This window comes from Streptomyces actuosus (assembly GCF_016921115.1).
GTDB classification, from domain to species: domain Bacteria; phylum Actinomycetota; class Actinomycetes; order Streptomycetales; family Streptomycetaceae; genus Streptomyces; species Streptomyces actuosus_A.
The window spans coordinates 1-57,671 of record NZ_JAFFZS010000007.1; the positions used below are offsets into that span (position 1 = coordinate 1).

The 57,671-nt window shown below is 67.9% G+C and carries 54 protein-coding genes and 1 pseudogene (1 of these 55 running past the window's edge); 40 read left to right on the top strand and 15 right to left on the bottom strand.

All coding sequences use genetic code 11. The annotated features are described in order from the left end of the window. Positions 1-96: 96 nt before the first annotated feature. The 3 genes from JS756_RS11255 to JS756_RS11265 form a co-directional block, all read right to left on the bottom strand. Positions 97-741, bottom strand: coding sequence for a PD-(D/E)XK motif protein (locus tag JS756_RS11255; RefSeq protein WP_307790512.1), 645 nt, complete (start codon positions 739-741; stop codon positions 97-99). After that, positions 738-3,512 carry a Z1 domain-containing protein gene (locus JS756_RS11260; RefSeq protein ID WP_205382903.1) on the bottom strand — a complete coding sequence of 925 codons (2,775 nt, stop codon included), beginning with the start codon at positions 3,510-3,512 and terminating at the stop codon, positions 738-740. The genes JS756_RS11255 and JS756_RS11260 overlap by 4 nt, the downstream gene beginning before the upstream one ends. A gap of 69 nt (positions 3,513-3,581) precedes the next feature. Next, entirely contained in the window at positions 3,582-5,060 is a 1,479-nt protein-coding gene (locus tag JS756_RS11265) for an ATP-binding protein (RefSeq protein ID WP_205382904.1), read from the bottom strand. Between the two features lie 489 nt (positions 5,061-5,549). Between JS756_RS11265 and JS756_RS11270 the strand changes: the two genes are divergently transcribed. Beyond that, positions 5,550-6,086 (top strand): hypothetical protein, encoded by a 537-nt coding sequence (locus tag JS756_RS11270; RefSeq protein ID WP_205382905.1) that lies wholly within the window; start codon positions 5,550-5,552, stop codon positions 6,084-6,086. Further along, entirely contained in the window at positions 6,083-7,621 is a 1,539-nt protein-coding gene (locus JS756_RS11275; protein ID WP_205382906.1) for a terminase large subunit domain-containing protein, read from the top strand. Before JS756_RS11270 ends, JS756_RS11275 begins: the two co-directional genes overlap by 4 nt. A gap of 542 nt (positions 7,622-8,163) precedes the next feature. Here JS756_RS11275 and JS756_RS11280 read toward each other — a convergent pair. Together JS756_RS11280 and JS756_RS11285 are read right to left on the bottom strand one after the other, a co-directional pair. Then, on the bottom strand, positions 8,164-8,340 hold the full coding sequence (locus tag JS756_RS11280; protein WP_205382907.1) for a hypothetical protein: 177 nt from the start codon (positions 8,338-8,340) through the stop codon (positions 8,164-8,166). A 125-nt stretch (positions 8,341-8,465) separates the two neighbouring features. Continuing rightward, positions 8,466-9,368 carry an SRA domain-containing endonuclease gene (locus JS756_RS11285; RefSeq protein WP_205382908.1) on the bottom strand — a complete coding sequence of 301 codons (903 nt, stop codon included), beginning with the start codon at positions 9,366-9,368 and terminating at the stop codon, positions 8,466-8,468. A 236-nt stretch (positions 9,369-9,604) separates the two neighbouring features. Between JS756_RS11285 and JS756_RS11290 the strand changes: the two genes are divergently transcribed. After that, positions 9,605-11,443 carry a hypothetical protein gene (locus tag JS756_RS11290; RefSeq protein WP_205382909.1) on the top strand — a complete coding sequence of 613 codons (1,839 nt, stop codon included), beginning with the start codon at positions 9,605-9,607 and terminating at the stop codon, positions 11,441-11,443. A gap of 10 nt (positions 11,444-11,453) precedes the next feature. On the opposite strand, the gene JS756_RS11295 is transcribed toward JS756_RS11290, so the two are convergent. Then, the gene (locus JS756_RS11295) at positions 11,454-12,173 is read right to left on the bottom strand and encodes a hypothetical protein (protein ID WP_205382910.1); all 720 of its coding nucleotides are present in this window, start codon (positions 12,171-12,173) and stop codon (positions 11,454-11,456) included. A 123-nt stretch (positions 12,174-12,296) separates the two neighbouring features. Between JS756_RS11295 and JS756_RS11300 the strand changes: the two genes are divergently transcribed. The 6 genes from JS756_RS11300 (at position 12,297) to JS756_RS11325 (ending at position 16,259) form a co-directional block, all read left to right on the top strand. After that, on the top strand, positions 12,297-12,983 hold the full coding sequence (locus tag JS756_RS11300) for a hypothetical protein (protein WP_205382911.1): 687 nt from the start codon (positions 12,297-12,299) through the stop codon (positions 12,981-12,983). A 186-nt stretch (positions 12,984-13,169) separates the two neighbouring features. Beyond that, positions 13,170-13,583, top strand: a complete 414-nt coding sequence (locus JS756_RS11305; protein ID WP_307790514.1) for a head decoration protein — start codon at positions 13,170-13,172, stop codon at positions 13,581-13,583. A 12-nt stretch (positions 13,584-13,595) separates the two neighbouring features. Continuing rightward, the gene (locus JS756_RS11310; RefSeq protein ID WP_205382912.1) at positions 13,596-14,639 is read left to right on the top strand and encodes a major capsid protein; all 1,044 of its coding nucleotides are present in this window, start codon (positions 13,596-13,598) and stop codon (positions 14,637-14,639) included. Positions 14,640-14,651: 12 nt separating this feature from the next. Beyond that, entirely contained in the window at positions 14,652-15,017 is a 366-nt protein-coding gene (locus tag JS756_RS11315) for a hypothetical protein (protein WP_205382913.1), read from the top strand. Between the two features lie 69 nt (positions 15,018-15,086). Then, positions 15,087-15,413: a hypothetical protein gene (locus tag JS756_RS11320; RefSeq protein ID WP_205382914.1), complete on the top strand. Its 327-nt coding sequence runs from the start codon at positions 15,087-15,089 to the stop codon at positions 15,411-15,413. A gap of 6 nt (positions 15,414-15,419) precedes the next feature. Continuing rightward, the gene (locus JS756_RS11325; protein ID WP_205382915.1) at positions 15,420-16,259 is read left to right on the top strand and encodes a hypothetical protein; all 840 of its coding nucleotides are present in this window, start codon (positions 15,420-15,422) and stop codon (positions 16,257-16,259) included. A 9-nt stretch (positions 16,260-16,268) separates the two neighbouring features. Here JS756_RS11325 and JS756_RS11330 read toward each other — a convergent pair whose 3' ends face one another. Both JS756_RS11330 and JS756_RS11335 read right to left on the bottom strand, forming a co-directional pair. Continuing rightward, positions 16,269-16,736 (bottom strand): SAM-dependent methyltransferase, encoded by a 468-nt coding sequence (locus JS756_RS11330; RefSeq protein ID WP_205382916.1) that lies wholly within the window; start codon positions 16,734-16,736, stop codon positions 16,269-16,271. Positions 16,737-16,767: 31 nt separating this feature from the next. Then, complete coding sequence (locus JS756_RS11335) at positions 16,768-18,156, bottom strand: NsdA family TPR-like regulatory protein (protein ID WP_205382917.1); 1,389 nt, start codon at positions 18,154-18,156, stop codon at positions 16,768-16,770. Between the two features lie 328 nt (positions 18,157-18,484). Here JS756_RS11335 and JS756_RS11340 point away from each other — a divergent pair, with 328 nt between their 5' ends. The 9 genes from JS756_RS11340 to JS756_RS11375 all read left to right on the top strand — a co-directional run bounded on the left by JS756_RS11340 (position 18,485) and on the right by JS756_RS11375 (position 28,875). Next, entirely contained in the window at positions 18,485-19,087 is a 603-nt protein-coding gene (locus tag JS756_RS11340) for an ATP-binding protein (protein ID WP_205382918.1), read from the top strand. Next, on the top strand, positions 19,084-19,671 hold the full coding sequence (locus tag JS756_RS11345; RefSeq protein ID WP_240203608.1) for a hypothetical protein: 588 nt from the start codon (positions 19,084-19,086) through the stop codon (positions 19,669-19,671). The genes JS756_RS11340 and JS756_RS11345 overlap by 4 nt, the downstream gene beginning before the upstream one ends. Before the next feature lie 167 nt (positions 19,672-19,838). Next, the gene (locus JS756_RS36670) at positions 19,839-20,042 is read left to right on the top strand and encodes a DUF5999 family protein (RefSeq protein WP_240203609.1); all 204 of its coding nucleotides are present in this window, start codon (positions 19,839-19,841) and stop codon (positions 20,040-20,042) included. A gap of 482 nt (positions 20,043-20,524) precedes the next feature. Next, positions 20,525-20,722: a hypothetical protein gene (locus JS756_RS36675; protein ID WP_240203610.1), complete on the top strand. Its 198-nt coding sequence runs from the start codon at positions 20,525-20,527 to the stop codon at positions 20,720-20,722. A 220-nt stretch (positions 20,723-20,942) separates the two neighbouring features. Then, the gene (locus tag JS756_RS11355; RefSeq protein ID WP_205382920.1) at positions 20,943-21,119 is read left to right on the top strand and encodes an FxLD family lanthipeptide; all 177 of its coding nucleotides are present in this window, start codon (positions 20,943-20,945) and stop codon (positions 21,117-21,119) included. 230 nt (positions 21,120-21,349) lie between these two features. Then, positions 21,350-24,277, top strand: a complete 2,928-nt coding sequence (locus JS756_RS11360; protein WP_307790516.1) for a lantibiotic dehydratase — start codon at positions 21,350-21,352, stop codon at positions 24,275-24,277. Next, complete coding sequence (locus tag JS756_RS11365; RefSeq protein ID WP_205382922.1) at positions 24,274-25,548, top strand: lanthionine synthetase C family protein; 1,275 nt, start codon at positions 24,274-24,276, stop codon at positions 25,546-25,548. Before JS756_RS11360 ends, JS756_RS11365 begins: the two co-directional genes overlap by 4 nt. A 23-nt stretch (positions 25,549-25,571) precedes the next feature. Beyond that, entirely contained in the window at positions 25,572-27,653 is a 2,082-nt protein-coding gene (fxlM, locus tag JS756_RS11370) for a methyltransferase, FxLD system (RefSeq protein WP_205382923.1), read from the top strand. A gap of 100 nt (positions 27,654-27,753) precedes the next feature. After that, positions 27,754-28,875 (top strand): hypothetical protein, encoded by a 1,122-nt coding sequence (locus JS756_RS11375; RefSeq protein ID WP_205382924.1) that lies wholly within the window; start codon positions 27,754-27,756, stop codon positions 28,873-28,875. A gap of 230 nt (positions 28,876-29,105) precedes the next feature. On the opposite strand, the gene JS756_RS11380 is transcribed toward JS756_RS11375, so the two are convergent. The 3 genes from JS756_RS11380 to JS756_RS11390 all read right to left on the bottom strand — a co-directional run bounded on the left by JS756_RS11380 (position 29,106) and on the right by JS756_RS11390 (position 32,352). Beyond that, a complete protein-coding gene (locus JS756_RS11380) occupies positions 29,106-29,357 on the bottom strand; it encodes a hypothetical protein (protein WP_205382925.1) in 252 nt (83 codons plus the stop codon). A gap of 92 nt (positions 29,358-29,449) precedes the next feature. After that, complete coding sequence (locus tag JS756_RS11385) at positions 29,450-30,997, bottom strand: IS1182 family transposase (RefSeq protein ID WP_205383132.1); 1,548 nt, start codon at positions 30,995-30,997, stop codon at positions 29,450-29,452. A gap of 497 nt (positions 30,998-31,494) precedes the next feature. Beyond that, a complete protein-coding gene (locus JS756_RS11390) occupies positions 31,495-32,352 on the bottom strand; it encodes a DUF6551 family protein (protein WP_307790517.1) in 858 nt (285 codons plus the stop codon). Positions 32,353-32,724: 372 nt separating this feature from the next. Here JS756_RS11390 and JS756_RS11395 point away from each other — a divergent pair, with 372 nt between their 5' ends. The 22 genes from JS756_RS11395 to JS756_RS11500 all read left to right on the top strand — a co-directional run bounded on the left by JS756_RS11395 (position 32,725) and on the right by JS756_RS11500 (position 53,482). Further along, positions 32,725-33,156 (top strand): DUF6093 family protein, encoded by a 432-nt coding sequence (locus JS756_RS11395; RefSeq protein ID WP_205382927.1) that lies wholly within the window; start codon positions 32,725-32,727, stop codon positions 33,154-33,156. Position 33,157: 1 nt separating this feature from the next. Further along, complete coding sequence (locus JS756_RS11400) at positions 33,158-33,583, top strand: DUF6093 family protein (protein ID WP_205382928.1); 426 nt, start codon at positions 33,158-33,160, stop codon at positions 33,581-33,583. A gap of 40 nt (positions 33,584-33,623) precedes the next feature. After that, positions 33,624-34,028 carry a hypothetical protein gene (locus JS756_RS11405; RefSeq protein ID WP_205382929.1) on the top strand — a complete coding sequence of 135 codons (405 nt, stop codon included), beginning with the start codon at positions 33,624-33,626 and terminating at the stop codon, positions 34,026-34,028. Continuing rightward, a complete protein-coding gene (locus tag JS756_RS11410) occupies positions 34,028-34,459 on the top strand; it encodes an HK97 gp10 family phage protein (protein WP_205382930.1) in 432 nt (143 codons plus the stop codon). The genes JS756_RS11405 and JS756_RS11410 overlap by 1 nt, the downstream gene beginning before the upstream one ends. A gap of 131 nt (positions 34,460-34,590) precedes the next feature. After that, positions 34,591-34,890, top strand: a complete 300-nt coding sequence (locus JS756_RS11415; RefSeq protein ID WP_205382931.1) for a hypothetical protein — start codon at positions 34,591-34,593, stop codon at positions 34,888-34,890. 132 nt (positions 34,891-35,022) lie between these two features. Then, on the top strand, positions 35,023-35,517 hold the full coding sequence (locus JS756_RS11420; protein ID WP_205382932.1) for a phage tail tube protein: 495 nt from the start codon (positions 35,023-35,025) through the stop codon (positions 35,515-35,517). Positions 35,518-35,531: 14 nt separating this feature from the next. Further along, positions 35,532-36,143, top strand: coding sequence for a hypothetical protein (locus JS756_RS11425; protein WP_205382933.1), 612 nt, complete (start codon positions 35,532-35,534; stop codon positions 36,141-36,143). 26 nt (positions 36,144-36,169) lie between these two features. Then, on the top strand, positions 36,170-36,475 hold the full coding sequence (locus JS756_RS11430; RefSeq protein ID WP_240203611.1) for a hypothetical protein: 306 nt from the start codon (positions 36,170-36,172) through the stop codon (positions 36,473-36,475). A 3-nt stretch (positions 36,476-36,478) separates the two neighbouring features. After that, positions 36,479-40,750: a phage tail tape measure protein gene (locus tag JS756_RS11435; protein ID WP_205382934.1), complete on the top strand. Its 4,272-nt coding sequence runs from the start codon at positions 36,479-36,481 to the stop codon at positions 40,748-40,750. Further along, positions 40,750-41,646, top strand: coding sequence for a phage distal tail protein (locus JS756_RS11440; protein ID WP_205382935.1), 897 nt, complete (start codon positions 40,750-40,752; stop codon positions 41,644-41,646). The genes JS756_RS11435 and JS756_RS11440 overlap by 1 nt, the downstream gene beginning before the upstream one ends. Positions 41,647-41,662: 16 nt before the next feature. Continuing rightward, entirely contained in the window at positions 41,663-42,592 is a 930-nt protein-coding gene (locus JS756_RS11445; protein ID WP_128803079.1) for a hypothetical protein, read from the top strand. Positions 42,593-42,594: 2 nt separating this feature from the next. Further along, a complete protein-coding gene (locus tag JS756_RS11450) occupies positions 42,595-43,680 on the top strand; it encodes a hypothetical protein (protein WP_205382936.1) in 1,086 nt (361 codons plus the stop codon). A gap of 2 nt (positions 43,681-43,682) precedes the next feature. Next, positions 43,683-46,631, top strand: coding sequence for a hypothetical protein (locus tag JS756_RS11455; RefSeq protein ID WP_205382937.1), 2,949 nt, complete (start codon positions 43,683-43,685; stop codon positions 46,629-46,631). 88 nt (positions 46,632-46,719) lie between these two features. Then, complete coding sequence (locus JS756_RS11460) at positions 46,720-47,079, top strand: hypothetical protein (RefSeq protein ID WP_205382938.1); 360 nt, start codon at positions 46,720-46,722, stop codon at positions 47,077-47,079. 60 nt (positions 47,080-47,139) lie between these two features. After that, complete coding sequence (locus JS756_RS11465) at positions 47,140-47,988, top strand: peptidoglycan-binding protein (RefSeq protein ID WP_205382939.1); 849 nt, start codon at positions 47,140-47,142, stop codon at positions 47,986-47,988. 28 nt (positions 47,989-48,016) lie between these two features. Continuing rightward, positions 48,017-48,271 (top strand): hypothetical protein, encoded by a 255-nt coding sequence (locus tag JS756_RS11470; protein WP_205382940.1) that lies wholly within the window; start codon positions 48,017-48,019, stop codon positions 48,269-48,271. Positions 48,272-48,477: 206 nt separating this feature from the next. After that, on the top strand, positions 48,478-49,041 hold the full coding sequence (locus JS756_RS11475) for a hypothetical protein (RefSeq protein ID WP_205382941.1): 564 nt from the start codon (positions 48,478-48,480) through the stop codon (positions 49,039-49,041). Between the two features lie 218 nt (positions 49,042-49,259). After that, on the top strand, positions 49,260-49,604 hold the full coding sequence (locus JS756_RS11480; protein WP_164932256.1) for a hypothetical protein: 345 nt from the start codon (positions 49,260-49,262) through the stop codon (positions 49,602-49,604). Between the two features lie 23 nt (positions 49,605-49,627). Next, positions 49,628-50,719, top strand: coding sequence for an AAA family ATPase (locus tag JS756_RS11485; RefSeq protein ID WP_171053097.1), 1,092 nt, complete (start codon positions 49,628-49,630; stop codon positions 50,717-50,719). 31 nt (positions 50,720-50,750) lie between these two features. Then, the gene (locus tag JS756_RS11490; protein ID WP_205382942.1) at positions 50,751-51,881 is read left to right on the top strand and encodes a PD-(D/E)XK nuclease family protein; all 1,131 of its coding nucleotides are present in this window, start codon (positions 50,751-50,753) and stop codon (positions 51,879-51,881) included. 88 nt (positions 51,882-51,969) lie between these two features. Beyond that, positions 51,970-52,950 carry a helix-turn-helix domain-containing protein gene (locus JS756_RS11495; protein ID WP_205382943.1) on the top strand — a complete coding sequence of 327 codons (981 nt, stop codon included), beginning with the start codon at positions 51,970-51,972 and terminating at the stop codon, positions 52,948-52,950. A 103-nt stretch (positions 52,951-53,053) separates the two neighbouring features. Beyond that, a complete protein-coding gene (locus JS756_RS11500; protein WP_205382944.1) occupies positions 53,054-53,482 on the top strand; it encodes a hypothetical protein in 429 nt (142 codons plus the stop codon). 70 nt (positions 53,483-53,552) lie between these two features. Here the strand turns inward: JS756_RS11500 and JS756_RS11505 are convergent. The 4 genes and pseudogenes from JS756_RS11505 to JS756_RS11520 all read right to left on the bottom strand — a co-directional run. Next, positions 53,553-53,861: pseudogene (locus JS756_RS11505) on the bottom strand (transposase); the annotation flags it as partial. A 526-nt stretch (positions 53,862-54,387) separates the two neighbouring features. Continuing rightward, positions 54,388-54,570 carry a hypothetical protein gene (locus tag JS756_RS11510; RefSeq protein ID WP_205382945.1) on the bottom strand — a complete coding sequence of 61 codons (183 nt, stop codon included), beginning with the start codon at positions 54,568-54,570 and terminating at the stop codon, positions 54,388-54,390. Positions 54,571-54,736: 166 nt separating this feature from the next. Then, positions 54,737-57,367 (bottom strand): S8 family peptidase, encoded by a 2,631-nt coding sequence (locus tag JS756_RS11515; RefSeq protein ID WP_498063047.1) that lies wholly within the window; start codon positions 57,365-57,367, stop codon positions 54,737-54,739. Continuing rightward, positions 57,360-57,671: the end of an AAA family ATPase gene (locus JS756_RS11520; RefSeq protein WP_128803106.1), read on the bottom strand. Its footprint extends 669 nt past the window's final position; 312 of the gene's 981 nt are visible here — the last part of the coding sequence; its start codon lies off the right edge, out of view — the gene reads right to left on this strand; it ends in the stop codon at positions 57,360-57,362. The genes JS756_RS11515 and JS756_RS11520 overlap by 8 nt, the downstream gene beginning before the upstream one ends.

Sequence of the window (57,671 nt, forward strand, 5' to 3'; positions counted from 1 at the left end):
CGCGTCCCGCTTGAACTCGGCCGTGTACCGCTTACCCATGTTGCTCTTGCTACTCACTACCTGTGACTGCTTCCTCCGGGACCATCCGTCCCAGTATCAAGCTGTCCGGCCGACAGGGGGAACCTCAATCCGGATACTCCGTGGGCGCTTCGCGACGCTGGCCTTGGTCTCGATCGCAACCGCGGGGAGCTGGAAGTCCTGGTTGGTTCCCATGGGACCGGTCCATGCTTCCACGGCCGAGGTCTGGGCCAGCGAAGCCAGGAGGACGTCGCCGAGTACCAGGAGTTCGCCGTAGAGCCCTCGGCGTGCCTCGGCGCTCAGCCCGTCCCTGCTGACGGCACGGAGGAGGTCCTGCCATCTCCCAAACCTGTCCACCGCCGCCGCCAGAGCATCGGCGGCGGCCGGAGCGGCCCTCACCGTGTCGGCGACGTCGCTGACAAGAGGGTTGAAGACTTCACGGAGTTCGTCCGCGGTGAGGATCACCTGGAGCTCGTACTCGACCCGGGACACCGCGCTCAGGTTCATCTCGATCCCGGCCGCCTTGGGGAGGCGACCCACCGACCGCACGATCGGGTCGGCGGAGCGGGCGTCCGCTCGGAGGACCAGCATGCGCTGCCGGCCTGGGTGGGAGACGGAGAGGAAGATGTCGAGCGGGGACTCCGGGTACAGACGGAGGCTGGAACGCCCCGGTGCATCCTGGGGGCTCTCCAGTTCGTGCCATGCGTCCTCCGTGACGGTCACGCCTCGTCCTCCTCGACGATCGAGTAGATGTCGTCTTGGAGCCAGACGGTGTTGGCGACGTACTCGGTCTTGGACTGGTGCTTCGAGTGAGGGAGGCTCACCTGGAAGCCCACGAGAGGTGTGGTCGACACCCCGACGCCGTCCTTGTTGACGGGCATGACGGGGTAGATCAGCAGCAGGCCCTGGTCGGGGCGGCGCTGCCTCCGGATGTACGTGCCCGATGGGTTCTGCGGGGGCGCCGCCTTCTCCGCCTCCTCCGCAGCCTTTCGCGCGGCTTCGCGTGCCCTCTCCTCCTGGATCGGGTCGAGACCGATCAGCTCGTCCTGAGGGCTGATGACCCGGCGGATCGTGTACCTGCCCTCGCTCTCGAAGTCGTCCTTGAGCGCGGCTCGCTTCACAGCACCGACGGTGTGTCCGGCGATCTCCTGCGGCCACTTGGACGTCATGCTGCTGACCAGAACGACCGTCCAGTCGACCAGTTCTCCCACCTTCGCGCACTGGTCGATGTACTTGGCAATGAGCCTCGGCCGGACCCGCTGCGCCATGGGGTCGGTCTCGTAGTCGGAGAGAAACTCGGAGACCAGTCCGGGAGAGACACCCTCCCACTGCACGTTGCCGCCCTTGGGCGTCGCCTTGAGACCCTCCGCGCTGTCGAGTCGTCGGACGAAGCCCTCAAGGAGCCTGAAGTTGTGAGCGACGGTCCGATCGTCGAGCTTGAAGATCACTGTTTCCGGCCCTTCGCCAGAGTAGCTGAGAAGGATCTTCTTGCCCTTGCGCATCTTGTTGGGCGCCGTCACTGTCAGGCCCAGTGACGAGGACCGCACCTTCAGTCCGAACGCCGTCGGTTCGAGGCCGAGCGTGGCCATCTCCTCTACTTCCCGGCGCAGTTCGTCGGTGGCGGCCGTGACCTCCACGTAGGCGTCCTGAAGCTCGGGGGTCGTGTACAGACGGCACAGGTCCTCGTGCTTTGGCCGGTACCCGAACCAACGCCCCATCTGGAGGAGCGCGTCGTATGACTTCGACCAGCGCAGGTAGTAGCTGACCGTCAGACCTTCCAAAGTGAGGCCGCGGGAGAGTTTCTGCCCTCCGACAGCGATCACGGAGAGTCCATCCTTGCGGCTCAAATAGTAGTCAAGCGCGTCCTTGGACGTGCCGTTCACCGCTTTGACCTGGATCTTCCGGATGGCGTCCATGAGTTCCGCCGAAACCTGATCCCACGAGAGGCGCTCGGCCTCGTCGATCGGGAACTGTTCCGTGGTGGGGACGAATTCCCGCTCCCAGAGCCCCCGGAGTTCCTCGCGGAGCGCGGGGCCCTTCCCGTACCGGTCCCGGAGCGTGTCGACGAGGAGCCGCAGATGGTCGTCAACCTGGTCCCGCACCAGCCCCTGCACCGAGGTGAAACGGGTGACGTGCACCAGCATCGAGTTGTGCACCTTCGTCTGCCCCCTGGCCCGCCGAGCCGCGCAGGCGAGCACGAACGAGGAGATGGCCTCGCGCAGGGACGCAGGCAGCTCGGCGCCGGGAACATGGCCCGACTTGTGCTTGGCGGGCAGCCAGATCTCGGCGTCCTTCACGTGACGCACCAACGGCAGAGGCGGCGTGTCCTCCTCGTCATCGTCGTCGACCTGGAGGCCGAAGACCCGCTCGGGGCCAAGGTAGTTGGAGGGTGAAGGAAGGCTGCGGATGAAGCTTGCCGGAAAGAGATCCTCCCCGACCTTCTCGTTGTTCGCCTCCGGGTTGATGTAGATGTTGGCGAACGGTGTGGCCGTGTATCCCACGTACGCGGACTGGTCGAACGCGTTGACGAGGTCACGTATCGCGGCGTTGGTCTTCGTCGGGTCCGCGTCGTCGTCCTTGGTCGTGTCGATCGAGGCGTTGTCGGCCTCGTCGTCGATGACGAGCAAGGGAAGATCCTTAACGACCTTCTTGCCGTTCTCGTCCTCGGTCCCGTGAACGTCGATCACCCAGTTACGCACGTACTCGAGAAGCTTCCAGTGCTTCTTGACGACGAGCACGACGGGGAAACTCCCGAGAGGGAAGTTGGTGTGGGAAGCCGTCTTCTTGCCGAAATCTCCCTTCGCGGTGCTGTTCGTCGGCGAGGCGATGTCGAGCTTTTTCGCTCCCGGCATCCGGCCCGCGCCGATGAGTCGGGACTTGCCGACCTCGTTGGACCGCCTGTAGTGCTGGGTGTCGAAACCCAGGAGTCCCTCGTCGACCCGTAGCTGTGTCTGGCTGCGGAGGTCGTCGTGGATGCCGGCGAGCACCACGATGAGCCGGTAGCCGGCATCAACGGCCTTGGCTGCGAGCCCGATGTACTGGCCGGTCTTGCCCGACTGCACCTGACCGATCACGAGCCCCTTGCGGCTCCAGGAACCGGGGCGGCGTGGATCCTCCAGCTGGCTCAACACCTCGTCGGAGCTCTGGTCCAGCCGCCTCACGACCCACGGCGGAAGGCTCACCACGTCCTCGAGGTAGCGCCGGTACCGCTCCCAGAAGTCCCAGTCCCGGTCGTTCTTCGCCTCCGGCAGCCACGGCTCGTGGCCCTTGGAGTCCGTGAGGCCCGAGGATCGCTCCTGGAAAACGGCAGTCATGGCCTCGATCTCCTTGGCCAGCTGGTCCCGGTCCAGGGATTCTCCCTGTGCGGCCAGCATTCCGAAGATGGCGTTGACCGCGTTCTGTACCTCCTCTGTCTTCGGCTGACGGTCCTGCGGCAGAAACCCGAGAACCAGGCGCTTGGCCTTGGCCATGGGGTCGTCGGGAACGGCGCTCACGTGGGACCTCCAGCGGGACGTAGACGGTATCGAGCAGGGTAGGGGCGAGCACCGACAACGGCTCCGGGCTCATCCGCTCCAGAATCCCTGTAGTTGGTCGAAGGGAGGCATGGTCCGCAACCTCTCGCGCGCGGCTGCGGGCGAGCGACCTCCCGAGACGAGCGACTCGTAGATTCGCTGGGCGACCTCCGTCGCCGCCTCGTCGGCGGGCCCGGGTCCACCGAATGGTTCCGGGTCGTCGCTGGTGTCCGTTTCGTGCATCACGCGGAGGGCAGCCACAGGCACTGTCTCCTCCAAGAGCCGGATCAATGCCCGTACGTCTGCAGTGCTGTTGCCGCCAGGTCTCAGAGCAGCCTGGACCAGTGGGTGGCTGCGGTTGATCTTGCAGGTGACCCTGCCGTCCGGTCGGCGCACGTTCCACGCGTAGGACAGAGGATCACCGTGGGTACGCGCAGCGACCTGTCCGCGGTGCCGCAGCACGTCTGCGGCCTTCGCCCGAGCCCGCCGCGCGATCCGGTGGAGGTGCGGACGCAGACCGACGGGCGGAACGACGCTCGACTTCCTCACGTCGACGCCCCACTCGGCGTCCGTCTCCGCCGGGATGTCGACGGCGATGCGGGCCAGGTTGTACTTCTCCTCGCGGCGCATACCTCGCTGCCCCAGCCAGTCGCCCGCCAGGATCAGGCGGTTCCGGCGGTAGACGTAGAAGCCCTGTTGGTCGAGCCACCCCTGCGGTCCTGCGGCCCTGCCGTACTCCTCCGGCGTGAGCCGGTGGGCGCTGGGGAGGATGAACGCCTCGACTCGTACCGAACTGCCACCGAGAGGCAGTTCCTCCATGGGGAGCCGCTGGATCGAGGGGTGGTTGCCCATGAACGGATCCCAGGGTTCCACCGGAGTCCCGGAAACTCGCAGGTTCCGGCGTCGGCTCCCCGTGAGGAAGCGCGCGAAGACCATTCCGAGGTGCGACTCCGTGCGGGCCGCCTCGGCGTAGAACTGCTTCTGTGTGCGCTCGTCGTCCTCGCTGACATCACCGCCGTGGTAGCCGTTGAGCCGCCGCCAGAGAACGATCGTGCCGTGGCCGACTGCAGTCCGGACCCTGTCCAGCACGGCTGTCGTGGCGTCGTCGGCTCCATGGAGCAGGCGCCACTCGCCGGTCTCCTCGACAACATCGAGGTCCCAGGTCCGTGTGTGCCATGCCCCACGGGCCTTGGCTGTGGCCACGGTGAGCTGCCTCGACTGCGAGAACGAGGCCGACTTCAGTCCGACGCCGAAGCGGCCCAGATCCGTGGAGGAGCGCGACGTCGCGGGCCCCCGAGCAGCCACGGTCATGGCCGTGACGAGCTCCTCAGCGGTCATACCCCATCCGTCGTCGACCACCGCGATCCATGAGTCCCGTCCTGCCCAGGCGAACTCGACGTCGATGTTCCGGGCTTCAACCGAGATGCTGTTGTCCACGAGGTCGGCGATGGCCGCCGGCAGCGAGTACCCCAGGGAGCTGAGCGAAGCCACCATTCCCGCGGGCTCAGGGGCCGCGATGTCGTACGTCATTGGTGGATCCAGCCCTGCTTCCCCGTTACGAGCGTTCCTCGGAGTGCAGTCGTCCCAGAGATCCAGCCGAGCACCCCAGATTCGGGGGATGCCTCACCGCACACTCAGTCTGTCGTACACGACTGGGCCCCCACCCAAAGCCGATGGTACTGGAGCCATTGGCTGTAAAACTTGGTGTTCCCCGACAACCGCGCCTGCGGAGGCGAGATGCTGGAGCGCAGGCGACGGGAGCTCGACCTCCCGGACTCCCGTCACTCTGCGCAGGATCTCTGAAACGACTTGCTGTGACAGGTGTAGTGAGGTGCCGGTTTTGCTCAGCAAGTCAACAGCATGGGGCTTGCGGGGTGTGCAGCCGAACTGGGGGCGTCGTAGCGCACGCACAACGAGTGTTCGATTCTTGAGTCCGGTCGCTGGGCGAAGAAGGCAAGCGCACAGTGCGATCATGGTGGCGGGCGCGGGGGCGCACCCGAGCTGTGGAGGACCCCCGCCGTGGGACGCCCCGACAAAGCTGCGCGTGCGGCCATCGCGCGCCGCCGCTCGGACGCCATCGACCTACGACTCGCCGGCGTGGACTGGCTCACGATCGCCCGCAAGCTCGCCGCCGACCCAACCGCCAACTCCGATGGCATCGCCTACCCCCAGGGCTACGGCATCGAGCGGTACCGCAAGAACCAGGACCCGCCCACCGACGAGGCCCTGATCCACGCCGCCTGCCGTGACGTCCGTGCCGCACTCGCCGACCGCCGCGCCGAGCTGAACGACGACGTTGACGAGCTGCGCGCACTTGAGGCCGACCGCCTCGACCGGCTGTTCTTCGTGGCGTACAAGAAGGCGGTCCGGGACCAGGACCTCGCGGCCATCGACCGAACCCTGCGGATCATGGAGCGGCGCGCCCGGCTGCTCGGCCTCGACATGCCCGTCAGGACGGAGCTGTCCGGCCCTGACGGGGGGCCGGTGCAGATCGAGAACGTCACCGCTGACGAACTCGACGCGCTGATCGCGCTGACCGACCCGGACGCCGAATGAGGCCCCGGGACAACGAGAGCGTCATCGCCCACTACAAGACGCTGCCGCCAGCCCAACGCCGTGCCATCGCCCGGTCCGCCTCCCCGACGCTGCGGGCCGAGCTGGCACGCGCGGAGCGTCAGTTGGCCATGGACCGCTCGCCAGGCGCCCTCGCCGCCGTCCTCACCGGAGGGCGAGAGATGCAGGCACCGCACCTGGACCTGATCGACCGCGCGTTCATCGACATGGCCGAGGGCCGGTGCGACCGGGTCATGCTCACGATGCCCCCACGGCACGGCAAGAGCCGACGCGCCTCGCGCTGGGCTCCGCTCTGGTACCTGCGGCGCAACCCCGGCCATCGCATGATGATCGCCAGCTACTCCGCCGACCTGGCCGACGACCACGGCCGGTGGATCAGGGACGCCATCTACACCTGGGGCGACGACCTCGGCATCCAGCTCGCGCCCGGTAGCAAGGCCGCCAACCGCTTCGACATCGTCGGCGGCGAAGGCGGGCTTCTCGCTGCGGGCATCGGAGGCGGCCTTACCGGACGCGGTGCTCACATCGCCATCGTGGACGACCCGGTCAAGGACATGGCCGACGCGGACTCGCCGACGATGCGCAAACGCGCCTGGGACTGGTGGACCTCCGTAATACAGACCCGACTCGAACCGACCGGAGCCATCTGCCTGATCCAGACGCGCTGGCACGAGGACGATCTGGCCGGGCGCATCCTCGCCACCGAGCGAGACGCGTGGCGTGTCATCGACCTCCCAGCCCTTGCCGACAGCCCCGATGACCCGCTCGGCCGGGCACCCGGCGAGCCGCTGTGGCCCCAGCGATTCGACGCCGCCCACCACGCCCGAACCCGCAAGCGCGTCGGCGAACGAGTCTGGGGCGCCCTCTACATGCAGAAGCCGAGGCCGCCAGAAGGAGGCGTCTGGAAGCGCGAGTGGATCGACACCGCGAGGATCAACGCCGTCCAGTTCTCCGGCCTCGACATGGCGCGCATCGTCGTGGCTGTCGACCCCGCCGGCGGAGAGTCCACCGTCGGCGACGAAACCGGCGTGATCGGAGTCGGCCGGGACTTCGACCGGCAGCTCTATGTCCTCGCCGACCGATCCGGCTCCATGGGCGCCAACGACTGGGGCCTTGCCGCCTGCCGACTGGCCCTCGAACTCAAGGCAGACGCCATCGTGGTGGAGAAGAACTACGGCGGAGACATGGCGAGGCAGATCGTCACCCAGGCATGGGACCAGCTACGCCGCGAGGGCGTCACCAAGGGCCTGCTCATGCCCATGATCCTGGAAGTCACCGCCAAGGTCGGAAAGCGCCTGCGCGCAGCACCCGTGGCCCAGCTCTACGAACAGCAGCTCGTCCGTCACGTCGGCGAGTACACCGAGCTGGAGGACCAGATGGTCACCTGGGTCGAAGGAATGGGCTCCCCGGACCGTATGGACGCAGCCGTGCACGGTTTGACCGAATTGGCTGACCCCGATCAACTCGACACCCTGCCCACGGACATTGACGATGACCGCTTTGACGGCCGCCGTTGACCCGCGCCCCCACCGGTGCCGGAAACGGCCCCAAGAGGAAACGGCCCAGCCCAGTCTGGAGCCTCGGGCCGCTGCTAGCGTCACGATCATAAGGGTCAGGGGGAGTTGGTCCACAGCCCTGTGCACAGCCGCCCTCGCAACGATGTGCCTCATGGGCTGTTCGGCCGGAGCGGGGAAGCCGACGAGCGAGGTGCGGCGCGCCGCCCACCTCGACCGCGTACGGGAGACGTACCGGCTCGGGCGCAGCGAAGGACTGGCCCTGCAACGGCAGAAGATCGCCCAAGGCGCACCGCCCGCCTACTCCAGTCCGAGCGAGAAGGAGTGCGCCGACCGATGGGTTAGCTCGGTGAGCACGAGCAGAGCGCAGGCGACCGGGGCGGCTTCCTCGCCGCTTATTCCTCGATTCCGGCCCCGGGCACGCCTGGCTACGACGAGGCCGTGGCGGAGGCGGCCGGAATGAGGCCGTAATGCGTGGAACCGACGGCGTGATCTGCCTCGGGCACGGTGGCGGTCGCACCACTGGAGCGACCGCCACCGGCTAGCTACCGCCGCTGCTCGAACATGACCAGGAACGGGGAGACGAATCCCGACGCTTCGACCGGGCTGGTGTCCCCGAAGATGATCAGCAGCACGCCGGCCACCAGGGCGAGCCCGTAGATTCGGGCCGCAGTGGCGTCGTGGCCGTTGCTGACTTCGGGCACGGCGTTGTTTTCGCACATAATGGAGTAGCTCCTGTTCTTTGCTGGACAAGGGCAGACGGTTACTCACAGCGACTAGGACCCCTGTGGTAACCAGACGGCGGCTGGGGCGGCGGCGCATTGCAGTGCGCGTACTGCCTCAGCCGTTAGTCATGGGTCGACGTGAAGCCTCCTTCAGGGTTCGGCCATACGACCTCGATACACAGGGACGCGCAGAGGTCGAGCAGGTCCTCTCTCGGCGCCGCAGGTACGAGCAGCGTGAGGGTGGGAGTCGGGTGGAAGAAGCGGCGGTAATCCATGAGGGCGCCGATCGCCGTCCGGACTGCTTGCCGGGCGGCGCTGTGTTTCACCTCGATCAGTCTGTTCTCGGTGACATCCAGAAGATCGACACGGGCAACGGAGGTTTCGCCCTTCACGCGCACCTGTGCGGTGACGACCTCGTGCCCAAGACCGTTCAGGTGGCTGCCGTAGTCCGAAGTCAAGCGTTTGACGATGTCTCCCGCGGTTTCCTGGGGCTGTCGGCGCACACTGGCCAGCCTGAAGTCCGGCGCCCTGGTGATGCGTGTTTCGGTCAGCGGAGTGACCGGCAGGCGCGGTCCCTCGGGGACAGTGGCTCCGACCGGCCGCAGCCGGAAGACGATCACGGTCCGCATATCGCCGTTAGCATCTGGGGCGTCCGCGACGTAGTAAGGCTGTTCAGAGTCGACCTCGAAGCGCCCTAGATGGCGGTAGAGCCGAGCTGGTTCGTCTGAGTGTCTCCGAAGCTGGTGGAACAAGTGCACCGCGCGCCCCTGTTCCTTGTGGCGCAGCAGTGCGAGGTTTCCTCGCGTCATCTCCTGGTCGCCGTGCATGCCAGCGCCTGAAAGGTGGAAAACTCCGTCGTCCCCCCACCCCGTGAAGTCGTCGGGGTTAGGTCGCTCGGTGACGAAGGCCATCACCATCTGAGAACGCGTCGATGGTGAGATGCCGCCTTGGGGGGTACCGCCGAAGCGCGTGTGCAGATCGCGCCGCGTCACTACCTCGCCCAACTTCAGCTCGTCCGTGGTCACGCCCCACCTCCCATGCCATGAAGGCTACCGGAGTCACCCTGACTGGAGAGGGTGACTTCTCCCCGTCATTCGATCGATCGGGGTAGCTTCACCAGTGCTCAAGTGCAGAAATGAGCATGAAAGGTCGCGGGGCTCCCTGCTGAGATTTATCGTTTCGTTATGGACGGGCTGGAGGCGGAGTAGCAGGCACGTAGGGTGTTGGCTACGGCGCGGGGCCGACTGCCTGGAGGGGCACCGTGGGCCTGCGCGAGCTGATCACTGACGTCTGGAGCTGGCTGGACTACAAGCCGGTCATGGCCGACCCGCGCCGACCGGGTCGTAACGCCTGGGGGGAGCTGACCTCATCCTGGGTTCCCGACGAGGACTTGCGGCGCCTGTCCGCCTACCGGCTGCTGGCCGCGTACGACTCCAACCAGGCCGGCCAGGTCGCCGCGATCACCGGGGACGATGAAGCCGGAACCGAGCGGCGCGAACTCGGCGACGCCTCGAAGCTGGTCGACACCGCGCTCGGCTACCTCCTCGGCTCCGAACAGACCATCACGGTCGCGGGCGCGGAGCACACCGACGATGAGCCGACGGAGGAGGCCGCCCTGGCCCTGGCCGTTCAGGACAGGCTGAGGGCATGGGCTGAGAAGGAGCTGCTGCCGCTGCGTATCCAGCAGGCAGAGCGGACCGCAATCCTGCTGGGCGACGCGGTCTACAGCCTCGCCTGGGATCCGGCGAAGGGCCGCGTCCTGCTGCGCACGTGGGATCCGGGACTGTACTTCCCGGAGTGGCCGGAGGACGGCGAGCAGGATGGCGCTGAATTCCCCATGCGCGTGCATCTGGCCTGGGAGCTGCCGGAGGACAAGCGGCGCGGCCTGAAAGCCAGACTCCGCCGCATCACCTACGAACTCGGGCCGATCGCTCCCGCCACTCGACGCGACACCACGAAGAACGGCAGCGCAGTACGTGACTACGTCTACGCCGACGACGGTGAACCGGTCCTGAGCATGGGCGACACCCGCAACGGGGAGACGGGGGTGATCACGCGCACCTACCCATGGGCGCCGGGTCGACCGACCCCGTGGACGTGCTACCTCACTGACGCCGAATGGGAGCTGGACGACCTCAAGTACACCGACTTCCTCTACGACCTACCCATGCACAAGGCCACCTACCGGGCCCGATCAGACGGCGAAGTCCTCGATCGCCTCGACCTGATGGTGGACTTCATCCCCCTCATCCACGTCGCCAATTCCATCCCGGCCAGCGGAGAGCACTGGGGCAAGCCCACCGTCGCCACCGTCCTCCAGGCCCTGGACGAGCTGTCCGCCACCGACACCGACAGCTCCGGAGCCTCAGCCACCACCGGCTCACCGATCATCGGCCTGGCCGGGGCGCGGCTCCCCATCGACCGCGCCACCGGTCAGCCCCTCCCAGTCAAGGTCAGGGCCGGGACCGTCTGGCAGCTCACCGACAACGGGCGCATGGAGGTCCTGGACACCTCCGCCCAGCTCGCCGAGCTGCGCGCCCGCGTCGACCACATCCTCGACCGGGTCGCCGCGAACAGCCGCCTCACTGCCGCCGGCCTCGGAACGCTCGACCCGACCGCTTTGCCGTCCGGCTACGCCCTGCAACTCGCACTCGGCCCGCTGGACTCGCTGGTCGCCGCCATGCGCCTGGCCCGAACCCACAAGTACGCCGTCCTGTTGCGCATGGTGCAACGCCTCCACCAGGCCGGTCAGGCCGAGGGATGGCCCGCGGGCGAGTCGCTGCCGGCTCGCCTCATGTGGGGGCCGCACACCCCGACCGACCGCGCCGCCGTCCTGGACGAAGTAGTCAAGGGCGTCGGTGCCGGCGTCCTGTCGGTGGAGACCGGCATCCGCATGCTGATCGACGCCGGATACCCGATCGACGACGCACAAGCGGAGATCGAACGCATCCAGGCCCGTGCCTTCGAGGCCGCCGCCCGACTCGCGGACGCCACCGGTGACAACGCCGCAGTCCGCAAATACCTCGGGCTGCCCGATGCCGAGTCGGAGATTCCGACCACACCGATACCGGAGATACTGCCGTCTGATCAGGCGAAATAGCAGGCGTGGATCACGAGTTGGACCTGACGTACTGGGGGTCGGGAAGGGAGGCGGCATCCGGAAGGGGGCGCCTCCCCTTCAAGCCCAGACGCTTGATGCGGACCGCCTTCAGCAGTCCGTCAACCTCTCGCAACGCGGCCTCGTGCAGCTCGCGGAGGTGTGGGCTCTGGCTGAGCTTGTCCAGCACTCCCGACGTGTCGACCAGCCCCGTCACCACATAGTTCTGCTGATGCCAACCCGCCCGCGCGTCCTGCCGCTTGATCTGGTCGTCACGCTCGGTCGAGTCCTTGAGCCTCGAGGTCGCCAGCCCGATGTCCTCGGCCATGCGCACACGCATATCGCCGGCGATCCGCACCAGTGCGGCCCGGACAGCCTTCTGTCGACGTCCCGGCTGGCTGAGCGAACTGTTGACGATTTCCTCGACGAAGTTCTCGATCACGAGATCGGGCAGGAAGTCCACGTCGTAGCGTTGGCGAACCGCCGCCCGAGACTGGTGGTGCACGAGGTGCGACCGGAAGGTCAGCACGGCCAACTGGAGCCGGTCCAAGTCGGCGGCCCGGCGCTTCCCGCGTTCTTGCCGCTGCGAGACAAGCACAGCCGAGGCGGGCCCGAGGATAGCCGTGGTGAGGGCGGCAATCGGGACCGTCTTGAGGGCAATATCCACCCAGGACACGCCCTTCGAGTGCTCAGCCGCAGCCAACGCGAGCAGGGCGAAATCCGTAGATGGCATGGGCCGCATTCTCCAGCCCCTATCACGTCACCGTCCAATCCGATCACCGAGTCAGTCAGCGTTCGAGAACGGCTAAGCTGATCACCGGCGCGGGGGCGCTGGAGACCTGTGGATGGTTAACGCATGACGCGCCCCTCACTCCCCAATCCGCTCGGACCGGTCGGGCACCGCCGTGACGGGCGGCCGATCTATCCGATCCTCGGAGCCTCGTCCGAAGACGACTCCAACAAGCCCGGTGACGAGGACGGTGCCCCGAACGGCGGTGTCACGCAGGAAGATCTCTCGCGGCTGCTGGCTCGCGAGAAGACCCAGGGCGGCCGGGCGGCTGTGAAGAAGCTGCTCGGCGACCTCGGCTTCGACAGCTTCGAGGCGCTGACCGAGTTCATCACCGCGAAGCGCGACGCCGAGCAGGCTGCGCTGACCGAGATCGAACGCCGTGAGCAGGCCGCTGAGGAGAAGCTGAGGTCAGCCGAGACGCGTGAGGCGCAGGCCTTGGCCAAGGAGCGCGCTGCCATCCGCCGTGCTGCCCTCGGCGGACTCGGCGCGACGGAGGACGACCTTGATGACGCGGTCCTCTTGATCGACCGTGCCCTGCACGATCAGCCCGACGCGGACGAGGCGGCTGTCGCCGCTGCCGCTGAGCAACTAAAGGAGCGACGGCCCGAGTTGTTCGGCCCTGTCCGGGGAACCGTGCCGCCTGCTCCGGGCGGATCTCCCGCCGGCGGCCCGCCGACGCGCGGAGGCATTCCACCCCGGCGCGGAGCGGCGGGGCTCGAAATGGCCCGGCGGCGAGGGCTCATCAGCAACTGACCCTGTCCACGAGACATGGCCGTGGGACCACGCCCCTCAAACCGTGGACGCCCTTCCGGAAGCCGGTCGGGCTGATCAGGGACCACGCCCTGGCGCGGCTCGGCCGTCGTCATTTCGTGGACACCGCCCCTTGCAACTTGCGCCGGGTGCGGGAGGAATCCGATCCGCACCCACGAGGGAGACATCGTGAGCGACTACCAGGTGCTCACCACTGTCACGACGGTCACCGACGACCGGACATGGCTCGCTTCACTGGACGGGGTCCACGAAGCCCAGACGATCCCCATCGACACCAGCAAGCTGACGGTAGGCACCCACTACACGGCGGGCACGCAGAACCAGCCCCGCCACATCATCAAGTCCGGGATCCCGCTGGGCAAGATCACCGCGTCCGGCCTGTACGCGCCCTACGACTCGGCAGCCAGTGACGGCACGCAGATCCTCGCCGGGTTCCTGGTCGCCGAGACCGCGTTCACCCCCGGCTCTACGAAGACCGCGGGCGCACTGCTGTGGCGTGGCGAGGTGCAGGCGTCGAAGCTGCCCGTCACCTTCGCGCCCCCCGTCGCCGCGAACACGACCGCATTCATCCACTACCGGTAAGGAGGCAGCCCCATGGCACTTGAGAAGCTTCTTGAGGCGATCGTTCCCGAAGACATCCAGGCGTTCATCCGAGCGATCACCACGCCGGAGGACTACCTCCTCACGCGCGAGGTGTTCGCCGAACGGAACATCGACAACGTCAAGTTCCGTACCAAGAGCAGCAAGCGGCGCGTCAACGCGGCGAAGTTTCGCGCGTGGGAAGCCGCGCCGACCCTCGCCAGGCGGCGTGCCGAGCAGGTTATCAACGAAGGCATGCTGCCCTGGGTCGGCCAGGAACTGCCCTTCTCCGAACTTCAGATCATCCTGGCCGCCGTCGACCGTGGCCAGGACACCAGCGAGTTCCTCGACCTGCTCTACGACGACCTCGAACAGCATGTGGAGGCCACGAAGGCCGCCATGGAGATCGCCGCCGGACAGATGCTGTCCACCGGTGTGGTGTCCCTGCCCGGAGTCGCCCTGGACGTCGACTGGAAGGTGCCGGCCGCGAACCGGCCGACGGTCGCGGTGCCGTGGTCCCAATCGGATGCGGCGACCCCGATCACCGACGAACTGGCGTGGATCCAGTACCTGAAGAGTATCGGCGCGCCGCGCCCCGAGCGGGTCATCAGCTCGGAGAAGGCGCTGTCGCTGCTCGGGTCCACCGCGGAGTACCGGGCCGCGTTCCACAACTCGCCGTCCAAGGACCAGATCCCGACCGGGATGCTCGCACCGGAGGAGGTCAACCGGGTCCGCGCCAAGTACAACCTGCCGCCCGTGACCACCTACGACGTGCAGGCGTACGACAGCAGCGACAACCTGGTGCGCACGACCCCGGAGTCGCTGTGGGCGATGATCCCGCCGCGCCGCGAACAGTGGGGCGAGACTCAGTACGGGCTGACCGCCGAGGCGATCGAGCTGCGCGGCAAGGGAGTCATCACTGCCGAGGAGGCCCCCGGCATCGTGATCACCACCCACGTGCAGACGCGTACCCCCGTCCAGCTGTCCACGATCTCGGCCGCTGCTGCGATGCCCGTGCTGTACGTGCCGGACATCCACATCGCCGCGACGGTCTTCTAACGGGAGCTGGTCATGGCGAAGTTGGCGCGCACGGTATTCCTACGAGACCCCGAGCAGGGCCCCATCCGGCTGGAAGCGGGAGAGGAGGTTCCCGAGCGGCTCGCCCCGCTCATCCCCAATCCGGCCGCATGGTCGGAGGAGCCTCGCTCTCCGGATGAGGCCACCTCCCCAGACTCGATCGGCGCGGACGGCGACGCGGAAGAGACGCCGACCGTGGCGGACGCTGCCTCGGAGCCGGAGCCGGAGCCGGAGCCGGAGCCGGAGCCGGAGCCGGAGCCGGAGCCGGAGCCGGAGCCGGAGGCTGGCGTCATCGCCCCGGCCCAGGCGGCGCAGCCGGCGCCCAAGCGACGCAGGAAGCCCACCGAGACCGACGAGTGAGCCCCGACCCATCCCGGCCCGTCCACGCCTTCATCCGCGGGGGCGGGCCACGGTCATCCAGGAACACTGATGGACCCGACACTCCTCGCCTGGCTGCGAGCACAGCTCGGCCCCGCCACCGATGAACAAGACATCGCCGCCCGCTATGCGCGCTTGGGCCGAGCCCGCGACGTCGCAGCGGAAGTCCTCACCGAGCGCCGCGCCGCGCTCCTCGCCGAGCCGCTGCGCATGACGGTCGACGGCGTCGTCACCATCGACCAGAGCAACAACCTCGCTGGGCTGGAGCGCCAGATCGCCGGCCTCCAGGACCTCGTCGCTCCGGACGATTTGGCCCCGGGGGAGGCGAGCGCCAACCTGGTCACCGCGCCGCTCCTGCCGACGCGGCGCACCAGGTAGGGCGCCATGCCGTACGAGTGGCCGCCGCTGGTGCCGGGAGACCCTGACGAGATCGCGCGCCGGGTCGCTGCCGTACTCGAGGAAGCCTGGGAACGCCTGGCGAGCAAACAGCAGGATGTGCTCGCCAGGTTCGCCGACAACCCGCGTACGCCGTACACGCTAACCGCGCTGGAGGAGTTCAAGCAGTCCATCCGTGAGTTCCGTCAGCGCGTGGACCAGGAGGCCCAGCAGTTCGTACGGCGGCAGCTCCCCCACCTGTACGAAGCCGGAGGCCGGAAGGCCGCCGAGGCCCTGGGCATGACCTTCACCTGGACCACGTTCCACCGGGACGCTCTCCAGTCGCTCGCGGCAGACTCCTACGCCGACTACCTACGCCGCTCTGAGGAAGCCGAGCGGATGGCCGGCCAGTTCTATCGCGTAGCGCGGGAAGCTACGCGCCGCGAAGTGCCGCTGCTAGCGGCAGGCAACATGACCGCGAAGCTGGCCGCGAAGAACCTCGCGGATCGGCTGGCCACCAAGCACAAGCTGACGTACGTCGTCTACCGCAACGGGGCACGGGTTCCGGTGCGCGCGTGGGCCGAGGCCGCCACGCTCGCGAAGTCGGCCGTCGCCTACAACGCAGGCACTCTCAACCGAACCCGCCAGGCCGGAGTGACCACGGTGGAGGTCTTCGACGGAGCGGACTGCGGCTGGACCACCCACCAAGACCCCGACAAGGCCAACCGCACGGTGCGTACTGTCGATGACGCGGCGGATTGGCCGATCTCCCACCCCCGTTGCCGTCGTGCCTTCGGGCCGCGCCCGGATCTCACCGGATCGACGAGCGCGGCTTCCGGGATCACGTGATCGCAACCGTCACGACTCGGCCCAGTACTCGCTGAGCATCTCGCCGGGCCAGGCCGGTTCGTGGATCTCGCCTTGAGGCCCCATCTCCTGGAAGTAGGGGCCGAGGTCGTAGATGGGAGTCCCGTCGACCGCGTCCAAATCGGTGACATGGAGGTCCAGGCCGTCGACCTTGAGCAGCCTGGGGAAGCTGGTGGCGAGTTGGTTCGGGCGTCGGTGGTTGCGATGCGCGAACGTGCCGGATGGTTCCCAGCGAGGGTTGTTCCGGGGGCTGCGTGCGTGCAGAGCAACGTCAGTCGGGGACGCCTGGCTGAAGTGCCAGGTGACGATCAGGTGGGAGAACTCATCCAGTCCCTTCACGACTTCGAGGGGGAACTTCGGGTCAAGGCGGATGATGCACTCGACGCCGCCCCAGTTGTCGTCCGAGACTTCAGTTCGGCCACCGACAACGGTGCCGATGGGCTCGATCTGCAGAGTCATAGTGCCCTCCTCATCCCTCTGCCGAACGTGATCAATCTACGGTGCGCAGGTAGTCGGCTGCCCTGGTTTCCAGTTCGACAGCGGCTGGGATGCCGCGCCGCCGGTACGGCGAGAGGAAGGAGCGCATCTCCACGACGCGCTGCCGAGCTCGGCCGGAGTAGACGCCTTCCTCCATAGCGTCGAGGGCCTTGGACCAGGTTGCACACGCCTCTTCCACATTGCCCGTAGCAATCTGTGTCGCCCCGAGGTATCCGAGCGTCACGGCGTGCGTCCTCTTGAATGCAGGTCCGCGAGTCCGGACGCTGCGGTCAAATTGGCTGATTGCCCCCTTATGGTCCTTGAGGTCGCGCAAGGTGCATGCCGTCTCATGGGCCAGTGAAGCCTCGCCGAAGAAGAAGGTTCTGGCGGGCTCTTCGATGCCGTCATGGGCGCTGCGGAGGTCGTCTTCGGCCTGAAGCAGCGTCTTCATCGCCTTCTTGTCCTGCCCAGTTGCAGCGAGACAACGGGAATGGACAACGCCGAGCAGTGCCCGCTCTCGTGGCGTCGCGGACTGATATCGCTGGCCAGCGACTGAGGCCGTCGAGAGCTCCAGGGCCTTGCTGAACAGACCCAGGTCTAGGGCTTGATGCGCCATGGCACGGAAGATGTGGCCCGAGAGCGGAGCGTCGGCAGCTCGGGCGGCCAGCTTCAGTCCAAGAGCGAAATACCGCTCGGCGATGTCATGCTCGCCGTTGTCGAAAGCCATCCAGCCGCTGAGGTAGGACGCTTCTGCCGCGGCGGAGAACATCTGGCGGCGGACGTGGTCATTGGGGAACGTTCCTACGAGATAGCGGGCGACGTCCGAGCGCAGGTACTCGACGAGAGCGGTCCGGCCGTGTCCGCCGCCCCGGCGCTGGTCCATACGTGAGAAGGCCAACGTCATTTCGCGCACGTTCTCTACGTCGCCTCCGCCGACGCGCTGGGAGCCCTTCTGTTCCGAGTTGGCTGGATCCCTTGCCATCTCGGTCCACCAGGCGTCGGAGGGGACAACAAGGGCGGCGGCCGAGTACACGCCTCCACGCAGTAGGTTCCGCCTGTCCGGATCCAAGTCAGTGCTCCCCAAGTCGGTCAGCGCGGTCAGCGGATCGACGCGCCAGTCCAGCGCCCCCTGCGCCGGCGAGTCAGGCGCTGTGAACCCGGCTTCGGCAGGAGTGATGATGCGCTTCAGGCGACGGGACAGCGCCTCGCACATGATTATGGGGGCCTGACCAGATGGGGCGTGTCCGGCCACCCAGTGCTGGACGTGCTGGCGAGCGATGTGGGCGTAGTCGGTCAGGCCGCTCTCATTTGCGATTCGCACGAAGGCGCTCGCCGCCTGGGCCCGTGACCAGCCTGCATCCTTCAGTAACGCCTCGAACCGTTCGTTCCGCTCGCGCGCCATGATGCGGCCCCCGCCTGCTGATGATCTTGAGTCAGATTTGTCAACTGCGCTCGGCGCGCGTCGACATGAGGTGGCAATCCAAACCTATTGCTGAATCCCAGACGACATCCACTGAACTGAACCGAAAGCCTTTGCCGCCGTTGACCGGAAGTGAGTAAACGATCTTGTGTCACGTTTGGCAGCGGCGCTCCCGCTGGCGGGTACCCGGGTCGAGCCGGGGGCGGTTTGCTGTTCGTAACCACCACGTGGCTCGCGTATGGGGCGCCGATTGCTGAGCTGCCCAGCCCTCTGGGCGCCGGAGCCCCCAGCCATGAAACAGGGAGTCCCCGTGAACCCGTCCCCGCACTACCCCGCCCCCACCGCCGCGGTGACGGCCGGGTTCAGCACCAGACCTGTGCCGTCCACCTCTGTGCCCACGCAGCGTCCCGACAGCGTCAAGGAGGAGTCCCAGCCCAAGCTGTTACGGCTCCGCTTCATGGTGCCTGACGAACCGGTGTTCGTGTGGGACGGAAGCGTTACTGCGACCGCCGCCGCTGGCAGGAACGCCCGGCTTCTCGCTCGTACCCGCCTCACCGTGGCCCGGTGGACGGGCGATGTCGAGGACGCAGCCCGGATCGTGGAGAAGCTCGTGGACAACGCGGTCAGGCACACTCCCGTGGACGAGACCGACAAGATCCAGGTGCATCTGTACGTCGACTCCGCCGGCCAGCTGCTGGTCGAGGTCGATGACCCGATGCCGGAGCTCCCCGGCTTCTTCGCCGCGTTGGCCTGGCAACCTGCCGGTGAGGGCGAGAAGCCCCGCGGCCTGTGGTGTGTGCAGGAGGCTGGGGCCGAACTTGCCTTTCGCCGTCGACGGGACGCGAACGGCCTGGTGATGGGCAAAGCCGTTCAAGCCCGGCTGGCCGGGGCAGTTCTGGAGGTCTCGGCATGACGACGACACAACTGCCCCGCCGTGATTCCAAGGTCGACCAGCGTCGCCCCGCCCCGGAGGTCCATTTCAACGAACCGCTGTTGAGGGGTGTGCCCCGCGAGCCGGCTGCGGACATGGGCACTTTGGCCGACCGCATCCGGCGCCTGATGGCTCTCTCGACGGGACAGCAGCTCACGCTTCCGCTCGGCGGTCAGTACTTCGACATCGTCGTCACCGCGAGCGGTCCCGCCGCATACGGGGTGGTGAGACTCATGGACGAGATCCAGCGGTCCCCGGGCGACGCCCCGGACGCCTGTGGCCCCGTCATCGAGGATCCCCAGCGTGGCTGGCTGATCTGGCTCGTTCCGCCTGGGACCAGTGACCGATGGGCGCCCCACCGCTTCGCGATGTGCCTCGGCAGGCCGCATCAGCTCGCGCTCCCTCCGCTGGATCAGAGCGAGCCGCCCGGTCCGTACTGGCTGAGGCGCTGCCGCAGCGACCGCCTCGTGCCTTCTGGGCCGCTGCGGGATCACCTCAACCAGTTCCAGCCCGGCCCCGTGCCGCACGAAACGCTACTGAGCTCGGTACTGAACGACATCTCGTGATCTCCGCGTACGGCGAGGCGCCCCGTCCTCTCCGCACGCGGCACTAGCTCCCTGCTGCCGAGGCTTTCATTTCCCCCGGTATGGGTGGCAGGGCCTTGACCGTAGAGGAATCAGGGAGCGGGCGTCACGGCTCCACGACCCAGACCTCCCTGTCGATGAGGAATCCCATGTGCCAGCACCAACCACCATGTCCACCAACAGATGCTACGGATCGTGAAGCCGCTCGTGCCGCAGCCCAGCAACCGGCGCAGGGCTGGACGCTGCTCTGCAACGGAGTCCTCCTCTTCGCGGACACCGGCGAGTTGCTGCCGGACGGGCGGATCATCGCACCGAACCGCCCGCTCTCACACGCGGTGGCGGCTGCGGCATGACCCTCCCTGCGCCGTGGTCCGCCGTCGTCCCATACGTCACCGCCCGCCGTGGCGAGGAACCAGAAGTCGCGGCCATGCTCGGCCTCCGGCCCGACGGCGGAGGGCTGTGCTACTTGGACGAGGGACCGGATGATCGGGACGACCAAGGAGTTCTCTGGGCCCGGTGCTCGCAATCCCGCGATGACGGCTGGCCGGTCGGGTCTCCACGATGGGGCTTGGTACATCCGTCTCGGCAGCGCGAGACGATGCAGGGCCTACGGTGTCAGGTCTGCATCGTCTCGCCGGCCAGCCGCACCGCCAGCGGTTACCTGTTCCTCGCAACGCGGCCAAGAGACGCAACGCCGCCGGATTGGCCCGAGGGAGTCCTCACCTGGCAGCCGCCCCTCTGCCTCGACTGTGCCGCAACCGCGGTCGAGCGGTGCCCCCACCTGCTGAAGCACGGCGCGGTCGCGATACGGGCACGTGTTCCGCGCCTCTACGGGGTGGTCGGCACGCTCTACACCACGGGGGCTGATCTGCGGCCGGTGCCCGTGGTGGTGAGCGACGAGGCGAAGGACGTCCCACTGCCCTATAAGGACCACCTGCTCAGGCCCTGGTTTCTCGCCTCGCAGCTCGTGCGCGAGCTGCGCGGCGTATCGGTTGTCGACCTCGAACGGGAGATCGCGACAGCCCGCCTCTAGACGGCCGCCTCGGTGAGTCGGTGAGTACGAGCCCGACCACCGAGGCGGCGCAAGACTCCGGCCTGGGACAGGCTGCCCTGCACGTTCTACGTCGAGGGCATGGCACCTCGGGCCGGTGGCCGGGAACCACCTCTGCGGCGCTGTGGTCTTCATACGCTCCGCACGGAGGTGCCTGGCAGAACCACCATCCGCAAATCCACTCGCAGTCACGGGAGTTCGCATGAGTCCCCAGATCACACACACCACGCAGGTGAAGCCGCAGGGCTCGGGCACGACGTCGGACGGTTTCGACCTGGACGTCACCCTGGTCGAGGTCTCCGACACCGCCGGGCTGATCAGCCTGACGGACGACGGCTGTGGCGAGACCTGCGGCGCCTGCACCACCAACGTGGCCTGACCTGACACGCACGTCATCCCAGGCCGGTGCCTTCGCGCCTCATCGAGCGAAGGCACCGGCCGCCCGCCTGGACCACGGAGGTCGTGTTGGCTTCGAGCACCGCGTTCCGCGCTGGGAAGACCGCTATCCTCCGTGCGGTCGCTCGGCCGGAACTTCCCGTATCCCCGTGCCCCGACCTGGATGACCTGTCCCCGCGGAGCGCGGTTGCCCGCCTCGCGTGGCTGCGCCAGGTGTGGTCCGAAGAGGGCGTTGCCGAAGCCCTGGATCACGCCAGCCCGGCTCTTGCCTCGCAGGTGCGCGTGCTGTGCTCAGCCAGCAACCCGGCCGAGCGTGATGTGCGGCGAGCGGTCGCTTCGGTAGCCCGCTACGTCCTGCGCGCGGAACACCGGGCGACGCCGTTCGGCCTGTTCGCTGGCGTTGCCTCGGCCTCGATCGGGGCACGGGCACGCGTGAAGTGGGGTCCGGAACACACGGCCGTCGGCCGGGCGAGTGCGGAGTGGCTGACTGCCGTCATCGAGCGGCTGGAGTCGTGCCCCGAGCTGCTTGAGCGCCTGGCGGTGGTCCTCAACAACACCACGGCGAGCCGTGGTGATCGGCTCATCGTGCCGTACAAGTCCGACCGCCAGGGCGCCCGTGGGCGCGCGGTCGAGGCGTCCCTGGCCCTGACCGACCCGGTGAAGCTGGTCCTGTGTAGCGCCCGAGAGCCCATCCGCGTCGGGCTGCTCGTGGACAAGCTGACGGCCGAATTCCCAGCGGCGGGACCGGCGAAGGCTCACCGCCTCGTACGGGAGCTGATTCGGAACGAGGTCCTGATCACCAGCCTGCACGCTCCGAGCACCGAAACGGACGCGCTGGGATACTTGCTGGGCCAACTCGGCACAGCGGGGGCGGACGGTATGGCACCGATCGCCGCCGCCATCCGTGAACTGCACGCCGTCCGTGACGACCTGAGTGATTGCGCCTCGCGCAGCGGACGGAGCCGAGCCGCTACGCGCATGCGGGCTCAAGTTCCGGAGCTACGTCGCCACCCCGTGGCTCTCGACTTACGCCTGGACGCGGAGGTCGAGCTTCCCGAAGAGGTCGCCCACGAGATCGCGCGTGCCGCCACCGTCCTGACCCGGGTCAGCGCCCATCCGTACGGGACGGCGTCGTGGAAGGCGTATCAGCGCCGGTTCTACGAGAAGTACGGCATCGGCACGATGGTGCCGCTCAACGAAGTCGTCGCCGACAGCGGCACCGGCTTTCCCGACGGTTATCCGGGCACCCAAGACGACGGGCGCCGCTCCCGCTTGTCCGTACGGGACGACACCTTGGTACGGCTGGCGCAGACCGCTGTCCTCGACGGCCGCGACGAGGTCGTGCTCACCGACGAGCTGGTAGCGGCCATGGAGCTGGGGCCCGAGCGCCCGAGGGTGCCGCCGCACCTTGAAGTCAGTGTCCGCGTGTGCGCCGCCAGCACCGAGGACCTGGACCGCGGGCGCTTCCGGCTGGAGGTCGCGAGCGTGTCACGTGGCGTCGGTGTCACCACGGGCCGGTTCCTCAGCGTGCTGGCTCCCGACGCCCGCGAACGGCTGTCAGCGGAACTGGCCGACCTTCCGTCCGCGGACGCCGGCACCATCCCCGCCCAGTTGTCCTTCCCGCCGCTGCTGCCCACGAGCGCCCACGTCACCCGGGCCCCGCAGGTCCTGTCCACCGTGATCAGTGTTCACGAGCACCGGGCCGCCAGCGGCGATGTGCTCGCGCCCGAAGACCTGGCGGTGGCCTGCGATGGGCGTCGCATGTACCTGGCTGCACCCGAGCGCGGGCGACGGATCGAGGCCGTGGGAATGCACGCGCTGAACCTCAGGGAGCACACCCCGCCCCTGGTGCGGTTCCTCACCGAGCTGTCGCGCGCCCAATGCGCGCAGGTCACCTCGTTCGACTGGGGCGCCGCGAAAGCCATGCCGTTCCTGCCCCGATTGCGCTACGGGCGCACGGTGCTTGCCTCGGCACGGTGGCGGATGGAAGCGACCGAGCTGCCCGGCCGCGACCGCCCCCAGGCGCAGTGGGACACCGCCCTCGAAGACCTGCGGACCCGGAGACGGATGCCTCAGCGGATCGACCTCGCCGAGGACGACCGGCGCCTGCGCCTCGACCTCGGCCAAGCCGGACATCGAACGCTGCTGCGCCAGCATCTGAACCGCGTCGGCACTGCCGTCCTCGTCGAAGCCTCGGACGCCGACGCGTACGGGTGGTGCGGCGGCCGGGCGCATGAGGTCGTCTTGCCACTCAAGGCGACGCGATCACCGGGGTGGCCGTCCTTGCCGACCCCCGTCCCCTCCCGCACCTTCTCCCCAGAGCAGATCCAGACGCCGGGCGTCTCGTCTCTGCTGCTGGCCACCCTGTACGGCGACCTGCGCCGTCAGGACGCCCTGCTCTCCCAGCATCTCCCGAACCTGCTGGATCGACTCGGTGGCCCGCCGTGGTGGTTCATCCGCTTCCGCGACCCGGATCATCACCTGCGAGTGCGCATCGCGCTGCCCGGCCCCGAAGCCTTCGCCGAGACCGCCCGCACGATCGGTACCTGGGCTGAGGAACTGCGTACCACGGGCCTGCTGTCGGACATGCGCTTCCCCACCTCTTACCGTGAGATGGGCCGTTGGGGCTCGGGCGCGGCGTGGGACGCCGCCGAGGAGGTGTTCCGGGCGGACTCGCGCGCCGTCGTCACTCAGCTCCGCCAGCTCCAGCGTCCGCACCAACGTGCGCTGGTGGCCGCGCACACGATCTCGATCGCCACCGCGTTCCTCGGCAGCACCGAGGCCGCGATGCGCTGGCTGGTCGACCACATCCCGCCAGTCGCCCCTGTTGCGGTGCCGCGTCCGCAATTCACCGAAGCCGTACGGCTGGCCGATCCGTCCGACGGCTGGTCGGCCCTGCGCACCGTGGCCGGTGGACAGGCCGTCATGGAGGCGTGGGCCGACCGGGACGCAGCAGTCGCCGCCTACCGGCTGCATCTTCCCGGCCCTGACACCGAAGGCATCGTCCTGGACGACGTCCTCTCCTCACTGCTGCACGTCCACTTCGTCCGGCACGTCGCGGTCGACTTCCCCGAGGAAGAGGTCTGCCTCTACCTCACGCGCGCCGCCGCCCTGGCCTGGTTGTCGCGGAGGGCCCGATGACTCACACACTCGCGGTCAGGACAGTGGACGCCGTCGCCGAACTTCTCGCCGACCCCGCCACGACGCCGCCGGAAACGGACGCTGCGTCTTCGCACCGCCAGCACCTCGCGTACGGACCCACCGGCATCGCCCTGCTGCACATCGAGCGAGCCGCCGCCGGCACGGGCTCGTGGAAACGCGCTCATGCCTGGCTCACCGCTGCTGCACGGCAGCCGTTCACCAGCGGACCCGACAGTCACCCCTTCTACGGCGCGCCCGCCCTCGCCCACGCCTTGGCCTGCGCCGCAGAACACCTGCCGGGCGCCTACCAACGTGCCCGGGACTCCCTGGACCGCCAGATGTCCGCCGACGTTCGCCACCGCTTGACCGCCGCGAACCGCCGCGCCGACGCGGGACGCCTTCCGGATCTCGCCGAGTTCGACACGATCCGGGGCCTGGTTGGCTACGGGGCCTACTTCCTCCGTCACGACCCGGCCGGGGCCGACGTCCGCACCATCCTCGACTACTGCGTACGGCGCACCGAGCCGATCACCCACGAGGACGAAGTCCTGCCTGGCTGGTGGACGCCGACCGGACCATCCGGCCGACCCGACGACCGCTTTCCCGGCGGCCACGCCAACAGCGGCATGGCTCACGGCATCGGCGGCGTCCTCGCGCTGCTGGCCCTCGCCGCGCGACGCGGCATCACCGTCGGCGGGCACCGGGAAGCCCTCCACACGATCCTGGCCTGGCTGGACCGATGGCAGGAGAAGACCGGCCCCGGCCTCGCCTGGCCGTACTGGGTCACCCGCGAGGAACTGCGCAGCGGCCACCTCGTTCCATCAGCACCCAAGCGCCCTTCCTGGTGCTACGGCACAGTCGGCGTCGCCCGAGCGCAGCAACTCGCCGCCCTCGCACTCGGCCGCGCCGACCGCCAGATCGAGGCGGAAGTCGCGATCGTGGCCGCACTCACAGATATCGCCCAGCTCAAGGCCACCACGGACAACGGCCTGTGCCACGGCTTCGCCGGTCTCGCACACGTAGCGGCCCGGACCGCCGCCGACGCCCACTCGTCGACGGCTGGACGGCTCCGCGCAGCGGTACCACCACTGCTGAGCGCGGTCTGCCCGCCGGGCACCGTCCCGGAAGACGTGGCCAGGGCGGTCACTCAGAACGAGGAAGCCGGACCCGGATTCCTGAACGGCGCTGCCGGTATGGCGTTGGCGCTTCTGGCTCCTGCCACCACCGCCACACCCGCCTCAGCCTGGGACTCCTGCCTGCTCATCGCCTGATCCGCCGATCGAAGGACCCCGTCATGCCCCCGGACCGCTGGCATCAGCACCACGTCACGTTCACCGACCGCACGACCGCCAAGCGAGCCATAACCGAACGCCTCGGTCCCGCACTGCTGGCGGCCGAGGAAGACGGGCAGCTCGTCGACTGGTGGTTCATGAACAAGCAGCCCTGGCCGCTGCGATACCGCGCAGCCAGGCCGTCCCCGTTGATCGAGACGCTGCTGAGCGACCTCGTCCGGGACGGCACGGCCCAGTCGTGGATGCCTGGCATCTACGAGCCGGAGACCACTGCCTTTGGCGGGACGAAGGCCATGGACGCCGCTCACGACTTGTTCCACATGGACAGTCGTCATCTGCTCACCTACCAGCCCGGACCCGGGCGGCTGGGACGCAGGGAGACGGCCGTCCTTCTGCTCAGCGCCCTGATGCGGGCCGCCAACCTGGACTGGTTCGAGCAGGGCGACGTGTGGGTGAAAGCCGCCGCGTTCCGACCGGCGACCGACCCCCTTGCCCCGGAGCGGGCCGCCGCTTTGGTCCCGGCGGTACAGAAGCTGATGACCGTCGACACGCGCAGCCTGTGCCGTCCGAGCGGCCCGCTCGGCGAACAGACGGAGTGGGTTGCCGCCTTCGAGAGGACCGGAGCAACGCTTGCTCAGCTCGCCGTCGGCGGCGAGCTCACACGCGGCCTGCGAGCGGTCATCGCCCACCACGTGATCTTCCACGCCAACCGCGCAGGTCTCCCCTCGGGTGACCAAAGCGCCCTGTTCAACATCGCACGAGAGGCAGTCATGGGATCGAGTGACAACACCGCGTCGTCCAACGAGGGCACGCCCGAAACCACTAGCGTCAGGCCGGTGAATACCGACACGATGACCACTTCCGAGGCCGACGCGACGCAGCTCCGCAATGCCCTGGTCGACAAGATCCGCGAGTCCGGCTACGCCCGCACGCCCGCGGTCGAGACTGCCCTGCGCACCGTCCCGCGCCACCTGTTCGTGCCCGACGCCACGCTCGAAGACGCCTACGCCAACGTGCCGGTAAACATCAAATACGACAGTGACGGCACGTCGATCTCGTGCGCCTCCCAGCCCAGGGTCGTCGCGCTCATGCTGGACCAACTGGACGCCCAGCCCGGCGAACGCATCCTCGAACTCGGCGCGGGCACCGGCTACAACGCCGCCCTGCTCGCCCACCTCGTCGGAGAGAGCGGCCACGTCACGACCATCGACGTCGATGACGACCTGGTGGAAGGAGCCCGCGAGCACCTGGCCGCGGCCGGGTTCATCAACGTGGAGGCGCTGACCCGCGATGGAGCCCTCGGCCATGCCGAAGGAGCACCGTACGACCGGGTCATTGCCACGGTCGGCGCGCACGGCGTCCCGCACGCTTGGATGCAGCAACTTGCGCCTGGCGGAAGGCTCGTCGTTCCCCAGCGACTCAAGGGCAGCGTGTCCCGCTCCATCGCCTACGAACAGCGCGACGGCCGCTGGACCAGCGTCAGCAGCAAGATGAACACCTTCATGCCGCTGCGGCGCGGCATCGCCGACGACGACCGCCGCGTCATCCCGCTCAGCACGGACGGCTCCGTGCGGCTCCAGGCTCCCGCAGGGCAGCCCATCGACGCCGAGGCCCTGGCCGGCGTGCTGGAGCAGCCGCGCTCCGAGCAGTGGACCGGGATGATGGTCCGCGCGATGGAGTCGCCGGAGTGGATGGAGCTGTTCGTGTCCTGCTCGCTGCCCAGCGGGCTGATCCGGATGCTGTTCCCGAAGGACGCCAAGGGGACTCTCCTCACGGACGACCCCTACCCGTCGTCCACTGCGGCCGTGGACAAGGGCGCCGTCACGTACCTCGCCCGCCGGCTGTCGGACCAGAAGACCCCCGAAGGCGGCAAGCTCTGGGAGTTCGGCGTCATCGGACACGGCCCCGGCAGTGACGAGCTGACCGCCCGGGTCGCCGACACGATCCGCACCTGGGACCGCGAGTACCGCGACCGGGAGGCCACATTCGAGATCCAGCCCCCGGACGCCCCGGCGATCGAGCAGAGCCCCGGCCTCTTCACTCTCGAAACTCCGCTGAACCGCATCGTCGTCGACTGGCGGTGACGTCAGCGGGGACGTGACGGCGGCGGTGCCCGTTGCACGACCGACGGGCACCGCCGATTCTCTTCGCTCCAGCCCCTACCCGTCGTCCCAGGGGGGACATATGGACCCGCACGGCCCGATATCAAGGCGTTTCCCTCTCGTCGCCCGGTTCCGGCCCGCCTGCCCGCCGCTGCCCGCTCGAGTGCGGGCCTTGGCGGAGCTGGCCGACAGAGCGGCGGAACAGAATGACCAGGGGCTGGCCTCCACCGTCTTCAACCAAGCTGCGCTTCTCGCATCCGACCTCGGTCTTCCCGACCTGGCCCGGTCAATGTGCCACCGACACGCCCACGTGTACCTCCACGCCTGTCCGCTGGCCGCCATGATCGCCATCCGGGGGCTGGAACCCCTGGTCAACCTCGCCCGCTTGCAGATCCGCGCCGGCCAGACCGACGACGGGCGCCAGCGGCTTCTCGACCTGTACGAGTCCGTCGGCACCGGTAGCCCTGCTGTCTTCGAAGGCATCACCGTGCCAGCCAACTTGGCCGCGTCCGCCGAGGATCGGAAGGAAGTCCACGCGTGGCTGTGGCGTGTGGTGCTCGCTGACGGCACACGCACGCTGACCACGACGGGCCGCTGGAGTGAAGCCTTGGCTCACATCGAGCAGCACCGGGGCGTGGGCACAAGGATGCTCGACGGGCGGCAAGTTGCCGTAATAGCAGCCCTGACGGGAGGCGACAAGGAGCACGCGGCGGCGTTGCTCGCCGACACAACTCCCGGCGAGCCCTGGGAGCAGACGGTCACCGCGTGCCTGACGGTGCTGTCTCGCTGCGACGCAGGTCAATGCCACGACAGCATCGCGGTCGAGCTGGTGGACACCTACCTCAGCCGTGAAGCCGAACCGGGCCTGACCGTCTTCGATACCCGGCTCGGCCTCACGGTCCTGGACGCGGTCGGGCCCGAGCACTCCGGAGCCAGACGACTCGTTGAGGATCTGATGCGACGCATCACGGAAGCACGCAACGGGTACGCCGCCCGCGACGTCGTGTCGCATGCGCTGTTCCCTGCGCTCGCCACCGAACGCGAGGCACAGGCGTGCCGCGACCTGATCCGGTCCTGCGGCCTGGGAGCAGGAGTTCTCCCAGACGAGCTGTCGGGAGACCTCTCATCAGCTCTCGATCGCAGCGAAGTAGTGCTCACCAGTTCCTCTGCCGCCACAGCGACGTCGAACGCGCCTACCCGGTGAGTCCCGCTGTCCTCTGACAGACGATCGCGACCGTTTGCCAAGTGATCTCGACGGCCAGTGGGTTTCTGTCACCCGATCTTGACGGGGGCTGCCGATGCCGCCGGAGCGGGTGCCACGAGGTCACACTTGCTGACACTGTAGGGGGACGGCGACCCGCTGGGTGAACAGGGTGCAGCACCCTCAAACTGCCGTACGGCGACCTCACCGACCTTCCCAGCCAAGCTACGTCTCTACCTCCCGAAACGCGCCCGGCCCACACTGCTACCTGGCTTTTCCGGCACCACTATCTCCGCCCGCTGCTCCTCGTACGGGTAGTAGTCGGTCGGATCGGCCAGTGCCGGGTGCTCCCCGTTCAGCTCACGTTCCAGCATCACGCGCGCCTCTTCCAACGCTTCGCGCGCCGCCTCGAGATGCTTCGCTGGAAGCGCCCTTGGTCCTGTCCGCGGGTACGCGTTCTCCAACGCGATCTGCTCGTGCAGCAACTGGTCCCGTATGCCGGAGAGGACCTGGCCTAGAAGACTGATGAAGATCTTGCTGAGGGGTTGTCCGGCCGGAGGCCGGGCGGCCCTTCAGGTCATCCGATGGCCATGCTGAGGTGCCAGGTGTGGTTGGGTCGGGTGAGGCCGAGGTTGATCAGGCGGCGGAGGTTGAGGGCGGCGGTTCGGTGGTGGAGCCAGGTGTTGTTCTGGATGGTGCCGCGGTAACGCAGGCGCCGGTTCCCCCGGTGGACGAGCCAGGCGACAGCCCGTTCAACGGGGGGCCGCCAGCGGCGGTAGGTGTCCTGCCAGCCGGAGTCGGTGGCGGCCTGGCGGCGGGCTTCGGTCATCAGATCGTGGTGGGGCCGGATCGTGACGATGCGGTCGGCCTTGGCCTTGGTGCACCGCTCCCTCAGTTCGCAGCCGGCGCACTGCTCTGCTGTGAAGACGGCCTTCCGCTGTTGGCGCACGCCTGCAGGCGGCCGTAATTCAGCGGTTCGTCCCCGCGGGCAGACCACCGTGTTCCCCGTGGTGTCGATGGCGAAGTCGTCCAGGGTGAACCCGCCGGGGACGACCGGCCGCAGCGGAGCGGGCTTGAGGAACAGTCGGTGCCCGGCCTCCGTGAGAGCGGCCCGGGCCTCTTTGGTGCAGTAGGCGGTGTCACCCAGGACGTCGAGCGGACCGTCTTCGTCGGCCAGCAGGCCGAGACCGATGACCGCTTCGTGGTGGGCCGTCCCTGCTCCGGGGGTGAGCTCGACGGCGGTGACCAGCCCGGTCTCCGGCTCCATGGCCAGGTGGGCCTTGTAACCGTCCTGGTAATGGGAACGGGTCTTGTGGACGTGCCGGCTGTCGGGGTCAACGGTGGAGACCACCCGCTCGGACGCGGTGCCCCGGCTGATCCTCCAGCGGCCGTCCCGCCCGTCCAAGCCGTCCGCGGGCTCGACGTCCTGGCCCGCGACCAGGGCCAGCAGCCCGACCGCGTTCGCCGCCTTCTCCCCGAGACCCTGTTCGGGCAGATGCCCCAGGAGCCGTAGGGCGTCACCGACGAGAGCGTCGACCAGGGCGGCTCGGGCCTCCTCGTCGTTCCAGGCGATCCGCGGTTTGCCCGGGACTGAGTAGTCGTGCGCGGTGCACTGCCTGGCCGCGACGTCGGACGCTCCGGGAACCTCACGGATCACCGCCCGGATCGCGGACACCAGCTGGGTGACGGTGTCCTGGGTGGCCACCGCATCGTCCAGCACGGTGGAATCCAGTGCCCTGCGCTGCTTGCCCTTGAGCACGCCGGTGGCCCGCACGACCTCACGCACCGCCTCGAAGATCCGGTGCGGCCGGGCAGAGCGGGACAGTCGCCGCCGGAAGTACGACAACAGCGACGGATCGAACGCCGTGTCGTGCAGGCCCAGCCCGCATGCGGCCTTCCACCGCAGGTCACACCGCAATTCCTGAACCGTCTCGAAGTCCGACAGGCCATGCAGGGACTGCAGCACGACCGCCGCGGCCAGAACCTGCGGCGGCATACTCGGCCGCCCGTTCGCCGACGGATACATGTCCGCGAACATCTCCGCCGGAAACAGCACCGGACGATGCTCCGCCAGGAACGCGAAGACACTCCCCGCCGGGATCAACTCCCGACACGACTCCCACACGTCCGGCCCGACCGGCTCCCCGGCCCACTCCCCTTGAACCACCACACGAGTCTGGCCCCACCGCTGACGCGGCGGGGCCAGAACCCGAGATCTTCATCAGTCTTCTAGGCGCAGGTGCTCGGGATGGGAGAGACCACGCTTCGTCATGTGCTGTTCCTTGGTTTGGTGGGGTGAACGTTACCGCTCGCCTCACAGACCGTGCCTTGAACGGGGGTTTCTCGCCCGGCTTTCGACTGTCGTAGACGCTGTCAGGGGTAAGTAGGTCAAACCCAGCTGCCTAACGGTCAAGATCACTTGTCAGAGGACACCCGCTGTCCTGTGCCATCGAAGTTTGAGCGTGTGCCACCGAAATCTGATCAACAAGATCTATGGGGTAGGGGCGCCGGAAGGCTGTTCCCGCACCCGACCGCCGGCGCCTCGTCGATGGTGGCGTCCGGGTACAGCAGGTCCCATCGCACCGGGGTGAGGGGTGGGACCTGCTCGACGGTGCGAAACGGTTACTCCTCGGCGGCCTCAGTGGCGCGAGCCGGGGACACCAACATCCTCTTCCGGTCGCGCAGACCGGAGTTGTAGGCCGTGACGATGTTCTCAGCCAGGGGAAGGCTGCGGGAGTTCGAGCCGCCGCCCGAGGTGGTCATCCGGACCGCGTGCATCTTCCAGTGGCCCACCGGGGCCTTTTGCAGGATGCGGGCCAGGCGGTCGAGCTGGACCGTGTCCCAGTTGGTGTCGATGACCATCCCCACAGCCCGAATGACCATGTTGTCCCAGGTGGTGCGGTCCTTCGTCCATGCGTCAGCCAGAGTGTTCAGGACCTTAGGGAGCAGCCCTTCGCGCTTGGTGCCGACGGCCACGACGGCCTGGACCGCGCCAATTCGGTTCACCGAGGTGCTGCCGGTGACCGTGAGGCCGCAGGACTTCACCTCGTTGTCGATCCGGGTCACCAGTTCGTCCCCAGCGGTCAGTGCCACCCGGAAGTTGTCGACCGGGCGGACGGCCTTCCGGTCGCGGTTGGCGGCCAGGAACAAGGCAGCTTCCTCGGAGCGAGTCAGGCCCTCGTAGACCATGCAGTGCCGGGCGAAGTTCGGCCCGTGCTTGTCCAGGGCCACCTTCGTGGAGTGCTGGCCGTCCAGCAGGTAGAACCGGCCGTCTTCTCGTTTGGAGACGATCGCGGCCAACAGGACTGCTGGGTTCCAGATGCTCGCCAACTTATTGGCCCAGGGGCGCTGAAAAATGCGCTGCGCGTCCAGGGACGGGTCGACCTCCAGGCGACCCACGGGGATCTTCTCGTGGTAGACGGGCCGATCATCCTCCGGCGGTACCTCGTACTGCGGAGACGTCTTGCTGCGCTTGACCACGACCTTCTTTACCGAGCTGGACTTCGATACCAAGGCGAGAACCCCCTGCCGGTTGCCTTTGTTTGACGTCCAGTCAAGCACAGATATTTCTCGCACGTCACACTTTCTCGCATCTCCAACTTTCTCGCACTGGCAGATTTCTCGCGCCACTCATGATGGGCGCCGATGGAGGTCGGGGTGCGATGGCGCAGCGGTCTCGCGGCTCCGGTGAGTGTGGGGTTCAGCCCTTGGGACTTCTGGCCTGCGCGCTCAAGCTTCGACGTCACGAACGCGCTTCCGTCAAGGTCCGATGGCACACGCTCAAGATCCGATGTCACAGGACAGCCGCGTGTAGATTCCGGGCTGTCGGCTGGCGCGGCTACGCTCGAACACATGAGCGTGCCTACTGAAGGGCTGACTCTGGGGGCCGTCAGCGCGATCGTCGAGAAGAAGATCCTCACCAACAAGATCCGCATCTATCGGCCTGGCGAGCCGGTCTTCAATCCGGACACGGGACAGTACGAGCCCGGTCCGCCCGTCACCATCTACGAAGGCCCGGGGGCGATCTTCCCCACCGGCGGTCCTTCCGTCGTCCTGCATCTCGCCGGACAGGCATACGTGGACGACACGCCGTCCCGCTACCGACTGCTTACTCCGCTGTCGGCGCCGGTCGCCTCGCGCGCGGACACCGTGGCCGTCGTAGAGGCCGAAGACGAGTCGGCCATCGGCCGGACGTGGCGCGTTATCGACATCGGGGAGACCTCGACCCTGAGCATCGTGCGCACTACGTGGGTGGACCAGAACACGCAGACGGCAGGAGCGTGAGGTGACCACCGCCATCGACCCGGAGGAAGTACGCAAGGAGCTGGAAGCCAAGCTCCTTCTCGACACGGTGAGGGTTACCCGGCCTACCGGCACGCCGGCACTCGACCCCGCCACGGGGCTCCTCGGCGAGGTGCCTGCCGACCTGGTCTACGAGGGTCCGGGGGCCATGCTGTCCGGGCACGGCCAGGTGACCGCCGAGGGGATCGTCGGCAAGCAGTGGCTTGACGACACGGTCTCCTGGTACCGGTTGCTGACACCGCTCAGTGCGCCTGTGCCAGCCCGGTATGACCGGGTCGAGGTCACGGTCGCGCACTCGGGCAGCGCGGCAACAGGCGGTCGGGTCTGGCAGGTCCTCGACCCGGCCGAAGCGTCGACCGTGGAACTGGTGCGCGTGACGCGGCTGGACGAGATCACGCCGCCGTCGTGAGGCGAATAGGAGTGTCCGAGAACCGTCCTACGCTCGACCTATGGAGATCACGGACACTCCGGCCGCCGCGCTTCAGCAGGTCAGCGTCACGGCGGACGGCAGCAAGGCTTCGATACTCATAGACGGAACCGACTACTCCCGCGTCGTATCCGGCTACACGATTCACCAACAGGCAGGCAAAGCGGCTGACTTGGTAATCCAGTTCGCGCAGGGCAGGACCAGCCCCGACTTCGACGGACACGCGAGGGTCGCCGTAGGGGTCCCGTACGAACCGGGACCGGCAGCCGCCCACTTTCTCTCAGCCATCGACGCAGGGCTGCTGGAGAAGGCGGCGCTCGCCCGCCCGGACATGGACGGCGGCCCGCACGGCTTCACCAAGGCCGTCCTGGCACAGCTCCAGCAGTGGGCGCGGGGGGAGTTCGACCAAGCCCAGGAGACGAGCTGATGGCATCCCCACGCAACCCGCACCCGAACGCTCACCCTTCGGCGGGCGCCTACAGCAACGCACCGCAGATCGCGGCGCTGTTGAACGCCCGGGCCGCCGCCGCACTCCCGGCGGTGTCCAGCGTCGTGCAGCACTACGCGATGCTGCTCGAAACAGCCATCAAGGCCAACGCGAGCGGTCGGCCAGGACCGAACGCGCCGACGGGTGACTACCGTCGCTCATGGACCCATGAGTTCAGCACGAGCGGCCTGAACGTTGAGGCGATCGTCGGCACCAACAAGCCCCAGAGCAGGCGCCTGGAGTACGGCTTCGTCGGGGCCGACAGCCTGGGGCGGATCTACAACCAACCGCCCTACCCGCACGTGGGGCCGGCCGTCGAGCAGATCCGTCCCGCCTTCCTGGCAGCAATCGGAGCGGCGGTGGGCGACTAATGGCCGTGTCCGGGCGAGTGCTCAGTCTCGCGGTCCAAGCGATGCTCGCCAGCGCCACGGGCCGGTCCTGCGGGTACGGGACGGCTCCCACTTCCAGCAGTCTGCCCACCGGCGCGGCCACTCCCTACAGCGTGCTCTACCCCGTCGGCTCGACCAGCGACGGACCACCCTTCGGAGACGCCAGCGCGGACGCTCGAATCGTCTACCAGGTCACGTCAGTTGCCACCACCGCCGAGCAGGCGGAGTGGATGGCAGACAAGGTCCGCGCTGGCATGCTGGCCCGGACCGCGCTCGGCTACACCTACCCGATCACGGCCGCAGGCTACGTGGTCATGTCCCGTGAGCTGGACAAAGAGGAAGGCGTGACTGTCGCCAGCGGCGTATACAGTTACGTTCAGCGGTTCGCGATCGAGGTCACCACCCTCGGCTAACCGCCGCACCTCACCGCGGAGGCCCATCGCGGACGCCCGACCACTCGGTACGGGCCGACTCCCAGCTTGATCTGTTGGGGACGGGCCTGCCGTATTCCGGGGCCGTCAGCGTCCCCGGAGAGTGAGAGTCGCGTGGCAACCACGCAGCAGCGTTTCATGCGCCGAGGCACCACCCTCTTCTACTTCCTGCAGAAGATCGCCTCCGACGGCAACATCCCCACCCGCGCCGAACTCGGCCCCCCCAACGCCACCAACCTGTCGGACACCATCTCCGACGTCGAAGGCTGGTCGCTGGAGAACACCCCGATCGACACCCCGGACATGGGGTCGACGTTCGCCACCACGATCCCGGGCGAGGACAAGGCGGACAACAGCTCGCTGACGTTTTACGAGGACAAGGTCAGCGACGAGATCGAGACCCTGCTGTCCAAGGGCGTCATCGGGTACATCGCCATCCTGCGCAAGGGCGACGTGCCGCAGTCCAAGTCGCTCGACGTGTTCCCCATCCGTGTCGGAAGCCGCAGCCCTTCCTACAGCACCGCGTCGGAACCGGCGAAGTTCAAGGTCACCTTCGGCATCACCGACGAGCCCACCCTCGACGCCGCCGTGCCGGCGAAGACCGTCTGAGCCGGGGCTGCCGCATGACCACCAGAGCGATATCCGAACCCCCGGCCGCCGCCGTCGCCCGCGATGCCCACTGGTCGGCGAAGATGGCGCGGCTCAAGGCGCGCAAGCTCCCCGAGCGCAGTCTGCGGCTGTGCGACGACGACGAGGCGAAGAAGAACGCCACCGATGCCGCCCTGGAGCTGGCCAAGGCGCGCACAGTCGCCCGCGGGCAGTCCATCGAGCAGGGCGTCTCGGAAGCCGACCGCGAGGAATGGACGGTCAGCCAGCCGGAAGTCGTCGCCGCGCAACTGCGACTGGACGCCGCCGAACAGGTCCTGGAGGACGCGACGGTCGTCCTGACCTTCCGAGCCCTTCCGCGTCCTGCCTGGGAACAGCTCCTGCGCGATCATCCGCCGACGGAGGCCCAGGCCGATCAGGGCATGGAGTACAACGTCGAGACCTATCCGGCAGCTCTCATCGCCGCGTGCCACATCGAGCGGGACGAGTCCGGTGACGAGGTTTCCGGAATGAGCGAGCAGGAAGCGCAGGAACTCCTCGACGCGTGGCCTGACTCCGAGGCCAAGGCGCTGTTCACCTGTGCGCTGCTGGTCAACCAGACGCTGAGGGCGGACCTGGGAAAAGGCTGACCTCCGACCCGGGCTTTCGCGCAGAGATGGAGGTCTGCGCCTCGTACGGCATCCCTCACTCGCAGTTCACCGGAGCGGGAGACGGGCGGTGGTCGGCGCTCGACCGTGCGAAGGCCATCGCCTACCTCGGCTTCTCGCGAACGGTGTGCGAGTCGTGCGGGACCAGGCCGGAGGAGTGGGACGAGCAAGCGGGTGGCGACCGCTTCGCGTACGTCACTGAGACACACCGGTGCGTCGGCTGCGAGCTGATCGCCATGGAGCAGGAACAGGTCCCGGAGGGTCCGGAGGGGCGTGGGGTGAAGGTCGGGCTTCGGCCCAGAAAGAAGGCTTAGCCGGTGGCTGGGGCCTACACCCTCTACGTCCAGGTCCAGGCCGGCGTGACCGGCCTGGTGGGAGGTCTGCGGACAGCGGCGGGCCAGGTCACCGCGTTCGGCGGCCAGGTCCGCCGCCTCGACGGCGACCTCAACGCGCTCGCGGCGCGATCGGACCGGACCCGCCGGGCGATGGCCACCGGGTTCACCGTGATGGGCGTCGCCCTCGGCGGCGCGTTCGTCATGGGCGTGCGCAGCGCCATCGAGCTTGAGAAGCACATGGCGAACGTCATGACGATCTCGAAGGAGATCAACAGCACCAACATCAGCCACTTCACGGACCAGATCGTCGAGCTGAGCACCCAGCTACCGCAGTCCGCCGACCAGCTTGCCGAGGGCCTGTACCAGGTCGTCTCGACCGGCTTCGACGGCGCCGACGCGATGACGATCCTCCGGGTGGCCGCCCGCGGTGCCGCCGCCGGTCTCACGACGACCGAGACGTCCGCCCGAGCCCTGCTCGGCGTCCTCAAGGCGTACGGGATGGACGCCTCACAGGCCAGCGACGTCATGGACGTCATGTTCCAGACCGTCAACTACGGCGTCGTGTCGTTCGACGAGCTGGCGCAGCAGCTCGGCGACGTCGTCCCGATGGCCGCCGCAGCGGGCGTGAAGTTCGAGGACATCAGCTCGGCGCTCGCAGCCGTCACGCTCTCGGGCATCCCGGCCGCCGAGGGTGTCACGGCGCTCAACATGCTGCTGACGCGCATGATGAAGCCCACCCAAGAGCTGTCCAACATGATCAAGGGCTTCGGCTACGAGTCGGCCGCCGCCGCCCTCCAGCAGGACGGCCTGTACGTCGTCATGCAGAAGGTGCGCAACGCCACCGGCGGCAGCGCCGACCAGTTGGTTCCCCTGCTGCGCGACATCCGGGCGGTCCGCGCCGCCCTGGCCCTGTCGGCCGCCGACGGCGAGAACTACGCCGCGACGTACCAGGGCATCAGCCAGGAGGTCGAGCGCGCCGGCGCGACGCAGAAGGCGTACGCGATCCAGATGGACACCACTGCGGGCCAGTGGAGTCTGTTCCAGAACCAGGCCCAGGCCCTCGGCATCGACATGGCGCGCGTGCTGCTGCCCGCCCTGCAAGGGGTCGGGGAGTACCTGAACGTGCTGGCCGGGGCCATCAACGATCTGCCGGGTCCGGTGAAGTCGGTCATGGGCGTCGTGCTGGCGCTCTCGGCCGCGGCACTGCTCGCCAAGGCTGCCTTCCTGCGGTTCGGTGCCCAGCTCACCGTGTTCCGGACCGAACTCGCGGCGGCCCGCGCGGGAGGCTCCGCCCTCCCCGCCGTCCTCAGTGGAGCGGGCATCGCGGTGGCTGGCCTGACGGCGCTGATGACGATCGGTATCGGCGTATACGCCGCCTACTCCGCCAGCAAGCAGAAGGCCAAGGCCGCGACCGAGGAGCTGGTCGACGCCCTCCGCAAGGAGCGGGAGGAGGGCGAGCAGGGGGCCGGACTGCGGACCCTGACGGAACAGCTCACGAACAGCGACGACGTCAAGAAGCTGAAGGACGCCGGGATCGACGTCGCGACCGCCATCGACGCGATCACCTCCGGCGGCGCGAAGCTCAAGAAGCTCAAGGACGAGCTGGACTTGCAGAAGGCGTCGACCTGGAAGATCGGCTCGTATGCGCCGGAGCCGGAGTGGGACGCCGCCAAGAAGGTCTTGGACAAGCAGCACAAGATCTGGAGCAACGCGGTCAAGCAGGAGAGCCAGCTTGCCGCGAACATGGCGATCGTCAACAACAAGATCAAGAACAACCGGCGCGAGATGCTCGGAGCCTGGGACCTCACGCAGTCCCTGCCGACGGACAAGAACGGGGCGCCGCAGTTCACCGATCAGATGGAGGCGATGGCCAAGTCTCTCGGCTCGATCGTTGATCCGGCGAAGGCGTGGAAGGCCGCTCAGGACAAGGTGGCCGAGGCGAACCGCAAAGCGGGCCGGTCGGCCGATGCGTCGAAGGCATCCCTGTCGGACTACGTCGCGGAGCTGCGTAAGCAGCTCAAGGCGCAGCGCGAGTTCCAGAAGAACCTGGGCGAGCTGGCCGCCGCTGGTCGCCTCGACCTGGCGGACCACTTTTCCGACCTCGGCCCTGACTCCGCGCCGATCCTCGACGAGCTGGTCAACCAGCTCAAGAAGGGCAAGGGCAAGGTCGCCGACGAGCTGGAATCGATCATCCAGGAGTCGTCCGCCCGCTCGACCCCCGCTTTCCGCGCTGGCCTGGAGCAGTTGCCCGCGATTTCGGCGAAGTACGGCAAGAAAGTAGCCGAAGCCTGGGCGGACGCGGCAGCCACCAACGACCCCAGCAAGCTCGCCCGCGTCATGCAGGACATGACCGTGGCCGACATGGAGAAGGCTGCGAAGAAGCTGCCCAAGGCAGCAGCCGCACAGCTCCAACAGGGCATGGGGCTCCTGGCGGATGTATCGGCCAAGTTCGGCAAGGAGGCGTCCACTTCGCTGGCGCAGTCCTTCCTCAAGGGCGATATCACGGAGATCCGCTCGCAGCTCAACGCCCTGTACGGCGCGGACCTGCCGATCAAGGCACCCGACCTGACGGGGGTCGTAGGAGCCTTCAAGGCGGCCGGGGTCCAGTCGAACTCCGAGTGGTCCGGGATGCTCAGCCTCATCGTCGCCGTGGCCCAGCAGAAGGGAACGGCAGCAGCTTCGGCCCTGACCACCGCGCTCCTCTCGGGTGACATGGCGGCGGTGCAGACCCAGCTCGACGGCATCGGCGCGTCCGTGGGACGCATCCCCGGGACCAAGACCATCACCGTCACCGTCAACAAGCCCGCCGCGGTGACCATCCCGTTCTTCGCCAAGGTGCAGCCCAGCTCGTGGGACAGGGACGGCAACGGCGTCCCCGACTCGATCCAGGCGCCGAAGAAGCAGGCGAACGGCGGTCTGATCGACTTCTACGCTGACGGTGGCGTGCGCTCCCGCCGCGAGGAGCACACGGCCCAGATCGCCCCGGCCGGCGCGTGGCGGGTTTGGGCTGAGCCGGAGACACAGGGGGAGGCATACATCCCGCTGGCCGGAGCCAAGCGGGCCCGATCCAAGCGGATCTTGGATGAGGTAGCCCGCCGCTTCGGGGGAGAGGTCAGCTACCACGCCGACGGGGGCCTGTCGGGCTTCACCTACCAGCCGCAGACGCTGTACTCCCTCTCCGGAATCGCCAGCGATTCGCAGGACAAGAAGGGGAACTTCAGCCTCGCCCTGTTCGCGAAGAAGCTGCACTCCTCGGTGGCGACGGCCAAGCGGTGGCGACACGACCTCGACACGGTTGCGCGCCGCGCCGGCCAGGACGTGGCCGACGCTCTGGCGGAGATGGGTGAGGAGGGAGTTTCGCTCACCCGCAAGATGGCGACCGGCAGCTCACGCTACGTCAAGTCGATGGCAAAGGACCTGCGGGAACTGGCCGAAGCTTCCAAGGCGAGCCTCGGCGAGTACACCGGGCAGCTACGGCAGGCGGTGAAAGACCAGACCGGCTTCGAGAAGAACTTGGCGAAGCTCGCGGCCAGCGGCTTCGGCGACTTGGCCAAGCGCCTGGCCGAACAGGGAGACCAGGACGCGGCCGACCTCGCCGCCCAGGCCGTGAAGGACAAGAAGAAGGCGAAGGCGGCGAACGACGCCGCCCGCAGCGCCGACAAGACCGTGCCCAGCGACGATCTGCCGGACCTGGTCGCGATCATCAGCGCGGTCAAGAGCAAGACGACCGGCCTGCACGCGGTGGCCGACGCCACCGGGCTCGACGAGGACCACATCATCGAGATCGCCAACCTGGGCCTCTCCCGCCTCAAGAGCGCGCTGGGATCGAAGGGCGCCAAGTTCTTCTCCGACCTGAGCCGCGCGAACAAGGGCTTGTCGTACGCGAACGGCGGCATTCTCACGCCCGGTCTCTACGCCACCTCCGGCGGCCTGATCAAGTTCGCCGAACCGAGCACCGGGGGCGAGGCGTTCATCCCGCTCGGCGCCGCCAAGCGCAGCAGCGCCCTGTCCGTCCTGAACGACGTCGCCACGCGCTTCGGGATGCGCCTGGCCAGCGGCGCCGCCCCACCTGCCATGCGGCTCGTCGATGCCCGGCCGCCGACCGCCATCAAGGTCACCGTCGTCCAGCAGCAGCCGAAGGCCCTCGTGGAGAACATGCCGATCACCGTCCAAGGCCGCGACAGCTCGCCGCAGGAGCTGTCCGGGGAGATCATGCGCCGTCTGCGGAACGCCCAGCGCGGGGGGCGGATCTGATGCTCTCCCTCAGCGAATGGCAGATCGACTTCGGCGGGGTCCTCATCGGCCACAAGACGGCCGTGTCCATCTCCGACGTCGAAGGACTCGGGGCTGCCGAGCTGCGCACACAGGACGTGCTGAACCCCGCCGACGACGGCGCGTTTCCCGGAGTCGATCTCTACGCGCCGCGCACGGTGCGCATCGAAGCGGGAATCCGGACCGCGGGCGATCCGGCCGCTGCCCTGGACAAGCTCGCCGAGATAGAGGCTGTCGCCGCGAACGCGGCGATCCGTCGCACCGCGGGCGCGCTCGCACAGCTACGACTGCGCTGGCCCGGACGCGGCACCAGGGTCCTCTTCGGCCGCATCCGACGCGCCGAGGCGGTCTCGACCGCGCAGGCCATCCACGGCTGGATACCCCTGGACCTGGAGTTCACCGCCCTCGACCCTCGTCTGCACGATGACGAGATATCCAGCGTCACTCTGCCCCTGGACATCTCCAACAGCTCCGAGGGCTTCACGGCACCGCTCGTCGCCCCCATCACCACCGGCATCGCCACCCCGGAGACCAGACCGGGCTGGGTGATCAACGACGGCAACACCGGCGCGTGGCCGACCATCCGGATCACCGGGCCGGTGGCCAACCCCCGCATCCTGCACGTCGACTCCGGGCGCGTCCTGGACCTCGACATCACTCTCGGGGTCGGCGAGCGCATCGACATCGAGACCCGGCCCGGCACTCGGTGGGTCCTGCGCAACGGCAGCGGGAACGCCGCCTCGGCGCTGTCCGGCGCATCACGCCTGGACCTCTTCCAGATCCCGCCGGGCCGCAGCGAGATCCGCTGGACGGCCGCCGACTACACCAACACCACCCGCCTGACCGTCTCGTGGCGGTCGGCGTGGACCGCCCTGTAAGAAGGAGGACCCTGCTGTGACGCTCGTCCAGCCGCCCATGCTCACCCACGGCGGCACGCACCCCGCCCGCGCCTTCCGGATGATGGTCAGAGACCTCGCCCGCGGCAACCAGGGCGTGACCGAGGCCAACGACCTCAAGGTCCGGCAGCTCTCCACGCCCGGCGCCGGCGTACGAGTCGGAGACGGTTCCTCCGTCATACGCGGTGCTGCATGGGGGCAGGGGTCGTACACGCAGTACAACGTGGGTGACGCCATCGTGCCGGTAGCGCCCACCGGTGCCTCCGGCCGATCCGACCTGCTGGTCCAGCGCATCGAGGACCCCGAGTACGAGGGAAACCGCGACCCGGCCAAAGACGACATCGGCTACTTCCAGGTGATCCCCAACGTGTCGGCCACCGCCACGGCGGTGCCGGCGGGGATGACGGCCATTCCCCTGGCTCGCCTCGACATCCCGTCGAACACCGCGACCATCACCGACGCGATGATCAAGGACCTGCGGAAGATCGCCAACCCGCGGCGGGAACGCCGCCTCTACACGTCCTTCCCGGGAAGCCTGTCCACCCTCGTCTACCAGGACAACAAGTGGCACACGTGGCCCGCCGCCGCGCGCTGGACCATCCCGGTGCCGGACTGGGCCGTGAACCTCAAGGCCGTCACGACCTTCGCGGGCCTGCGCATGTCCGACGCGGACGTCTTCGCTTCCATGCAGCAGGTCATCGGCACCGTGCAGGGCCAGAACACGGTCATCGACGACGACCAGGGCAAGAACGTCCGGCGGTCCACCATCGTCCTGGCCGACAACATCGGCATCACGGCGGCCATGCGCGGCACCAACCAAACGCTGTACGTGCAGACCTACATGTCCAAGAGCGAGACCGGCAACCTCGGCGTGGACGGCTCCACCTCAATCGTCTGTGACGTGGAGTTCAACGAGGGCGTCATCTGACGATGTCGTACCGCTACCTGACCACGCACGCCCTCACCGGTGACACCCTCGCCTGGGACCTTCCGCTGACCGGCGTCGAGTTCGGCCCGGAACTGTGCGGGCCAGGCAACTTCACCGGCGTCATCGAGCCGAGGTTGGCCAACCTCACCCCTGCCCAGGTCGACCCGGGTACCACGTTGATCTTCGCCGAGCGCGACCGTACCCTGTTGTGGGGCGGCATCATCTGGCGCGCGGAGCCCGAAGGACAGAAGCTGCGGATCGAGGCCAGCGGATTCGGCTCGTACCTCACCAAGCGCACCGACCTCCACGGCAACCTCGACGGGCGCGGGCCGTGGGTGAACGCCGACCCCTGCCACGTGATCCGCGACGCCTGGGCGTACTGCCAGGCCCAGCCGGATGGGAACCTCCGTGTCGCGGTCGACGGGACGACATCCAACGCCAAGGTCGGCACTCCTGCCGAGCCCTACTCCACGTCCTGGTGGGAGGCGCCGACGCTCAACACGGTCGTGGACGACATGGTGGCCGTGGCCGGCGGACCCGAGTGGACCGAGACCGTCGCTTGGTCGGGTGACACGCCGACGCAGCGCATCCGGATCGGATGGCCCCGCCTGGGCACGCGGCGGCAGGACATCAGCTTCACGTCGGGCATCAACGTCACCTCCACCGTTCCCGTGGAGTACGACGCCGACAGCTACGCCCAGGTCGTCATCGGCCTCGGCGCAGGCGAAGGCCGCTCCCGGCGCCGCGTCGTGGACGCAGTCCGCAACGGGCGCCTGCGCCTGGAGCAGGTCCTCGAAGTTCCTACTGAGAAGGCCAACGACCGGCTCGCCGCCCGCACCCGCACCGAGCGCGTCAACCGGTCGGCCATCGGCGAGGTCACCGAAGTAGTGCTCCGCGACCACCCGGCGGCCCGCATCGGAGCCTTCCAGATCGGCGACGACGTACGCGTACGCCTGAACGACGAGTGGACCCAGTACGACGGCTGGTCGCGCATCACCGGCTGGACCCTCAAGCCACCGGCCGACGACGAGCCGGAGCAGGTCACAGTCCAACTGGCGCGGGCGGACCGCTACACCTACGGAGCCTGAGCATGACCAACCAGATCGCCAGCCTCGCCGCCCGCCTGGCCGCCGTCGAACGGCGCCTCGAAAGCACCAGCCGCACGGCCCAGCTCGCGTACTCCTCCATCGAGGACGGCGCGATCAACGTCTTCGACGACGACGGGTCCCTGCGCGCGGTCATAGGCCAGCAACCCGACGGCACCACCGGAGTCAACGTCGTCAACGGCCCGACGCCTCCGACCCCGAGCCAGCCCACCGTCACAGCGATACCGGGTGGCGTGGCCGCCACCTGGGAGGGAACCTTCGCCGCCGCCGTCGCCGCGCCGCTGGACTTCGCCCGTGTCGAGGTCCACGCGGCCAGCCTCGACAACTTCACACCCGGCGCCGCCACCCTGCGTGGCACACTCGAATCCCCGCGCGGCGGCACGCTGACCATCCCCGCCGAGCAGGGGCTGTACGTCCGCCTGCTGACGCGCAGTTCTTCGGGCGTCGCGTCGCCCCAGTCAGTCCAGAGCGGCCCGGTCACCCCGGGGCCGGTCGTCGCCCAAGAGGTCCTGGACGGCATCGTTGGCGAGACCGCGCTCGCCGAGGGCGCCGTGTCCCGCGCCAAGCTGCAAATCGGTGCAGTCGGTCACAACCAGCTCGCCATCGGCACAGGCAACCTGATGCCGGACCCGTCGTTCGAGGGAGCGTTCACCGAACAGCTCGTCGCCGCGAACAGCCAGTGGGCGCTTGTCGACGGCAACGGCTCGCCGAAGGCCCTGCGGGTCAACGGCACCGGCGCCACGGCCGCTTCTCCCAGTCTCCGCATCACCGAGTTGCCCGTCTCGCCCGGCAACCGCTTCTTCCTCGCCTTCGACTACCGGGTCTCCGCCGACTGGGCGGGGAACTCCGTCCGGTTCTACCTGCGCTGGCAGGACGCCGCAGGCGCAGTACTCGGCTACGGCACCGCCATCGCGACGCCCACCCCCGGCGCGGTATGGGCGCGCGTGAGTCAGCAGGTGCAAGCCCCCGCCGGGACCGTAACCGCCACCGTCTGGCTGCAAGACTTCCAGGCCACCGCCGGCACGGCCGACTTCGACAATGCCGAGATCCGAACCGTCATCGGCGCGGGCATGGTCCTGGCCGAGTCCATCGGGACGCTGGAACTGGCCGCACAGTCCGTTACCGGCGAGAAGGTCGTCGCCAAGACCCTTACCGCCCGCGAGGTCAAGGCGCTGTCCCTCACCGGCGACGAGATCGCCACCAACACGCTGACCGCCCGCAACATTGCCGCGGGCTCGCTCTCAGCGTCTCGGCTGGCGATCGGCACCAACGGCAACCTGGTCGGAGACCCCTCCTACGAGACCGGCGTCGTCGCGGCTGGTCTGGCCGGTCAGGACCCGGCGGTCTTCGCCGTCGAAGACGGGGGCAACAACTCCGCCAAGCGGCTGCGCATCATCTCGGCTGCTGGGGCGTACCGCTGGGTCCAACACGCCACGTCCCCGGTCCTGCCCGGAGACCGCTACTGGATCGCCGCCGACTACAAGACCACTGCGGACTTCACCGGGGCCAGCGTGAAGCTGTTTCTCGGCTTCTACGACGAGGCCGGTACGCGCCTCGGCTCGGACGGAATTGTCGTCACTGCCCCGGTCACCGACGGCACGTGGCAGCGTATCTCCAAGGTCGTCACCGTCCCGGCCAACTCCACCCAGGCCAACATGCGGATCGGGGTCGACGGCACCGGCAGCACGACCACCGCCGGCAGCGCCTACTTCGACAACCTCGAATGCCGCGCCGTTCTCTCCACCCCGGGGAGCGGTGCCCGCGCCGAGCTCTCTCCGGAGGGACTGCGCCTGTACGACGAGTCCGGGGGAGAGGCCGTCTCGCTGACCACCGGCACACCGAACTATGTGACGCTGACGAACGATGGCACCGCGGTTGCCACCATCGACCAGGACGGCAATACCGGTGTTGCGGACCTGGCCGTAGCTGGCACTCTCACCATCGGCGGCGACCCGTTCGAGACCTACTTGGCCAGCTTCGCCCGCGGCCTCGTGGCCGTCGATTATCAGGCAAGCTCCGTCACGGCGGGGAGCACTGAATACGGATTTGTCGAGCTGTCCTTTGACGCCGATGCCAGCCGTATGTATCGCATAGTCCTGGACTGCTACGCCGATCCGTCCGCAGCCGGCGGCGAACTCGTTGTGACCCTTCGGGACGGCGGCGCGCAGACCCCGTCGATCTCTTCGCCTCAGATTCAGTCCGTGACCTACCCCATGCCCACGGCCGGGTACCAGCGCATTCACTTGGAGACCATCCGGTCCGGCGCAGCGTTCAAGACGGGCCTGCACCGCCTGCTGACGACCTTCCGATGCCAGAGCGGCCCCAGCGGTCAGACCGTGCGCCTCTTCGGCGGCACCACCTACCAGGGCGTGATGTACGTCGAGGATGTGGGGCCGTACGTCCCCGAGACCGGCGTATACAACGTGGGCGGAGGAACGACGACTCCGCCGAAGAAGACCTACACCAAGACCTACGCGGCCTCCTGGTCCGGCAGCTATGCGCATCGTGGCGCCTACAACTCGTACTACGGAAATCAGTGTCTCCAGGGCTATTACAGCTCGACCAATGGAATGCAGGCGAGTCTGATCGGATTCCCCGCATCGCTCGGAACCGACCTGTCCGGTGCCGCCATTCAGAAAGCGGAAGTATTCCTCTACTTCGATCACTGGTATTACAACAGCGGCGGCAAGGCGGTCATCAAGGCGCACAAATTCACCTCGCGGCCGTCGACGTTCAGCTCCGACAGTGAGTCGCAGAAAATCAGTTGGGGAAAGAACGTCGGAAAATGGGTCGACATCACTGCGGTGTTCGACAGCACAAGTTGGCGTGGAATCGCGCTGGACCCGAACAACTCCGACCTCAACTACTACGGGCGCGCTCAGGGAGTCGGGCAGGCCTACCCTCCTCAGCTACGCGTGACCTACACGAAGTAGGGGGTGTGCCTTCGAGATCTGGTGGCGTCCCGTGCGGCCGTATGATCAAGGCGTGGCGCGGGGCCACCGATCGCCGAAGGAGCACGCGGTGAGCATCCCGCCGCCGGGCGCGGAACCCACGCTGTGGGAACTGCACCGCGCCGTCGTTCAGTTGCGCGAGGACCAGCGCGGCGATCTCGCACAGCTCCGCGACGATCTGCGCAGCGACATCGCTGCTCTGGCGAACCGTCTCAACCAGGTGGTCACCGTGGACGTCTACCGCGCCGACCAGCGCAACCTAGCTCTGCGCATCGACACCCTCGAACGCGAACTGGAGACCGTGAAGGTCGAGCGGGACCAGGACCGCGAGCAGGCGAGCACCAACCGGCGTCTGATCATCTCCGCGTTCATCGCCCCGGTACTCCTCACGGTGCTGCAACTGCTGCTCGCCGCCCGCGGCAGCCCGTAGCGCACGAAGGAACGCCCCTCAAGATCGCTCATGGCGCGGGGGAGAAGCAGGACGCGCCTCATGCCCGATCTCTGGCTGCCCGGAGCCGAGCGGCACCCGCTCAGTGACACGGCACCCACCGACACCAAGTACGCCCCGCGCGTGATCTGGCACATCACCTGGGACAAGAACGGCACGGCGGCCAAGCCCGCCGACCTCGTGCCCTTCGACCAGCTCGTCCGGTACTTCACGGGCGGAGGCAGCGGGGCCGCTCCGCACCTCCTGTGGGACCCGTTCACGGGACGGACCGCCCAGTTCTACCCGGCCAACAGCCGTTCCAAGTCGGTCGTCGACGCCGCCGGCGGCACGCGGACGAACCGCACGGGGAAGGTGTGCCTCCAGGTCGAGACGCTGTTCTTCCCCTACTGCCGTGTGGGCGGGAGGGCGTACGCGACCGTCCGGGACACCCCGGCCAAGGGTCTCGACAAGATCCTGACCTGGGCCAGGAGCTGGGGCGTGCCCGACGTCTGGCCGATGGGCACGCCCACTTGGAACGCGAACCGCAGCGAGCACACGTGGGAGACGAAGGGCGGGCACTACGGGCATGGCCAGGTGCCCGAGAACCAGCACACCGACCCGGGCCCGATGCCGAAGTGGCCCACTGGGGCGAGCCCGGCGCCCAAGCCGGGACCGCCGCCGTTCCCCGGCCGCAGCGCCTTTGGTCCCGGCAAGTCGAACGCCTCGATCCTCCTCCTGGGTCAGCAGCTCGTCCGGCGCGGCTTCGGCAAGCACTACCGCGTGGGCCCGACCCGCGACTGGGGCGAGGCCGACCGCCTGAACGTCAGGGACTTCCAGCTCGCGCAGAAGTGGAGCGGTTCCGACGCCGACGGCTTCCCCGGCCCCCAGACCTGGGCCCGCCTCTTCGGCTGACCCTCGATCCCATCAAGGAGCACAATCCATGAACCTGTACGCATCCCTGCTGCGCACCGGGGTGCCGGCCGCGGTCGGCTGGCTCGTCGCGGTGGCCCTGCGGCACGGCCTCGACCTGGACGCGACCGCCGTGTCCGGTGTCCTCACTCCCGCCGTGATCTTCGTCTACTACGGAGTCTTCCGTTTCGCCGAGGAGCACGTGTCGCCCCGCTTCGGCTGGCTGCTGGGCTACGGTCGGCCGCCGAAGTACGAGGACACGCAGCTCTCGCTGCCGAGGACCTGACCGGGTTGGCGTGACGGCGAGCGCCGCTCGAGTAAGCAAGGAAGAAGGCCCCCGTCTCGCGACGGGGGCCTTCGACCTCTTGGAAACCCCCACACTACCCGGGTTTCGGGGGGGACACGGACTCCGCTCTCGCACTGGTTACAATCTATATGCATACGTAACGGCGAGCGGGAGGCGATGGAGTGCCAGAGGATCAGAGGCCATCGATGAGGAAGCCGTACCTGGCCGGCGGGGCGGAGTTCGCCGCGCTGTACGACGTGAAGCGGCTCCAGGTGAGTCAGTGGATCAGCCGTGACCACACGCTCGACTACCGGTACGCCAAGATCATCAGCGGCTCGCCCTACTGGCTTCTCCAGTTCGTGAAGGGCTTCGGGCAGACCACCCCGCGTACGAAGTACGTCAACGAGGTCGAGCTTGCGCGGCTGGTCAAGGAGCAGGACCCGGGGTACTGGGTCGGCGAGGTCGACCAGCTTCCGCCTCTGGTCGGACAAGCCGAGCTGGTGGCGCTGTTCCAGTTGCCCTCCGGGGCTCTGCTGAGGAAGGCGGTCAGCACGGGCCGCTTCCGTCCTGCTGACTACACCCTGTCCGGCTCGCCGATCTGGCTCCTGGAGCCGGTCGTGGAGGACGTTCCCGCGCTCCAGGCCGGGGCCCGGGGTGTGGACTGGGCGATCGATGAACGGGTCCTGGCCGCGCTGCGCGACGGCACGTATGACGGTCCCGGCGCCAGGATCGTGCCGCGAGGCAAGGCGGCCAGCAAGAACCCCAACTAGCCTGCATGGAAGGCCACTTGTTCTTGATCTAACTCCTGTTTGCATATAGAATAGAAGCATACCCAGTGAGGGTGCGCTTCATTCGGTAGGGGGGTCGAGTGTCCAGTCCGAGAGGGCCGCCGGGTGTTGGTCGATGGCGTTGTCGATCGACATTCCTCCTGCCCAGAGATAGATTCCAACACTCCAGGGCGTTCGTACTATCTCTGAGGGGGAGAGCCTTGCTGATCGAACAGCCGCCGTTGTTCGGCACCATCCAGCCCGTTCGCCACCCCGCCGATGTCGGCAACCTGACCATCCAGCAGCGATTCGAGGCGTTCCACGCGCTCAACCCCTGGGTCCTCAGGGCGCTGGCCCGGATGACCGCCGACTGCGCGGAGAAGGGGTTCGGCCGCATCGGCATCGGGATGCTCTTCGAGCTCCTGCGCTATCAGTACGGCGCGGCCACCCGAGGCGACGAGTTCGCGCTGAACAACGACTACCGCTCCCGGTACGTCCGGCTCCTGCTGGCCGAACACCCGGAGTGGTCCCCGCTATTCGAAGTCCGAGCCCTGCGCACGGACTGACCACGACCTCTTGGAGCCAGATCGTGAACGCACCAGCGGGCGCCGCCAAGCCGCCCGCCATCAAGCTCAAGACCCGCAAGCCGACCGGCATCGTGCCGTGGCCGCTGATCCTCATCGAGGGGGAGGAGGGCGCCGGCAAGACCTACTCGGCCGCCCAGTTCTCTGCCTCTGAGCGCATCGGCCAGATGTACTGGATCGACCTCGATGAGGGGTCGGCCGACGAGTACGCGGCGATCGAGGGCGCGAACTACCTGATCATCGAGCACGACGGCACCTACCGGGACATCCTTGAGCAGGTCGAGGCTGTGCACGCCGAAGCCCGGCGTGCCGCAGCGGCCGGGGAGCCGCCGGTCGTTCTGACCATCGACTCGGGCTCGGCCCTGTGGCGGATGCTGACCAACTGGACGTACGAGCGGGGCCGCAGGACGCGGAAGAACCGCAAGCTGCTCCAGGAGGACCCCGACGCCGCCTACGACATCGGCCGGAACCTGTGGAACGACGCGCTGGAGCGGTGGAACAGGATCATCTACTTGCTGCGCACCCTCCCCGGCATTGCCATCGTCCTCGCCCGCGGGAAGCAGGTCAGCGCCACGGACGACAACGGCCAGCCGATCCAGAACCAGACGGAGTGGAAGGTCTCAGCTCAGAAGGACCTGGGCTTCGACTCGACCTGCTGGGTGCGGATGAAGCGCGACGCCGACCCCCAGATCATCAAGGTCCGGTCCCTGCGCATGCGCGTGGAGCAGAGGAAGCCCCTGACGCTGCGGGACTTCAGCATCGAGGACCTGGTCTTCAACGGGCTCGGCTGCTCCATCGAATCCCAGCCGCGCGTGATGCCCGCGCTCGCCGGTGACCTGGTGCAGCCGTGGCTGACCCGCATCGCCGAGCTGAAGGACAAGGAAGCCCTCGGCGCGCTGTGGCGCTCGGTCCCCGACCCGGCCAACCGCCTCAGCCGGGACGAGATCGCCACCGTCCGGGCCGCCGCCGAGCAGAGGGCGGCCGAGCTGGACAACCCGCGCTCGGAGATGGGCGAGGGCCCACTGACCGACGCCGACAAGCTCCGCGCCGCCGCCAAGCGGAAGGCCGCCGAGCAGGACGAGGACGCCGAGCAGTGACCGGCCCGCACGCACCTCTTGGAGAACCCTCATGTCCGTAGCCACCATCGTTGACGGCGTCGCCCCTTCCATCTGGGACGCCGCCCACTACGTCGACGCTCGCCGCCCCCGCTCCCGACAGACTCAGCTCGGGGCATCCGACACCGTGTGCGGCCGACGCGCCGCCTACATCCTCCACGGCGTCACCCCGACCGACCACGCCGACAAGCGCGCGGCGATCCTCGGCACGTTCATCCACTACGGCCTGCTGGAGTCGGCGCGCACGGAGTACGGATGGCTGGTTGAGCGCAGCGTCCAGGATGACCTGATCCGGGGGCACGTCGACGTCGTCCAGCTCGACGCGGTGACCGCCGCCCGCCTGCCCGCCCGGCACAGACCGGCGATACCCGCTGATGTGCTCACCGTGGAGGACGTGAAGACGAAGTCCACGTATATGTGGGACCGCGTCCTCCGCTACGGTGCCACGGCCGCCGAACTGCGCCAGGTGCACCTGTACGCGGGTGCACTGCACGAGGTCGGGTTCGAAGACGTACCGGGCCAGCGGTACCTGTCTCGACTGGGACCGCTGGACATCGGCCGCATCCGCTTCCGGTTCATCAACCGCGACAGCGGCGCCGAGCACATCCAGGAGATCGACTTCGACCCGCAGCGGGCCGCCGAGGCCCAGTGGTGGGTGGAGCGCGTGCGCGAGACCAGCGACCCCGAAGAGATGCCGCGTGACTTCAACGGACCGGGTCTCGACGCCATCTGCGACTACTGCCCCTTCCGCTCCCTGTGCTGGCCGGGGACAGCCCCGGGGGTCCCGGAGCAGACGGCCCTCATCCACAACGACGCCGACCGCGAACAGGCGCTCATCGACTACGTGAAGGGACACGAACTTGCCAGCGAAGGCAACCGGATCAAGACGTTCGCGCGCAAGAAGCTGGACCAGTCCCCGGCCGGGACCTATGGGCCCAACAAGCTCTCCTGGCGCGGCGGGAACGACGAGGAGAAGGACGACGTGGAGGCGATGGTCGACCTCCACGAGGTCGCTGGCATCCCCGTACCGATGAAGCCAGACGCGGATCGCATGGTGAAGAACCTCAAGGCGGCCGGGCTGCCCGTCCCGCGGCGGAAGACCGGCAAGAAGACGGCTCCGGTCATCAACGTCGCGCCGGCCTGACCCGGAACCCCGAACTCCTCAGCCCCGCCCGTGAGCCACGGGCGGGGCGCCCGTCCTGCCGCCACACCTGTACCGCCCAAGGGGAACCGTGTCCATCCAACTGATGATCGCCGCGGCGTATCTGCCGCCTGATGTGCTCAGCCAGAGCCAGAAGCTCGCCCTCATGAAGATCGCGGACAGCGCCGACGACGAGACGCGTCTCGCGCGGCCCGGCCTGACCCGCCTTGCTGCCTGGGTCGGCGTGACCGACAAACGTGCCATCACCATCGTCACGGAGCTGATAGCCAAGGGCCTCGTCGAACGGGTCGAGACCGGCAAGGCGGGTCGATCCGCCGTCTACCGGGTCTTCCCGCTCGGCGTACCTCCCACGCCGACCACGCCGGAGCTCAAGGAGGCTGCGGAGGCCCGCAAGGCCGCCCCGAAGAACCCCCGCAAGGCCCGCTCGGGAGTGGTGCGCTCGGCTCCGGCCAAGCCCGCGATGACCTACCAGGACGTCGAAGCCCGCGAGGCCGAACGGCAACAGCGGGCTGAGAAGCCGCAGGTGGAGGCAGGGTTCCACCAGGGGAACCCAGAGGGAGAGGCAGGGTTCCACGGGGGGAACCCGGAGGGGACAGAGGGCCGGGTTCCACCGGTGGAACCCGATGAGTTTCACGGGGGGAACCCACTGGGTTCCAGCGGTGAAACCCCTTCCTTTCCTGGTTCTTCCTCTGTCCTTCCTTTCCCCCCTACCCCCACGGCTGACGCCGTAGGGGAGCCTGCGCCCGCTCCGACAGACACCCCGACGCCGGACCGCGAGGTGCCGCAGAAGGGCTGCGCGCGGCACCAGGGCCGTCCTGCTGCCTCCTGCCGTGGGTGCGGCACCAACCCGCGCGCGGGGCGTGAGAGGGAGCGGGAGGAGGCGAAGGCGGCGGAGCATCAGGAGCACGGGCGCTTCTGGGACGAGTGGCACGAGGAGGCGGCCAGCCGCCGCCAGCAGGTCGAGGAGCGGCCGGAGTCGGTGGAGTCTGCCCGCCGGGCCGTGCGTGAGGCACTGCGCGAATCCAAGGCGCGCAGGCAGCAGAAAACTTAGGCCCCAAAGGAATTTTTCGCCAGGAATCTGGACATCCCTGGTATTGCATATAGAATAGAACCAGAAAGAGGGGGAAGGGCCCCCTCGGACCCGGAAGGACGACATGAGCTACCTGCCCACCCTTCGCCGCGCGCACAAGGGCGCGATTGTGCTCGACGGCAGCGCCGCCGCCCACGAGCAGCTCCGCACCCTTGCTGACCTCTACCGCGAAGACCCCGAGGGCGTCGGCGACATGCTCATCCAGATCGCCGACCTCAAGGACCAGGCCGAGCGTGAACGCGACCTCGACGGCCTCGGTCACGCCGAGCACGTGCGGGACGACATCGTGACCGAACTCCTCAACGAGATCGGCGGCGCGGAGATCTACCTCGACCCCCGCGACAACCACCACGCCCTCATGCAGGCGCGCAGCCTCGCCCACCAGGCCCGGCGCATCGCCGACGCGGCCCAGCAGCGCGCCGACGAGCTGGCGGTCCTGACCGCCGTCGCCCGAGGTGCGCGCGAGGAGCGCAGGAGGCCCCCCGTCTGCTAGGGCGGGCGTTTCAATCCGTTCCAAAATAGATCCCAACTCTGTACTGTTGAGCGGCACAAGACCTCTTCGGCGGCAGGATCGCCGAGGAGAACCGCTTGCGCTCGCCCGTGGCCGCATCGACGCGCTTGTCGTTCACCCGGGGCGCCTTGACCTCGACCACGCCAGCCGCCGTGGTCACCGGGCGCGGCTGGTGGTAGCCGTTGCGCACGACCAGGCGGTGGCCCTTCTCGTCGCGCTGGTCAGCCAACTCGGCTATGTATGCGTTGACTTCAGCCTCCAGCGCGGCGGCCAGCATTCTTCGTGCGCCATCGCGGACGATCTCGTCGATCAGAGAGGAGCCGTTGGCGGTGGTGCCGTCGGCGTTCACTACGCTGAGCACGGGCGTGCCTTCCCGACCCGCGCGGCAACGCGGGCCTACTCGATACCAGTCAATCGATCACTCGGGAAGGTACGCCCTCCGCGTGTGCCCTCCCGAGCCGATCCACAGGTAATGAGCATTGCTCGCGATGATGGAGTTGACCGCCTCCGCGCAGGAATGACGTCCCGGCTACATCGTCCATGGCTGCTATCGGTTGATTTTGTGCCCGTGATGTCGCTTCTGTCCTTCCCGTCGAGCGTTGCCAGATAGAGGTGCGCGTCGGCTGTCGCGCTGGTGGCGCCAGCTTCCACGGGGCCGGGGGTGCTGCGGGGCCTCCTCTCGGCGCTAGTGGGGTGGTGGGGTCAGGTCGGGTGGGGCAGGGCCCACAGGCTGCGGAACGCGGTGACGATCTACTCGGCCCAGGGCCAGCTTGCGGGGATCTTCAATCTTCGGCGGCGCTGGCCATGCACGATCACGGCAGGCACGTGCAGGAAGCGGTAGTGCATGGTCTTCGGAGCAGCATCGCGGCCACGATCTTCATGATCGCTTAGTCGTCCGCAGGCAGCGTGCTGGTCCCGCACCGCGTCCTGGCGGTGCGGGACCAGCAGCAGCCCATCCGCCCCGGCGCGGTCGTGGCCCTCTTGAACTCCCCGACCATGGCTGGGTCGTTGGCCTGCCCGGCCCTCTGGGTGTCGGCGAACTGCCCGAACACCACCTCCACCGCCTCCACGCGCGGCGGTTGCAGCCGGACATTCCGGAATCGCTCGAGAACTGCACCCGGTGCGCGGTCGCCCAGTCCGGCTCACTCTCTCCAGATCGGTCTGTGTTGCATCCGGGATCCCGGGGGTGAGGTTAATCGAGGAAAGACCCGTTCCTGTCTCGCCGTTCCCCAATCATCAGAACAGGCGTGCATCGAGGGGGATGGCTGTGTCTGTTGCGGTGTGGAGTTCAGCAGGTACGGGGACACCGAGTTGGACGGCTGTGGGGGTGTACAGGTCGGCGCTGACTTCAGGCGTGGTCAGAGAGACCATCAGGCCGTAGGTGACGCTCCTGCCGACGCGGTCGGAGCTGTTGTTGTACTTCCACCAGCCGCCGGCGGGATAGACGGCAAGGACACCGCAGTCCGCCAGTTCCCGGGCAGTGCCTCTCCAGATGTCGGCGTGCAGGCAGCCACGGTCGCGATTGGTTGGGCCGACGAGCCAGTTCCTGTCGGCGTCGAAGGGCCGGATGCTCGTACGCGCGTCGTCTTCTGCCTGGGCGGCTTGAGCGATCCGTCCCTCGAACTCCTGCATGGTCTCGAAGGGGCCTTTGAGGGCGAAGCGGAGGCGGTGGGAGGCGTAGGTGTGCTGCCCGAGCATGCCGCGTCGGCCGGGATTGGGTTCGATGAAGTAGGACAGCGTCACCCGCAGATGTACGTCCTCGGCGTCCAGGTCCAGCAACTGTTCACGAGGCCAAGGCAGTTCGTGGAGCTTCAGCTCGCCGAGACGCACCGACTTGCCGTCACGGGCGAAAGGCTTCAACGAGCCTTGAATGATCATGGTGACGGCGCTTGTGGTACTCGACAACACCCGCTCTTGGCTGGGCACGCCCCAGCCGTAGCGTCGCAGCACGGTGCGGGCGAGCTGGCCCGCACCGATCTTGCGGCGGCCGTTGCGGTTGTAGACACCGTTGATCATTGCGTCGGTCCACTGAGCTTCATGCACCAGCAGGCCGCGGATGGTCTCTGCCCGCAGGTTCGGATAGCGGGCGTAAGCGAGAGCTGCGAGACGGGCAGCCTGCGCCGTCGCTGCGCTTGTGGCGTCGATGGTGGTAAGCAGCTGACCGTGGTGCGAGCGGGCCGTGGTGGTGAGCGAGATGGCGTCGTGGCCGCTGACCTGGGTCAGGTCGGCATCGACGAGGAGATTGCCTCCCTCCATCACGATGTCGGGCTTCATGGCCGCAGCGTCGCGGAACATCACGGAGGTGCGGCTGTGCGGGGAAAGCAGCCCAGGCGTCGCAACCGTGCGATAGCCGGCGAAGTCGTCGGCGGTAGGGACGTGATCAAGCTCTGTGTGGGCGCCAACAGTCAGCGCGTTCCAGGCTTGTGCAGGATCCTCGATCCGGGAGGTGTCACACAGGTTCAGGTATGCGGCGGGTTCGTTTTCGTCGACGAGGTCGGTGGCGCGGTGGTCGCGGACGTTGCCGGCGGAGACAACGATCAAACGCGATTGACCGGGTTCTGGCGGTCCCAGCAGATCAATGCGGTCGTGAGTCACCGCCACGTCGGTGCCGACAGCGAGAGCGTCCACGGACGCGGACCACAGGGTCGCGGTTCCGTCAGTTCCGTTGACGCCCTGCCCGGACTCGGCGGTCACGGCCATGGCGAACACGCGTTTGCGCACCTGCTCAGGATTCGCTGTTTCGGCAGTGGCGACTGCCGTCGCCGTCACCTCTCCAAACGGCCGCGGCGTGTCCGGGGTCCTGCGTGGAAGGATCTTGACCGATTCCAAATGATGATCAAGATGCACCTCTGAGGCCGAGGTGAGTGCACTCTCAAGATCCCCGAAGACGGCCAGACCGGCCATCCGCGTACCGTGCCCCCGAGCGTCGTTGTCGTCCGGACCTTCCCCGCTGATGGCGCTGTGCGCGTCGAGCAGAGCAGGACGCAACAGAGGGTGCTCCTGGTCCACGCCGGTATCGAACAGCGTGATCGCGGGTGCTCCAGGTACGGGGGGATGCAGACGGCCGACGAGATCGACCACGAAGTCACGATGCAAGTCCCGCAGCTCACGGCTGTGAAACTCTTCGGTGAATGTCGGCTTGCGGATCTCGGACGGACACGCGTTCGTGCGCAGGATCTGGGTCAGTCCATGCATATTGGTGCGCAATTGGGCGACCCGGAAATGCCCGATCCCGACAGTACGCGGCGACATCTGCCAGCCATGCACCTGCGACAGGCGGCGCAGGGTTTCCACGGGATCCGTCGCGCTTAGCGCCGGGTCAAGCCACAATTCCCACCAGACCGGGATATCGGGATCAGGAAGCGGGTCCTGCTCCTGCCACAAACTCGCCACGGTGGCACGTTCGATCTGTTCGATGTTCGCGACCAGTGCCGCGTTCTTGGGCTTGCCCGACTGAGTGTTCTGGGTGAACTCGTCGATCTTGCGCAAAAGTGTGGGTACCGACCCGTCCGGCACCCACACCACGGCTTCCTGCGGCCCCTCATCGTCCGCCTCTTGGACGCTCATGAGGGTCAGCCCTGACTTGTCGAGCGACTCCAGCTTCAGCTCATGCTCAGCAGCTGCTTCCACGCGGATGGCGAACCCATCCGCACGATCACGAGAATCCAACGACTCCCGTGCACCGAGAGCCTCCGCCTGCGCATCCTCCAGACCGCTGATCAATCGAGCCGAATGCCCAGGACGGTCCGAGGAGCGGTCAACCAGCTTCTGCGCCTGCCCAGCCCCCCGGGGCGGCTTGGGCGTAAGCGTACGAGGTGACCACGGAACCAGAAGATGCGGGACGCTCGGAGGGGAACCCTCAGGCATGACGCAGGAGGTGCCTTTCGTTCAGGGCGCCCCTCAACTGGTCGGCGTCGATAGTGTCGCTTCCCCCGAGAATCGCCCGCTTGGCAGCAGCCTCGGCCGCCTTGACCAGCTCAGCGTGACTCAGCTGCTCGGTAAGAGCAGCGAGACATCCCCACGCTACCCCCGAGGTATCCATCGCGGCGAGCCGTCGTTGCAGAACTTCGATCGACTGCTCCGCCGACGGCTGCCCATACACGATCGCCAGGTCGAACCGGCGGAAAAGGGCACCGTCAAGCAAACGACGATGATTCGTTGCCGCCACCAC

Bases quoted from the DNA above. Each gene is read 5' to 3' on its own strand.
- JS756_RS11365 (WP_205382922.1), top strand. From the start codon at position 24,274: ATGACTCACACACTCGCGGTCAGGACAGTGGACGCCGTCGCCGAACTT.
- JS756_RS11375 (WP_205382924.1), top strand. From the start codon at position 27,754: ATGGACCCGCACGGCCCGATATCAAGGCGTTTCCCTCTCGTCGCCCGG.
- JS756_RS36670 (WP_240203609.1), top strand. From the start codon at position 19,839: ATGTGCCAGCACCAACCACCATGTCCACCAACAGATGCTACGGATCGT.
- JS756_RS11335 (WP_205382917.1), bottom strand. From the start codon at position 18,156: ATGGCGCGCGAGCGGAACGAACGGTTCGAGGCGTTACTGAAGGATGCA.
- JS756_RS11295 (WP_205382910.1), bottom strand. From the start codon at position 12,173: ATGCCATCTACGGATTTCGCCCTGCTCGCGTTGGCTGCGGCTGAGCAC.
- JS756_RS11405 (WP_205382929.1), top strand. From the start codon at position 33,624: ATGGAGATCACGGACACTCCGGCCGCCGCGCTTCAGCAGGTCAGCGTC.
- JS756_RS11470 (WP_205382940.1), top strand. From the start codon at position 48,017: ATGAACCTGTACGCATCCCTGCTGCGCACCGGGGTGCCGGCCGCGGTC.
- JS756_RS11500 (WP_205382944.1), top strand. From the start codon at position 53,054: ATGAGCTACCTGCCCACCCTTCGCCGCGCGCACAAGGGCGCGATTGTG.
- JS756_RS11345 (WP_240203608.1), top strand. From the start codon at position 19,084: ATGACGACGACACAACTGCCCCGCCGTGATTCCAAGGTCGACCAGCGT.
- JS756_RS11300 (WP_205382911.1), top strand. From the start codon at position 12,297: ATGACGCGCCCCTCACTCCCCAATCCGCTCGGACCGGTCGGGCACCGC.
- JS756_RS11275 (WP_205382906.1), top strand. From the start codon at position 6,083: ATGAGGCCCCGGGACAACGAGAGCGTCATCGCCCACTACAAGACGCTG.
- JS756_RS11395 (WP_205382927.1), top strand. From the start codon at position 32,725: ATGAGCGTGCCTACTGAAGGGCTGACTCTGGGGGCCGTCAGCGCGATC.
- JS756_RS11325 (WP_205382915.1), top strand. From the start codon at position 15,420: ATGCCGTACGAGTGGCCGCCGCTGGTGCCGGGAGACCCTGACGAGATC.
- JS756_RS11355 (WP_205382920.1), top strand. From the start codon at position 20,943: ATGAGTCCCCAGATCACACACACCACGCAGGTGAAGCCGCAGGGCTCG.
- JS756_RS11320 (WP_205382914.1), top strand. From the start codon at position 15,087: ATGGACCCGACACTCCTCGCCTGGCTGCGAGCACAGCTCGGCCCCGCC.
- JS756_RS11450 (WP_205382936.1), top strand. From the start codon at position 42,595: ATGTCGTACCGCTACCTGACCACGCACGCCCTCACCGGTGACACCCTC.
- JS756_RS11475 (WP_205382941.1), top strand. From the start codon at position 48,478: ATGAGGAAGCCGTACCTGGCCGGCGGGGCGGAGTTCGCCGCGCTGTAC.
- JS756_RS11315 (WP_205382913.1), top strand. From the start codon at position 14,652: ATGGCGAAGTTGGCGCGCACGGTATTCCTACGAGACCCCGAGCAGGGC.
- JS756_RS11425 (WP_205382933.1), top strand. From the start codon at position 35,532: ATGACCACCAGAGCGATATCCGAACCCCCGGCCGCCGCCGTCGCCCGC.
- JS756_RS11265 (WP_205382904.1), bottom strand. From the start codon at position 5,060: ATGACGTACGACATCGCGGCCCCTGAGCCCGCGGGAATGGTGGCTTCG.
- JS756_RS11490 (WP_205382942.1), top strand. From the start codon at position 50,751: ATGTCCGTAGCCACCATCGTTGACGGCGTCGCCCCTTCCATCTGGGAC.
- JS756_RS11465 (WP_205382939.1), top strand. From the start codon at position 47,140: ATGCCCGATCTCTGGCTGCCCGGAGCCGAGCGGCACCCGCTCAGTGAC.
- JS756_RS11455 (WP_205382937.1), top strand. From the start codon at position 43,683: ATGACCAACCAGATCGCCAGCCTCGCCGCCCGCCTGGCCGCCGTCGAA.
- JS756_RS11280 (WP_205382907.1), bottom strand. From the start codon at position 8,340: ATGTGCGAAAACAACGCCGTGCCCGAAGTCAGCAACGGCCACGACGCC.
- JS756_RS11330 (WP_205382916.1), bottom strand. From the start codon at position 16,736: ATGACTCTGCAGATCGAGCCCATCGGCACCGTTGTCGGTGGCCGAACT.
- JS756_RS11515 (WP_498063047.1), bottom strand. From the start codon at position 57,367: ATGCCTGAGGGTTCCCCTCCGAGCGTCCCGCATCTTCTGGTTCCGTGG.
- fxlM (WP_205382923.1), top strand. From the start codon at position 25,572: ATGCCCCCGGACCGCTGGCATCAGCACCACGTCACGTTCACCGACCGC.
- JS756_RS11410 (WP_205382930.1), top strand. From the start codon at position 34,028: ATGGCATCCCCACGCAACCCGCACCCGAACGCTCACCCTTCGGCGGGC.
- JS756_RS11430 (WP_240203611.1), top strand. From the start codon at position 36,170: ATGGAGGTCTGCGCCTCGTACGGCATCCCTCACTCGCAGTTCACCGGA.
- JS756_RS11310 (WP_205382912.1), top strand. From the start codon at position 13,596: ATGGCACTTGAGAAGCTTCTTGAGGCGATCGTTCCCGAAGACATCCAG.
- JS756_RS11440 (WP_205382935.1), top strand. From the start codon at position 40,750: ATGCTCTCCCTCAGCGAATGGCAGATCGACTTCGGCGGGGTCCTCATC.